Origin of the sequence: Rhizobium sp. YTU87027 (assembly GCF_050644135.1) — a bacterium.
Classification (GTDB): Bacteria; Pseudomonadota; Alphaproteobacteria; order Rhizobiales; family Rhizobiaceae; genus Rhizobium.
Map to the genome: position 1 here is coordinate 3,595,198 of NZ_CP098440.1, position 56,581 is coordinate 3,651,778.

A 56,581-nucleotide genomic window follows, 5' to 3' on the forward strand; every position below is an offset into this window, starting at 1 on the left:
TCATCCCGATCGGTCCCTGGGGTGGCTCGACGCAGATGTTCTGGGACAGCGACCTCGGCAAGTCCATCGAGACCGTCGCCTATTCGCTCTATCGCCGCGCCAATCGCGCACTGGAAGCCCGCGTCGATGCCATCGTCGACATGTACGAAAAGCTGCAGGACAAGGACGGCTATGTGAACGCCTGGTTCCAACGGGTTCAGCCCGACCGCCGCTGGACCAACCTGCGCGACCACCACGAACTTTATTGCGCAGGCCACCTGATGGAGGGGGCGGTTGCCTACTATCAGGCCACCGGCAAGCGCAAGTTGGTCGATATCATGTGTCGTTTTGCCGATTACATGATTACTGTCTTCGGCCATGGCCCAGGCAAGATGCCGGGTTATTGCGGCCACGAGGAGATCGAGCTGGCACTGGTCAAACTTGCGCGTGTGACCGGCGAGAAGAAGTATCTGGACCTTGCCAAGTTCTTTGTGGACGAGCGTGGCACGGAGCCGCATTTCTTCACCGAAGAAGCGATCCGCGATGGCCGCAGTGCAGCCGACTTCCATCAGAAGACTTATGAATACGGCCAAGCGCATCAGCCGGTTCGCGAGCAGAAGAAGGTCGTCGGCCACGCCGTTCGCGCCATGTATCTCTATTCCGGCATGGCCGACATCGCGACTGAGTATAATGATGACAGCCTGACCGGCGCCCTCGAGACCCTCTGGGACGACCTGACGACCAAGCAGATGTATGTCACCGGCGGCATCGGGCCGGCGGCGGCCAACGAAGGCTTCACCGACTATTATGATCTGCCGAACGAAAGCGCCTATGCCGAAACCTGCGCCTCCGTCGGTCTGGTCTTTTGGGCGAACCGCATGCTCGGACGTGGCCCGAACCGCCGCTATGCCGACATTATGGAGCAGGCGCTTTATAACGGCGCAATGGCCGGCCTCTCGCTCGACGGCAAGACGTTCTTTTACGAGAACCCGCTGGAAAGCGCCGGCAAGCACCACCGCTGGATCTGGCACCATTGCCCCTGCTGCCCGCCGAATATCGCCCGCCTGCTCGCCTCTATCGGCTCCTACATGTACGGGGTCGCGGACGACGAGATTGCCGTCCATCTCTACGGAGAAGGCAAGGCCCGGTTCAAGATTACCGGCACGGATGTCGAGCTGACCCAGAAGACCCGCTACCCCTGGCATGGCGCGGTTCACTTCGACATCAAGGCAAGCAAGTCGGCGCGGTTTGCCGTTTCGCTGCGCATACCTGAATGGGCAAATGGCGCTACGCTTGCGGTCAATGGTGAGCCGATCAGCATTGGCTCGGTCGACGTCGATGGCTACGCCCGTATCGAGCGCGAATGGCGCGATGGCGACAAGATCGACCTCAACATCCCACTGGAAACACGCGCGCTCTGGGCAAACCCACTGGTGCGTCAAGATGCCGGCCGCACCGCCCTGATGCGCGGCCCGCTCGTCTATTGCGTCGAGGCGACGGACAACGGCGCAGGCCTGAACGGAATCAGGCTTGGCGAGGACATATCGGCGAAGACGGCTGAGATCGCCGAACTCGGTGGTGCGGTGGCTCTCGATATCGCCGTGACCAAGGATGAGTCGGATTGGGGTGCGACGCTCTATCGGACCAAGCCGCCGGCAGCCGGAAAGGGTACGGCCCGCTTTGTGCCGTACCACCTGTGGGACAACCGCGCGCCCGGCGAAATGCTCGTCTGGGTCCGCTCCGCCATCTAGCCCGGCTAGGGGATGTCAGGTCGCCGGCTTACACGCCGGCGACGGCCAGCTTGCGTTGCGATCGGACTTCCGCTCGGATCATGCGGACCCAATTGCGTCCGATGGCAAGGCCGGTGGCATCTGACGCCGCGGCATGCGCGGAAGCAAGCGCCGGGTAGCGTTCATGCCAGCCCGGCTCCATCTGTTCGATCGATTCCGCAAACTCGCCCTTCCAGCTGTCGATGACAGAAGCGCTGGCCTCGAAGTGGAACTGAGCGCCGTAGGCCGCGCGCCCGATACGAAACGCCTGGTTCTGCGTGAGCTCGCTGACTGCAACACGCGTCGCACCCTGCGGCAGGGTGAAGGTGTCACTATGCCACTGGAATGTCATGAAATCGTCTGTCAGCCCCGATAGCAACGGATCCGCCTGCCCATCCTCTGACTTGGCGACCGAGTGCCAGCCAAACTCCAGTCCGGCATTCAGGTGGTTTTGCGCACCGTAGGCGCGCGCCAGGATCTGCGCCCCGAGGCAGATGCCGAGCACCGCCTTGTCGGCCTCAGTGAAATCGCGCATCAACTGCGCAAGTGCTGGCAGGTAGGGATAGTTCGCGTCGTCGATCGCATTCTGTTCGCCGCCGAGCACCACCAGCGCGTCGTGATCGGCAATGCCTGTTGGCAGCTTGCCGTCAATCCACGGGTGGAAGTGCTCAATCTCGGCATTGGCCTCAGCCAGAGCCGCGCCCAGCGAGCCGAGCGGCGTACTCTTCATGTTTTCGATGACGGCGACCCGCATCAGCATCTCCAGTATGACCTTAGCCTTGGAGAGGAACACCAAGCGCCTGGCGATTGCAATACGGATTGCGCCACGCCGCGGCAGTTCCTAAATCGGAGTGACGAAAGGAAACCCCTGATATGAGCGACAAGAAAGCCCGCGTGACGATCCTCTACTGCACCCAATGCAACTGGCTGCTGCGCGCCGGCTGGATGGCGCAGGAACTTCTGCAGACCTTCGCCGACAGCCTTGGCGAAGTGGCGCTCATTCCCGGCACCGGCGGCAATTTCGAAATCCGGGTCGATGGCGACCTGATCTGGGAGCGCAAGCGCGACGGCGGCTTTCCCGGTCCGAAGGAACTGAAGCAGCGCGTCCGCGACATCATCGAACCCGGCCGGGATCTCGGTCACGTCGATCGCGCCTCGCTGGAAAGCTGAGCCTAGTCGTAGGGCGAATTGCAGGTCTTGTAGATGCCTTCGAAGGTCAGGAATCGGTCGGTCTTCGGATTGTAGGTCCGATACTGATTGCGGCACCAATCCACGTGGAATTGTCGTCCTTGCGTCTTCGGCTGCACCGTGCGCACTGGCGGCGGATCGTAATAAAGTGGTGCGGGGCCCCGCGCGGCTGGCCGATAGTAGGTCGGGCCGGTGGCCGTCGGCGGCCGATAGTTTGGCTGGACGTAGGACGGGCGGAACGATTGTATCGGCCCGAAGGTAAAGCAACCGCGCGCATCGCACATGGTCGACCCCACGCGGACGATGTCCGATTGGACGGCGACGGGCGAAAAGGCGCCAAGCGGCATCGCAAACGCCGCATAGGGCAGCAGCGAGAAGAGCGCAATCAGGTAGAGATTGTGAAGGCCGGGCATCGGACGATCCTTTCTTGCTGCACATATAGGGCGGATTCTGTCGATCGCTACCGCCGCCTCAGATTGCGCCCTCGTCAACATACACCGGCATCAACGACTTTTTTGCTGCCCGTCAGGAAAACTTCAAAAACCCTGTTGACAGCAAGAGGCCACGCCCGTACATGGCTCTCCGTCGCCCAGATGGCGGAATTGGTAGACGCGCAGGTTTCAGGTACCTGTGCCGCGAGGCGTGGAGGTTCGAGTCCTCTTCTGGGCACCATTTCCCTAACAAATGCAAAGTGAAAGCCGATACCAACGGCTTCCTGTTTCTTCTCCGAAAAGACCTTGCCAAGGAAACGACGTCATCGTTTGGCGATTGGTCTCAATGTTTTCCGACAATTCAGATTCATTTCCCGCTGATGGCTATCGCGGTTTCAGCGGACCGGCTGATAGTGTCCGCGCAGCGGCACCTGCGTCCCGACGCTCTCCACGCCGTCACGATCGCAGACATAGACGAGGGTCGGTAAGCCGCCGGTCCGGAAAATCTTGTCGTATCCGCGGCGAAGCGGCCGCGTTTCCGTCCGGCAGTCATATTGTTCCTCGTCCTTCGGCTCCGGCTTTGCCTTGACGCCCGGCAGGTTCGCATAGGGATAGACCGATTGGGCATGAGCTTCTCCGGCGCGCCGCCAGTCCGTGGCGAAGCTCACTCCCGGCGTCGTGCTTGCGCCGACTGCCACGGCTGTTAACAACACTCTTGCGAACCGCATCCTGTCGCCTCGCCGGATCTGGACGTCATCCTCTCCCATGGATGTAAGCCCGCCGGCAATCGACATCAAGCAAGCGGATCCGTCTGCCGGCGGTCATCTCGCAAATGTGACTTCGCTGAAGCAAGATACCTGCGCTGCGCCATACGGCGGGGATACGCGTCTTGACGACGCAAGCGGAACGGAGTTTTGCGCGCGCTGCCGTAAGTTGATTGCGACGGGGAGACGCTAGGAGCTTGCAAGCTTCTGACGGTTTTCCTTGCAAATAGTTGCACGAATGAAGGCGCGGCTCTCTATTCGCTGCTTTCGGTTTGATTTAAGCAGGCCGGCCAGCAGGTGCCGCAAGAAGGACGGAACAGATGACGAGCTATGTATTGACGGTGACGTGCAAGTCGACGCGCGGGATCGTGGCGGCGATTGCGAACTACCTGGCGGATCAGGGTTGCAACATCATCGACTCGTCGCAGTTCGATGACCTCGATACCGGCAAGTTCTTCACCCGCGTCAGCTTCATTTCGGAAGAAGGCGTCGGTCTTGCGGCGCTGACGGAAGGCTTCAAGCCGGTCGCCGAGAAATTCGAAATGGACGCCGAAATCCATGATGGCAACAGCCACATGAAGGTGCTCCTGATGGTGTCGCGCTTCGGCCACTGTTTGAATGACCTGCTCTACCGTTGGAAAATCGGCGCGCTGCCGATCGACATTGTCGGCGTGGTCTCCAATCATTTCGATTATCAGAAGGTCGTGGTGAACCACGACATTCCGTTCCACCACATCAAGGTGACGAAGGAAAACAAGCCGCAGGCCGAGGCCCAGCTCCTCGACCTCGTGGATCAGACCGGCACCGAGCTTATCGTGCTTGCCCGCTACATGCAGGTCCTTTCCGACGCGATGTGCCGCAAGATGTCGGGCAGGATCATCAACATTCATCACTCCTTCCTGCCGAGCTTCAAGGGCGCCAACCCCTACAAGCAGGCCTACGAGCGCGGCGTGAAGCTGATTGGGGCCACCGCGCATTATGTAACGGCGGACCTCGATGAAGGTCCGATCATCGAGCAGGATACCGCCCGCATCACCCACGCCCAGAGCGCTGACGACTACGTCTCCATCGGCCGCGACGTCGAGAGCCAGGTGCTGGCCCGCGCCATCCATGCGCATATTCACCGCCGCGTTTTCCTGAACGGCAACCGCACGATCGTCTTCCCGGCAAGCCCGGGTAGCTACGCCTCCGAGCGCATGGGCTGACCGCTGCGGCGGCTATCCAGTTGAACGAGTGAGATCTCCTCGCTTGCCGGTGGCATGGATTCGATTATCTGCTTAGTCTGCAAAATCGAATCATGCCGCGGGGGGATGCCATGACTGACGAGACGCTTGCCGATCGCGCGACGTTGCCACGCCCTGACGTGACGGCCGCAGAAGCCGGCGACATTGTTCAGTCACGCTATGGCCTGTCGGGAGCGATCACCGAGCTCGGCAGCCAACAGGATCGCAACTATCGTCTCGATACCGACGAGCGGCGCTATGTGCTGAAAATCTGCCACGTCGCCTACCAGACACTGGAGCTCGAGGCGCAGAACGCGGCCATCCACCACCTCAGCATGAAGGAGGGTGCACCGCGCGTCCCGCGGGTCATCCCGTCGACCGACGGTCAGGATATCATCGCCGTCACCGTCCGCGATCAGACCTATCAGGTTCGGCTGCTGGAGTATCTGGAAGGCGAGGGGCTCACTCATCGCAAGTATTTGCCGAAGGAGTCGGTCGCAGCACTTGGCGCCCTCTGCGCACGCCTGGCACAGTCGCTCGCCGACTTCACGCATTCCGGTCTCGATCGCAGCCTGCAATGGGATTTGCGCCGCGCCGGCCCGGTCGCCGTGCAGCTGCTGTCGGCGATCACCGACAGCGCCGCGCGCGATCGCATCGCCAAGACGATGGTATCGGCCGTTCGGCGAATCCAACCCCTGGCGCCGTCCCTGCGTCTGCAAGCCGTGCATCACGATGTGACCGGCGACAACGTCGTCAGCCGTCGCGACGATCGTGGCCACCTGGTTCCGGACGGTGTCATCGATTTCGGCGATATCATCCGCGGCTGGTTGATTGGGGACCTGGCGGTCACCTGCGCCTCGCTTCTGCATCAGGCGGATGGTCATCCGTTCTACATTCTTCCTGCTGTAAAGGCATATCACGAGGTCTACCCGCTCACGGAAGAGGAGTTGCGTGCCCTCTGGCCGCTCGTCGTTGCGCGCGCAGTCATTCTTGTCGCCAGCAGCGAGCAGCAGATTTCGATCGACCCCGAAAACGACTATGTTCGCGGCAACCTCGAGCTGGAGCGCCGCATATTCGACACAGCGGTCTCCGTGCCGTTCGAATTGATGGAGATCGCTGTCCTGAAGGCAGTCGGCATAAAAACGGCGGCCCTGTCGACGGAGGGTTGGCATCCTTTGTTGCCTGAGATCGACCCGGCGACCATTTCCTTTGTCGATCTCGGTGTCCAGAGTCCGCATTTCGCTGCAGGCAACTGGTCGCAGGCCGATATCGATTGGCGCCTGCTCGCCCGCGCGGCGGCAGAGACCGGCACCGCGGCGACGCGCTATGGCGAATACCGATTGTCGCGCGCGAAACTTCGGAGCGCTACCCCGTCTTCAACCTTCACACTGCATTCCGACATTTGCCTCGCAGGCGGCAGCGTGGTTGCCGCTCCATTCGCCGGCAAGGCCAGTTGGAAGAACCACCATTTCATTCTGGCAGGCGAGGGCATCAGCCTTCATCTCGACGGAATTGAGCCGTCGCTGGAGGATGAAGCGGAAGTCGAAGCCGGGCAGTCGATTGGGGCGGTCTCTGGCGAAGACGGCTCTCTCGGTGGGTTGCGCGTGCAGCTCTCCACCCTGCAGGGCGCGGAACCGCCGCTGTTTTGCGCCCCGCAGGAAGCGGTCGCCTGGTTGGAACTATGCCCGTCGCCGGCCGCCCTTCTCGGCCCCGACGTGAATGCGCCGAAGCCGGTGTCCGACGAATTGTACGCGCTCAGGCTGGCTCATCTCGCAAAGCCGCAGAAGAACTACTACGAGGCGCCACTGCAGATGGAGCGTGGCTGGAAGGAGCACATGTTCGATGTCGAGGGGCGCGCCTATCTCGACATGCTCAATAACGTCACTATTCTTGGTCACGGCCACCCTCGTCTCGCAGAGGCGATCAGCGAGCAATGGTTGCGACTGAATACCAATTCACGTTTTCACTATGCCGCCATTGCGGAGTTTTCGGAGCGCCTTGCGTCACTTGCCCCGGAAGGGCTGGACGCGGTGTTCCTCGTCAACAGCGGATCGGAAGCGAATGACCTTGCCCTGCGGCTCGCCTCCGCGCATACGGGTTCCAGGCATATGCTCAGCCTTCTCGAGGCTTATCACGGATGGTCGGTTGCAAGCGACGCGGTCTCCACGTCAATCGCCGACAATCCGCAGGCCCTGACGACGCGGCCCGATTGGGTCCATGCGGTTCTCTCGCCGAACACCTATCGCGGCGCCTTCCGTGGTTCAGATTCTACGTCCGGCTATCTGGAAGCGGTGTTCGAGGCCCTGGAAGCCATCGACGTAAAAGGCGAGGGGTTGGCCGGCTTCATCGCCGAATCGGTTTACGGGAATGCCGGTGGCATATCGCTTCCCGACGGTTATCTCGCCGCTGTTTATGGGCAGGTGCGGGCTCGCGGCGGCGTCTGCATCGCTGACGAAGTGCAGGTGGGTTATGGACGGCTTGGGCACCATTTCTGGGGCTTCGAGCAGCAGGGCGTCGTCCCCGATATCATCACGATCGCGAAGGGCATGGGGAACGGACATCCACTGGGCGCTGTGATCACGACTAGAGCCATCGCCGAATCGCTGGAGAAGGAAGGCTATTTCTTCTCATCCACCGGCGGCAGCCCGGTCAGTTGTGTCACGGGTATGACCGTGCTCGATATCATGACCGACGAAAGGCTGCAGGAGAACGCGCGCGATGTCGGCGATCATCTCAAGAGCCGTCTGGTCGCGCTGATCGACAGCTATCGGATCGTCGGCGCGGTGCACGGCATGGGGCTCTATCTCGGCCTCGAGCTGGTCCGCGACAGAACGACACTGGAGCCGGCGACGGAAGAGACCGCGGCAATCTGCAGCAGGCTCCTTGATCTGGGTGTCCTGATGCAGCCGACCGGTGATCACCTGAACGTGTTGAAGATCAAGCCGCCCCTCTGCCTGACCGCCGAGAGCGCCGATTTCTTCGTCGACATGCTGGAAAAGGTGCTTTCGGAGGGATGGTAGGCCGCGGATGCCGCGTTAACCATTTCGGTCATTTCGCGACTTCGCATTTTTAATCAAATGCCCCATTGCCGGAATCAGTGACGCTTCCTATGTCTGCTCCGTGATCGAAAGAGAGCTTCGGACTGTCACGCGGATTGCACAAAGACTTGATAGGGTTCTTTCAGTCAATTCGAACATGATGGAATGAAATTTTCCGAATGGTCGATATTTTGACACGTTTAGGAATATGTTTCTGATAGGCTGTTAACTATAGTCTACAAATGAAGTAGATTAATAGCGCAGTCATCGCCGGCCCTGGAAAGCCAGGGCCTCAAGCAAGCGCAACGCCAGAGAAAGGAACGAGACATGACTGACATCGATATTCTCGCCAATTTCCTCGGGCGCTCCGTGCTTGGCAATGACCGTCCGGGCGCCCTCTCCCGCCCGAACTGTCGAATGTGACCTTCGTCCACCCTTAACGGAATCAGACAAGTCAATTCGCCATCGCCAGCGCATACCGCGCGGCAGGAGTTCTACGCATGAAAAAAGAAGTAATCGAGTACGCAGGCGTTCCCGTCGGGATCGTCATCCCGGATGAAAACCGGCTGAAGTTCATCGCAGTGAAGTTTCATGTTCACGATCTGGACGAGCAACATTTCAGCTCGCCGGCGGAAGTGAAGCTCGCCATCCATGATCTGATGACCCGCCGTCACCCGAAGCCCATCCATGCCTGAGGGCATGACGTATGGCTTAACTAGCCCTGACAGATTTCAGACCGGTCTTACCCAAAGGTGAGGCCGGTCTTGTCTTTTGATCGCGGTTGCGGTCCTATCGCGCGCACCTGCAGAAATAAGGATGGCGTGCGTGCTCAATCTGATCACCGACATTGAAGGCGTCTTGGTCGGAAACGCGACGGATTTGAAGCTCGGCTCGGGTGTGACTGCAGTCGTCTTCGACGAGCCCGCTACCGCCTCCGGCGCGGTGCTGGGCGGCGCTCCTGGCGGTCGCGATACCACCCTTCTCGATCCGTCGATGACGGTCGGTGCTGTCGATGCCTTCGTGCTCTCGGGCGGCTCGGCTTTCGGTCTCGACGCAGCGGGCGGCGTCCAGGCGGGCCTGCGGGAAGCCGGTCGAGGCTTTCCGGTCGGCGATGTCAAGGTGCCGATCGTTCCCCAGGCAATCCTGATGGACCTTCTCAACGGTGGTGACAAGGACTGGGGTCTGCAGTCGCCCTATCGCGACATGGGCTACGAAGCTTTCAAGGCAGCAGCCAAGGGGCGCTTCGCCCTCGGGACCGTTGGTGCGGGCGCGGGAGCGACCACGGCGACCTTCAAAGGCGGGCTCGGCTCGGCAAGCGCCGAAACCAGCGCCGGCCTGAAGATCGCCGCGATCGTTGCCGTTAATGCGCTCGGTTCGGCGACGGTGGGCGAGGGGCCGCATTTCTGGTCAGCACCTTTCGAGCAGAATGCAGAGTTTGGCGGCCTCGGCTTGCCCTCTCTGATCTCTGACGCGGACACCCGCATGCGGCTGAAAGGCATGAACACCACGGCGACCACGATCGGCGCCATTGTCACCGATGCCGAGTTGACAAAGCAGGAGGCTCATCGCCTGGCGATCATGGCCCATGATGGCTTCGCGCGCGCCCTGCTGCCAGCTCATCTGCCGCTTGATGGCGACACGGTCCTTGCCGCCTCTACGGGCAAAAGGCCGCGGCCGGAGCTTCCCGCTTTTCTCGAGCTTTGCCATTTTGCCACAACTGTGATGGCCCGCGCCATCGCACGTGGAGTCTACGAGGCCACCGCACTTCCGGTCGCTGGTGCGCAACAAGCTTGGCGAGACCGCTACCCGGATCGCGCAAGATCGCCTAAACAGGGCGATATTGCCTGAAGCGGCGGAGACCATGACATGCAGATCCGTGCCCTGATGTACTTCGACGAGCTGGTGCGCACCAACTCCATGCGCCAGGCTGCGGAAAATCTGAACGTCGCGCCGACGGCGATCAGCCGGCAGATCGAGAACCTTGAATATCACTTCGGCGCGCCGCTTGTGGAACGCAGCGCCCGCGGGGTGAAACTGACGGCGGCCGGGGAATTGCTAGCGGCCCGTGCCGGACGGACGCTGCGCGAACTTGATCACGTCGGCCAGCTCATCGAAGACCTGAAAGGGTTGCAGCGCGGCCGGGTCAGCATCTATGCCAACGGTGCCACCGTCGCCAATCTGCTTGCTCCGGCTTTGGCGGAGTTCAGCCTGAAATATCCGAAGCTGCGCTTCGAGGTCGCGATTACCAGCGCTCGGCAGGCGATCGAAGCGGTCAACGGCGCCGAAGCCGATATCGCGGTGACGCTGTTCGCACCACCGCTCTCCGGTACGAAAGTGCGGCTACGCTCGGAAATCGCCTATGACCTGATCGTTTCCCCGGCGCATGCGGCTGCGGATCGGTCCGAGATCGCGCTGAAGGATATCGCCGACTACTCCTTGGCGCTTCCCGACCAGTCTTTCGGTTTCCGCCAGGCTTTCGACGCACGCATCGAAAAGGATGGCCTCGATGTCGAGCCCGTGTTCGTCGCCAGTTCGCTCGAAATGCTCAAGGAACTGGTTCTGAGCGGCGCCGCAGTGACTCTGTTGCCGGCATTGACCGTTCGTCGCGAGATCGAGGCAGGCCAGCTCCGCGCCATTCCCTTGGCCGGCAAGAATGCGATACGCACCTATGTCGATCTCTGCGTCGCTCCGGACCGTCAGCTTTCCTTTGCGGCGACAAAACTGGTCGATTTTATCGAGCGGTTCATGCGGGAGCGCGCGGGAACAAGCTTGAAGCCAAAAGATTAGCCCCCATGGACTTGCTCAGAGGATGCCTTCGAGTGTAGCAGTTTCGGCTACACTGAGAACACATAATCGCCATTGTGTGTGCACTCAGAGAATGACACCTTAGCTTTCAAAGGCCGTCGCCACGTCGGCGGCCAGATAGGGGAACAGAATGATGAAGGTTTCGCTCGCGCCGTCGGCGCGGCTGGTTCGGCGACTCTATCTCGGCGCGGCCGCTTCGGTCGGCCTCGTCTTGCTGGGACTTACGCCGGCGGAAGCCGCCAAGACCACGCTGACGCTTGGTATCACGGTGGAGCCGACCGGCCTCGATCCGACGATCGCAGCCCCTGTCGCGATCGGTCAGGTCACTTGGCAGAACGTTTTCGAAGGCCTTGTAACGATCGACGAGGCCGGCAAGATCCAGCCGCAACTCGCCAAAAGCTGGGAGGTCTCTACAGACGGTCTCACCTATACGTTCAAGCTGCAGACCGGCGCTAAATTCCATGACGGCGAAGCTTTCGATTCCGCCGCAGCGAAATTCGCGCTTGATCGCGCCCGCGGTGCCGACTCGGTAAACCCGCAAAAGCGCTTCTTCGCTTCGATCGCTTCCATCGAGACGCCCGACCCGGAGACGCTGGTGCTCAAACTCTCCGCGCCGACTGGAAGCCTCCTCTATTGGCTCGGTTGGCCGGCCTCCGTCATGGTGGGCCCGAAGTCTGCGGCCGCGGATAAGACGACGCCCGTTGGCACCGGGCCGTTCAAGTTCGTGAACTGGGCGAAGGGCGACAAGGTCGAGCTAGAGAAGAACGCTGACTATTGGAACAAGGACGTTGCGGTAAAGCTCGACAAAGTGACCTTTCGCTTCATCGCCGATCCGCAGGCCCAGGCCGCGGCGTTGAAGTCGGGTGATGTCGACGCCATTCCCGAGTTCGCGGCTCCCGAGTTGATGAATTCGTTTGACGGCGACGCCAGGCTGGCGACCAGGATCGGCAACACCGAGCTCAAGGTCGTGGCCGGCATGAACAACGCGAAGAAGCCATTCGACGACAAGCGCGTGCGTCAGGCGCTGATGATGGCGATCGACCGGAAGACTGTCGTCGACGGCGCATGGTCGGGGCTTGGCACGCCAATCGGCAGCCACTACACGCCGAATGACCCGGGCTATCTCGATCTCACCGGCGTCCTGCCGTATGATCCCGAAAAGGCCAAGGCGCTGCTGGCCGAAGCCGGCTACCCCAATGGTTTCACCTTCACGATCAAGTCGCCGCAAATGGCCTATGCGCCGCGGAGCGCGCAGGTTATGCAGGCGATGTTCGCCGAAATCGGCGTGACGATGAACATCGAGCCGAGCGAGTTTCCGGCCAAGTGGGTGCAGGATGTCATGAAGGATCGCGCCTATGAGATGACGATCGTCGCGCACGCCGAACCGCTCGACATCGACATCTACGCCCGTGATCCATACTACTTCAATTACAAGAATCCGGCTTTCAACGAACTGATGAAGAAGGTGCAGGAAACGGCGGATCCGGCGGCGCAAGCCAAGGTCTACGGTGAGGCTCAGAAGATTCTGGCCGAGGACGTACCGGCGCTCTATCTCTTCGTCATGCCCAAATTGGGCGTCGGGGACAAGAAATTGAAGGGTCTCTGGGAGAACGAGCCCATTCCCTCGAACGTCCTCACCAACGTCTCCTGGGAAGACTGATTGCGGATGAGTGAGATGGCGAGGCGGCGAATAGAACCGGACGTGAAATGATAACGCTTCTGTCCCGTCGCCTCGCTGGTCTCATCGCTACGCTCGCTGTCGTTTCCTTGCTCATCTTCGTCGTGATGGACCTGCTGCCGGGTGATCCGGCCTCCATCATGCTCGGTACGTCGGCCTCGCCGGAAACGCTCGCAACCCTTCGCCACGAGCTTGGGCTCGATCAGCCGCTTTTGTGGCGCTATGGAGAGTGGCTCGCTGGCGTATTCGGAGGCAATCTCGGTCAATCCTATACCTACGGCGTGCCGGTGGCCGGGCTGATCCTTGAGAGGCTGGCGGTCACGCTGCCGCTGGCGCTGATGGCAATCGCGCTCTCCGTCGCCGTCGCCATCCCGCTGGGCGTGCTTGCGGCCGCGCATCGCGGTGGGCTACCCGATGCCGTGGCTTCCGTATTTTCGCAGATCGGCATCGCCGTTCCCGGTTTCTGGGTGGCGTTGTTGCTGATCATGCTCTTCTCGACGGCGCTCGGCTGGATGCCGGCCGGAGGCTTCCCGGGGTGGGACGCCGGCATTTGGCCGGCTCTTAAGGCGCTCGTTATGCCAGCGGTAGCGCTTGCCTTGCCGCAGGCCGCCGTCCTGACGCGCGTAACGCGTTCTGCCGTCCTGGAAACTCTGAACGAGGATTTCACCCGAACGGCGCTTGCCAAGGGACTGTCGAAGCGGCGGGTCCTGTGGCGCCATTCGGTGCCAAATGCCCTCGTTCCCGTCCTGACGATCCTCGGCCTGCAGTTCACCTTCCTGGTCGCGGGCGCGGTTCTTGTCGAAAACGTCTTCAACCTTCCGGGCCTCGGCCGCCTTGCCTATCAGGCGTTGTCGCAACGCGACATCATCGTCATGCAGGATGTCGTGCTGTTCTTCGCCGCGCTTGTCATCGTCATGAATTTCATCGTCGATCTCTCCTATCTGGCGATCGACCCGCGCTTGCGGAAAGGCGTCTGACATGGCACCCATTGTCTCCGATCAAATGAGGGTCCGGCGCCGGCGATTTGAAATTAGCCGGAGAACGAATCTGATGTTCGGCGGTGGTATCATCGCGTTCCTGATCGCCGTCGCACTGCTGTCGCTGGTCTGGACACCGCTGCCGCCGGCGAAGATGCAGATCATTTACAAGCTGCAGCCGCCTCTTGCATTCGGCGTTCTCGGGACCGACCAGTTCGGCCGCGATATTCTCTCGATGCTGATGGTCGGTTGCTGGAACTCTCTGTCGATCGCCATTGCCGCCGTCGCGATCGGGGGGGCGCTCGGTTCCGTCGCCGGCATCGCGGCGGCGGCCGTTCGTGGGCCGTTCGAGGCTCTGCTGATGCGTGCCTGCGATGTTGTCTTCGCCCTGCCGCCGATCCTCTCGGCCATGATGCTGGGGGCTTTTCTGGGCCCGGGCCGGCTTACCGCTATCATCGCCATCGCGACCTTCATGATTCCCGTCTTTGCCCGCGTCACGCTGGCGACAGGCCTCCAGGCCTGGAGCCGGGACTATGTGCTCGCGGCCCGTGCAATCGGAAATAGCCGCTTCACGATCTCCGTCCGCCATGTGCTGCCGAACATCATGAGCCAGATCATTGTCCAGGCGACGATCCAGCTGGGGTTGGCGGTGTTGACGGAGGCGGGGCTCAGTTTCCTTGGCCTCGGCATTGCGCCGCCAGCGCCGACATGGGGTCGTATGCTTGCCGACGCACAAACCTACCTGGTGGTTGCGCCATGGTTCGCAATCCTGCCCGGCCTTGCCATCGCGCTCTGCGTCTTCGGCTTCAACATGCTCGGCGACGGTCTGCGCGACATGCTCGATCCTCGCGAGGCGAACCGCCGTTAGTCTTCGAAACCACAGGCCCGGATGACAATGCCATGTCCGAAACCGACTTAACGATCCGCGAACTGAGGCAGCGTTTCGCTGATCGAAGCCTTTCCCCGCTCGAGTACTGGCTGGCGTTGGAACGGCACATTAAGGCGTGGGAGCCTACAATCTGTGCCCTTTACGCTTATGATCCGGAGGCGGCGCGCAAGCAGGCACAAGCGTCAACCGACCGCTGGATGCGGGGCGCGACACTTGGCGTGCTCGATGGTATCCCGGCGACGCTGAAGGAGCTTATCGCCACCAAGGGGCAGCCAGTGCCGCTCGGGACCAGAGCCACCGAATTGGTGCCTGCGACAGAGGATGCTCCTGCGGCGGCAAGATTGCGCGAAGACGGCGCGGTGCTCTTTGCGAAGACGACATGCCCGGACTACGGGATGCTCTCCTCGGGCCTTTCTAGCTTCCATCATCTGAGCCGCAATCCCTGGGATACGTCACAGAACCCTGGAGGCTCAAGCGCCGGGGCCTCTGCAGCGGCGGCGGCGGGCTACGGACCTCTGCACGTCGGTACCGATATCGGTGGATCGGTGCGGCTGCCGGCTGGATGGACAGGAACCTTTGGCTTCAAGCCGAGCCACGGCCGCATTCCGGTCGATCCGTTCTATGTCGGTCGCTGCGCCGGACCGATGACGCGGACCGTCGAGGATGCCGCCTATGCAATGGCGACGCTCTCGCGTCCGGACTGGCGCGACGGCACCAGCCTGCCCCCGAACGATATCGACTGGATGGACCTCAACGCCGATCTCCACGGCCTGAAGATTGGGTTGATGCTCGATGCCGGATGTGGCCTTGCCGTCGACGATCAGGTGCGTGCGGCGGTCGAGGCTGCTGGTCAGCGATTTGAAGATGCGGGCGCAATTGTCATACCGGTTCAGCCCGTTATGACGCGGGCAATGCTCGACGGGCTGGACACATTCTGGCGTTCCCGCTTCTGGGGCGATATCGAGAACTTGAGCCCGGAGCGTCGAAGCAAGATTCTGCCCTACATCTACACATGGGCCGAGGGCGGCGCCTCCATCAGCGGCGCCGATGCCGTCAGGGGCTTCAATCAGACGATCGAGATGCGCAAAAGCTGCGGCAGACTGTTCACGAGGGTCGATGCCGTACTTTCACCGACCAATCCTATCGTTTCCTATCCGGCGGAATGGGCTTCGCCGACGAACGATCCCGCACGTCCCTTCGAGCACATCTGCTTCACGGTGCCATGGAACATGTCGGAGCAGCCCGCCGCATCGATCAATTGCGGTTTCTCGCCATCGGGAATGCCGATCGGCTTGCAGATCGTCGGTCCGCGCTTCGATGATATGCTTGTGCTGAGGTTGTCGAAGGCTCTTGAGACCTGGACAGGCGGGGTGAGGTCATGGCCGAAGCCGCCGGTCAAATGACCGGACGGCGATAGCCAGTCGGCTGCTCGTACAGCCAGCCGATGCGCTTGATGGCATCCTCGAAGTTTTCGCGGGCAACAGTCATCGTATGGCCGTTGGCGTGAATGATTGTCTCCGGGTTCTCCAGGATCGCAACGTGACCCTTCCAGAAAACCAGGTCGCCACGGCAGAGTTCGGAGCGGTCGATCGGCACGCCAAGGGTTGCCGACTGCATGTCGGTGTCGCGCGGCGCGCTTCGCCCCGTCATCAGCATCGAAAGCTGCACAAGGCCGGAACAATCGATGCCAAGTCCGGAGCGGCCGCCCCAGAGATAGGGGGTCTCAAGGAACCGGGTTGCGACGTCGACATAGTCCCCGCCTTCGCCAGCCTCAATCGGCTGCAGGTGCTTGGCAAAGATCGCCGTCCCATCTTCCAGCATCGCATAGCGGTTGCCGCGCGTTTCGGCTTCCCCGACGATCCGGACCCTGCTGCCCATGGACAGGATGCTCTTGTAGGGGTTGCGCAGCTCGGCCTCCAGATAGAGAAACGTCCGCTGAACCGTGACGATATGCGTGGGCTCAGCCAGCGCGTCCGAAAGGGCAGTTTCTGGCAGATAGCCGACATAGCCGTCCGAGGCAGCCTTGACCCAGCACCAGCCGTCTGCGCGGTCGAACACGGTGACGTCCTCGCCCAGCAGTAGTTCGGTATCGATTCCCTTGGTCAGATCCGGCGCGGGTCGCAATCCAATGACCGGCACGGTGACGCGGCCCGGCGTGCCAGAAACGAACCGCAGGGCTTCCACGCGTCCTTCCAGCCTCGCCTCGGCAAGATCCGGTCGGTAGGCATGCAGGCGGCGATCAAGCATCGTCATCGTATCCCTTTCACGGCGTCAGGCGGCGACCTTTGTCGCGCACCAGATCGCCAAGCTTTTCCAGATAGAGCGCGCCTCCGACGGTGCGTTTTATCACGACGTTTCGCCGGTCGCGTTCGTCGCGCACACGGTCGACCAGACCCATATCTCCCATCGTATCCAGTGCCCGGGTGATCACGGGCTTGGTCACGTTGAGCGTCGCAGCCAGGCCGCGTACGGTATGCGGCGGCGGCACGAGATAGATATGCAGCAGGATCGCCATTTGGCGCAACGTCAAATCGCGATCGTCGAGCCTCACCTGATCGAGCGTCACACCATGCCACAGGCCCAACGCCTGCGAAGCCGTCAGTTCGATCGGCATGGGTCCTCCGGAAAACTCGTTACGCCCGCGTTCCATTTTCCGGCAGTGCACTGTGCGACGCAATGGGGCGGCAGGTTTTGCCGCCCGTCACGGTGAATAAAATTTTAACGATCGCCGTTTAGCGCACGCTCTGCCGGATGTGGTGGTAGAGCGCACGAATTGCCTGCGCCTCGCCGCCACCCGGGGAGTGCGGTCGTTCGGAAGGCGCCCAGCCGTAGATATCGAAATGGGCCCAGCTCGTGGTGTTTGAGACGAAGCGCTTGAGGAACAGGGCAGCGGTAATTGCACCGGCCATGCCGCCCGCCGGCGCGTTCGTGATGTCGGCGAACTTGGCGCGAATATCCTTTTCATAGCCGGCATAGAGCGGTAGCCGCCACAGGGGATCATCCGTCTCGAGGCTTGCTTCGGTCAGGTCCTGGGCAAGCTCGGTGTCGTCGGTGAAGAAGGGCGGAAGGTCCGGGCCGAGGGCGACCCGGGCAGCACCCGTGAGCGTCGCCATGTCGATCAGGAGGTCGGGCGCATCCTCATCCGCATAGGCAAGCGCGTCGGCGAGGATCAACCGGCCTTCCGCGTCGGTATTGTCGATCTGCACCGTCAACCCCTTGCGGCTCCGGTAGATGTCACCCGGACGGAAGGCATTGGACGAGATCGAGTTTTCGACGACGGGAACGATCACCCTGAGATCGACCTTGAGCTTGGCGTCCATGATCATCAGCGCCAGGCCCATGACGTTTGCCGCGCCGCCCATGTCCTTCTTCATCAGCAGCATCGAGGACGCCGGCTTGATATCGAGGCCGCCGGTATCGAAACAGACCCCCTTGCCGACGAGTGTGATCTTGCGGTGCCCTTTCTTGCCCCAACGCAATTCGAGCAGACGTGGCGCGTCCGCGCTGGCACGGCCGACGGTATGAACGAGCGGGAAGTTCTGGCGGAGGTCGTCGCCGCTGACGACATTGATTTCGGCCTTATAGTGTGCCGCCAGACCGCGGAAGGCCGCTTCCAGTTCGTTCGGCCCCATGTCGTTCGTCGGCGTATTGATCAGGTCGCGTGCCAGGAAAACCCCCGCCAGCTGCCGCTTGATATCCGCGCCGTCGGCATCACGCGGGATCATCAGCGTCGGAGCCGAAGACTTCTCCGATTTGTAACGGTCGAAGCGGTAGCTGCCGAGGCCAAAGCCGAGCGAGAGGCGGTTGGCCGTCAGCGGCGCCGTTTCGATATGCCAGTCGCCAGCCGGCAGAGTACGCGCAAGCTTACCCGTGATGTAGGGTTGTTCAGACGGATTGGTGCCGAGCCCGAACAGCGCGCCACCAAGATGACCGTCTTCTGTCGGGATCAACAGCAACGAGCCGCTCTCGGCCTTATAGCCCGCCTTCTTGGCCCAATCGAGCGCGATCGGATCGATCGTGCCGGTTTCGATATGCGCGGGGGTGACGGCAAAGATCGGCAGGGTCGAGCCGCCCTTGCTGTTGAAGGGGGTGGGTCTCTCGATGAACTGATAAGGTGCCATGGGTATCCTTTGGGGGCGTCCGGGAATCGCGTCTTAACGGTCCGTTAGGGTTAACAGACTATTGCTGGAGTGAAGATTGCGTCAAAGCCTTTCCCTGTTCCGCTTTGAGGTCAGACGCCGATTTCGGATCTCAGGGACGCACGATGCCTGCTTCGGCCAATACTCTTACCAAAACCCGTATTTTTCAGGGCGTCGCGACCGCGCTCGTCGTCCTGGCGCTTGCAGGCTGCACGACGACCAAGGACCGGATGACGACGGGATCCATACCGAAACCCACCAAGCCGGCCGAAACAATGAACGAGGCCGAGCTGCGCAGCTCGACTGAGAGCATTGGGCAGGCCTACGAGAAGAACCCCCGCGATGCCGTCAACGGCGTGAACTATGCGAACCTGTTGCGCATGCAAGGCCGCGACGCCCAGGCGCTTGCGGTCATGCAGCAGGTTGCCATTGCCAACCCGACCGATCGAACCGTCCTGGCGGCCTACGGAAAGGCTCAGGCTGCCGCCGGGCAATTGCAGCAGGCGCTCGATACGATCGGTCGCGCTCAGACCCCTGATCGTCCCGACTGGAAGCTCACATCGGCGGAGGGCGCGATCCTCGATCAGCTCGGCCGCTCCACCGAGGCGCGGCAGCGTTATCGTGAAGCGCTCGATATCCAGCCGGGCGAGGCATCGATCCTGTCCAACCTCGGCATGTCCTATGTGCTGACCGGCGACCTCCGGACAGCCGAGACCTATTTGCGCCAGGCTGCAGGGCAGCCCACGGCCGACAGCCGGGTCCGCCAGAATCTCGCACTGGTCATTGGTCTTCAGGGCCGGTTTCCCGAGGCGGAGAAGATTGCGCGCGGAGAGCTTTCGCAGCAGCAGGCCGATGCCAACGTCGCCTATCTGCGCTCGATGCTGTCGCAACAGAATTCCTGGCAGAAGCTTGCGGCCAAGGATAGCGGCAGCAGCGCCCCCACCAGCACCAACTGACCTTAGCGGCCGGCCAGTCCCGATGCGACGAGCTGTGCGCCAAGACCGGCCATGACCGTACCGGCCAGGCGATCGATCCATGTCTTCGCAGCGAGGTATAGCCGTCTCGGATGTTTTGCGGAGAATACGAGCGCCACGACTGTGTACCAGCCGGCTTCTACGGCAAAGACGCCGATAGGCACTGCGAAGATAAGCCCGAGTGGAACCGTCTTCGGCAGCAAAGCTGCAAAGATGCTTGCGTAGACGACGATCGTCTTTGGGTTGCTGACCTGTGTCAGGAGGGCGGTGGTAAAGCTTCGCGGGAGCGCGCGACGATCGCTGCCCGCATCGCCGACATGGATCGGCTCTCGCGCCCCCCGCCAGATCTTGAGGGCGATGTAGACGAGATAGGCTCCGCCAGCCACCTTCAGAGCCAGATAGAGCCATTCGAATTGCGAGAGCAGCGCGGTCAGCCCCGCCAGCGCCAACACGCTGAAGGCAACGCCGCCAATGCCCATCCCTAGCGCCGCCGCAAGCCCGTCGAGACGTGAACGCGACATCGCAATACGTGAAACGAGAACAAAACTTGGGCCGGGGCTCATCGCCCCGATAGAAAGAGCAGCGATGATACTCAGGAAGATGCTCAGGGACGACATCAATGGCTCCTGCCGGCTCATGGAGATGCGCCCAACCTATGCGTAATGCTCTGAGATGACCAGCCCTGTGGAAATGGAAGCCTAGAAGCGATCGGCCACCTGGATGCCGGCCGGGCCAAGAATAACGGCGACCAGAACTGGAAGGAAGAACAGGATCATCGGGACGGTAAGCTTCGGCGGCAGTGCGGCGGCCTTTTTCTCGGCCTCGTTCATGCGTTCGTCGCGGCCTTCCTGTGCCAGCACGCGTAGCGCCTGCGAAACCGGTGTGCCGTAGCGATCGGCCTGGATCAGCGCCTGGGTGACCGATTGCACCAATGGGATCTGCGTGCGCAGGCCGAGGTTCTCCAGCGCAACACGCCGATCGGGAAGGAAGGAAAGCTCGGCCGTCGTCAGGATCATTTCTTCTGCCAGCGGCGGAGACGCCTCGCCAAGTTCTTCTGAGACACGACGCATGGCTGCCTCGATCGAGATACCCGACTCGACGCAGATCAGCATCAGGTCGAGAGCGTCGGGCCAGGCACGCTTGATGGAGTGCTGGCGCTTCGACATCTGATTGGAGATGAAGATATTCGGCGCATAAAAGCCCACATAGGCGACGCCAAGTGTCAGGAGAAAGCGCATCATCGTTGGTTTGTCGGCCAGGTGATCGAGACCGAAGACCCAGAAGATCGCAAGGCCGAAGAACAGGAATGGCAGCAGGAAGCGCGCCACGAGGAACATATTCAGCGCATTTTCCGAGCGGAACCCGGCAGCGCGGAGTTTGTTCATGGTGTTTTCGTCGACCAGTGCCTCGCGAAGGTTAAACTTCTCGACGATCTGGCGGACAGAACGGTTGTTCTGGGCGCGAAGCGAGCCTTTTCCCGCTGCATCGGCGTTCATGCGCGCACGTTCGCGGGCGCGGATCTGTTCGCGTTCCGTGGAAACAGCCTTCATGCGCTTGTTGAGGTCGCCACGTTCGAAGAAAGGAATGGCGACGGTATAAAGGCTGGCGAATACAGCGATCGCGACCAGCACCGCAATCAGCATGGCGGGGTCTGTCAGTTTGGCAGCGAGATCAGATGACACGGCCCGTCCTCCATCAGATGTCGAAATTGACCATGTTGCGCATGACGAAAATGCCGATCGACATCCAGACCGCTGAGGCGCCCATGATCAGATGGCCACGGGGGTCGGTGAACAGGATCAACATGTATTGGGGAGACGTTAGATAGACAAGTGTCGCAACGATGAACGGCAGAGCGCCGATGATGACGGCAGAGGCCTTGGCTTCCATCGACAGCGCCTTGACCTTCGCCTTCATTTTCTTTCTGTCACGCAACACCTTGGCGAGGTTGCCGATAGCCTCCGAGAGGTTGCCGCCGGCCTGTGACTGGATCGCGATGACGATCGCAAAGAAGCTCACTTCCTGCAGAGGCATGTAATTGCTCATGCGCGCGCAGGCATCCGGTACGCTGAGACCCACCTGCTGCGATTCGACGACACGGCGAAACTCGCTCTTCACGGGATCCTTGCCCTCGTTGGCAATGAGCCGGATGGCGTCGTTCAATGGCAGGCCAGACTTGATCGAGCGCACGATGACATCGAGCGCATTGGGAAACTCGTCGAGGAACTTGTTCTGACGCCGCTTGATCAGAAAGCCAATCACCCAGCGCGGCAGCCCGACCCCGGCGATGATGGGCAGGCCGAGCACGACCATGACAGGGGCGTCGGCGAGGAAGGCGAAGAACATCAGGACAAGGGCGAAAATCGCGCTGAACACGTAAAAGCGCCCCGGTGTGATCCGCAGACCGGCCTGCGTCAGTCTCGACTTCAGCGACAGCTTCTTCTTGGTGTTTTCCTGCTGGCGCTTCTCAAGGTCCTTCAAATTGTCCTGCACCGACTTGCGGCGCCTCGACATTTCCTGGAAGCGGTCACGGGCCGCCTTGACGTTGGCCTTGTCTGCCTCGGCCGAGACGACACGGTTAACGCGGTTGGCCGATTTCTTTTCGGTCTCGATCTGCGCGAAGAGAAGGCCATAGCAAACCGCACCCGCCGCGACGGCGGCAAGCACGACAATGGCCAGCACGACAGGATCGAACCCGAACATCTCACTAATCCTTAGACTTGGCTTCCATTTCGTCGAGGGCGGCGGCAAGGCGCTTTTCTTCGTTGAAGTAGCGTGCGCGATCCCAGAAATGCGGCTTGCCGATGCCGGTCGACTTGTGCCGTCCGATCAGGCGGCCGGACGCGTCTTCGCCCTCGATTTCGTAGCGCATCAGGTCCTGGGTGATGATGACGTCGCCTTCCATCCCGATCACTTCGGTAATCTGCGTGATGCGACGCGATCCATCGCGCAGGCGCGCCGCCTGGACGATGATATCGATCGAACCCGAGATGATTTCGCGCACAGTCTTTGCCGGCAGCGTGAAGCCGCCCATTGCGATCATCGACTCGATACGGCTGAGGCATTCGCGTGGCGAGTTTGAGTGGATCGTGCCCATGGAGCCATCGTGACCAGTGTTCATTGCCTGCAGCAGGTCAAAGACCTCCGGTCCGCGCACTTCGCCGACGATGATGCGTTCCGGTCGCATACGCAGGCAGTTCTTGACGAGATCGCGCATGGTGATCTCGCCTTCGCCTTCGATGTTCGGTGGGCGGGTTTCCAGACGCACCACATGCGGTTGCTGCAGCTGCAGCTCGGCCGTGTCTTCGCATGTGATGACGCGCTCGTCTGTGTCGATGTAGCGGGTCAGGCAGTTGAGCAGCGTCGTCTTGCCCGAGCCGGTGCCGCCTGAAATGACGACGTTGCAGCGGACGCGGCCGATGATCTGCAGCAGCGTCGCGCCTTCCGGCGTGATGGCGCCGAAGCGAACGAGCTGCTCGAGGTTCAGCTTGTCCTTCTTGAACTTACGGATCGTGAGTGCCGGTCCGTCGATGGCGAGCGGTGGCGCGATGACGTTGACACGAGAACCGTCGGGCAGACGGGCGTCGCAGATCGGGCTTGATTCATCGACGCGACGGCCAACCTGGCTAACGATTCTCTGGCAGATCGACAGCAGCTGCGAATTGTCGCGGAAGCGGATTTCGGATTCGATCGTCTTGCCGCCGACTTCGATGAAGGTCTGACCGGCACCGTTGACCATAATGTCGGCGATGTCGTCTCTGGCCAGCAGCGGCTCGAGCGGACCGTAGCCGAGAACATCGTTGCAGATATCTTCGAGCAGTTCTTCCTGCTCGGAGATCGACATCGCGAAGTTCTTGATCGTGATGATGTCGTTGACGATGTCGCGGATTTCTTCGCGCGCACTTTCTCCGTCGAGCTTGGCAAGCTGCGAAAGATCGATCGTATCGATTAGCGCGGAAAAGACCTGCGCCTTCGTATCGTAATACTCGTCCGTACGAGTCGGGCGCTTGCGCTGCGGCGTCTGCATCGGCGGCGGCGAAACCTGCTGGCGCGAAGGCTCACGCTGCGGTTCGACCAGAAGCGCAGGGGCAGACGCAGAGGGCTGCTGAACCGGCAAAGGCGGCGCCATCGTGCCGCCTGCCTTGCCAAAACCCTCGTTTCCGCGTTTTCCGAACATGCCTTATTCCAATCCGATCTTGGCGGGCGTCACTTGCGCTTCAGCAGGCCGAGCAACCCACCCTTGCGTGCTTTCTTGAGGGCGATCCGCCCGGTCACGATGTGCGAAATCTGCGAAAATGTTTCCGCCGTCGGCGATTTCGCATCCATTTCCGAAATCATCCGGCCGCTATTGGCCGCGTTGCCGAAGAGGTTGGCATCGAAGGGGATGATTGCGATCGGGTCGGTTTCCAGCGGTTCGCAGAAATCGGACGGGCTGATCTCCGGTCGTTTCGGCATGCCGACCTGGTTGAGCACGAGATGTGGCATCTTGTCGTTGGGCCGCATCTTTCGCAGTGCGTCCATCATGTTCTTGGCGTTGCGCAAGTTGGCAAGATCGGGGGACGCGCAGATGACGACCTCGTCGACGCTGCCCAATACGGATCGCGTCCATTCCGACCAGGCGTGCGGCACGTCGAGGACAGTGATGGGCGCGTTGCGCTGAAGGACATCGAGGACAGGCTGGAATGCCTGTGGCTCGAAATCATAGGCGCGGTCGAGAAGGGAAGGGGCTGCAAGCAGCGACAGATGCTCGGAGCACTTCGTCAGCAAGCGATCGAGAAATACTTCATCCAGACGGTCGGGCGCATAGACGGCCTCGGCGATACCCTGGGTCGGGTCCTGGTCAAAGTCGATATTGGCCGTGCCATAGGGCAGATCGAGATCGGCCAGGATCGTTTCCGTCGAAAACAGGCTGGAGATGCCGAAAGCGCAATTGTGGGCGATCGTCGAGGCGCCGACGCCGCCCTTGGCACCGATGAAGGCGATGCTGCGGCCAAGCGGTTCCGCGTCCGGGTCGACGAAGATCGTCGCCATTGCCGCCATGATGTCCGGCATGGCGACGGGCTGGACCATATATTCGGAAATCCCATTGCGTACGAGTTCGCGGTAAAGCGGGATGTCGTTGTAGTAGCCGACGATGATGACCTTGGTGGAAGGGTCGCAAACGGCGGCAAGCGGCGCTAGCTCGCTGAGCAGGCTCGCTGCTCCTGCCTTGGTTTCGAGAATGATCAGATTTGGCGTTGGTGCTGTCGCGAACATGTTTGCGGCAGCCGCAATGCCGCCGCTGGTGATCCGCAAGCCGACCTTGGACATACGGCGATCATGGCTGCAGCGCTCCATGACCCGCTGCAATTCTTCGCTCTCGCAGAAGGCATGGACCGAGATGCGAGGGAGTGGGCGCATGTTCTCGAGTTCGGCCATGCGAATGGCATCCTCGGCGTTGCGCAGCTCCGTCGTGTTCTTGATCTCGTATTCGACTGTACTCATCGTTCGGTCCTAAACTGATCAGAAGGTGCTGGAGCTGCTGCTGAGGTCTTCGATCGTGCTTGTCGTTTCGCGATACTCTTTGATCGCGGCGTTGCGACGGGTCGCATCAATCGGGGTCATGCCGCGAGGCGCGATCAGGTCTTCAGGGTTCGCTATCTGGGCGGCCAGGTTGTTTTGCGTTGCGCAGCCGAAATTGTAGTAATTCTGGTTGTTGAAATCGTTGATCATGTCTCTCGGCCATTGACCGCACTGCGAAGTCATCGCCGTCGTTCCGACGAAGGTCAGACGGATCGGAGCCGCGTCTCCAGCACCGTTGGCCGCGTAGGTGCTGTTGACGATCTTCGAGCTCGCGATGCCGCGGGCCGACAGTTCGGCGCGCACCTGGCCGCGCAGCTGACGGGCGGCCGCTGCATTGGGCGACCCTTCGGGCGTCAGCAAGTAGACCGGTCCGGTGGCCCTCGAGGTATAGTTCTGCGCGAAGCCGCGGATCATGTCGCGCTGGGCGATGTTGAGGCGGCGGTCCGTCGAAGCGACCGGGATATCGACCGACTGCTCGGCTTCCGCAACCACGATCGGGTGGCGCTGACGATAATCGTCCGGAATGCCGCCGGTCGTCAGTTCGTCGTGGGAGGCGCAGCCGGAAAGCAGGGCGGCCGCCACGGCGACCACGGTCACAAGCGATCTCGAAAGGCGAGTTTCATGCGCAGTGCGCTGTTTGTGGGCCATCTGCTGATCTCTGTGTTGGGCCATTGTTGATCCAGCCGCGCTCATTTGTAGATGAACCCGATGGAGCCATGGAATTGAGCGTCGGCCACGGGTGTTTCGCGGCCGCCGTAAACCTTGTTGACGCGATTGAGCAGGAAAGCCGAAGCATCGTTTTCCGGGCTGAAGTTGTCGTCCGGACGGTTGAGCTGATTGCGGGCAACCGGGCGGACGAGATAGGGCGTTGCGATGATCACCAGCTCGGTCTCGTCACGCTCGACCGTGCGCTGCCGGAACAGTGTGCCAAGCAGCGGGATCTTGTTGACGCCGGGCGTACCATTCGAAGTCTGCGAAACGTTGTCGCGGATCAGGCCAGCAAGCGCGATCGAGCCGCCGGAGGGAAGCTCGATGGAGGTCTCCGCAGAGCGGCGTTGATAGGTTGGCGTCGAGCCGGACACCGAGGGTGCAGGCTCAGAGACGTTCGTCTTGATCTCCAGGCTGATGCGGCCGGAGGAAAGCACTACAGGCTTGAAGGCGAGATTGATGCCGTAGTTGTAAGGGACAATTGTCGTGTTACCATCACTGTCGGTCGTCGAATAGAGCACCTGGCCGCCGGAATTGAAGGTCGCTGCCTGGCCGGAAATGGCCGTCAAGGTCGGCTCCGCCAGCGTCTTGACCACCTTGGCCTGCTCGAGCGCGTTCAGATAGGTCGAAATGTCGTATTTTCCGATCGAGCTCTTGAAGAGGGCGGCTAGACCGCCACCCACGACAGCGGTAGCGCTATCAGCGCTAGGGGAGCCCAGTTGGGCGACCGAAAGACCCCCCGAATTCGAAACCAGATTGTCGAAGCCGAGCTGCTTCAGCACCTCACGACGAACTTCGGCGATGGTGACTTTCAACGTCACCTGATCTTCGCCCTGGATCTGCAGGAGGTTGACCACCTGCGAAACTTGGCGACCTTCGGCGAACAGTGCCACGGAGCCGTCTCCGCCCGAGCCCGTAGCGGTTTCCGTGCGCGTCGTTGCTTCACCGCCTTTCAAAAATACTTGTGCCAGATCCGCGGCCTGGGCTGCATCCTGCGGTGTGCGAACCGTACCGGTCAGCACGATGTTGTCAGAGACGATCTCGACCTTGATGCAGGAATCGGGGATGAAGCGCCGAAGGTTAGCTTCCAGGCCCGCGACGTCGCGCTCGATCGCGATATCGAGACTGACGATCTGCTGGCCATCGGCGCCGAAAATGAAGATGTTCGTCTGTCCTACGGTTTTGCCGAAGAGATAGATGCGCCGCGAACTGCGGGTGACTGCGTCGGCCATGGAAGGGTCCGACACCAGGATATCGTGAGCATCGGCGGGAAGATCGACGACGATCGCCTTCTTCAAACCGAGTTTCAGGCTGCGATGAGCACCGGGACCCGTCTGGGTTATCGTGACCATACCGTCGGAATTGGCCCATGCTGCGCTCGGGCCGAAGAGCGGGACGAAGACGCCCGGCGCGGCGCCGGTAAACCCGATCGCAAAGGACAAGCACCCTGCCGTCAAGGGCTTCATATGGCGCTTCAGATTGCCCATTCCCATTTCCTTTACTCGGCCTTCGGCGCGCTGCTGCTGTCTGTAACGATTGAGCCTGATTTAATGACTTGGACGAGGGCGCTGCCGTTGTCGCCGCTGAGCAGGTAGTCTGCAGCGCTGGTGTCTTGCTCCTGGGCGTCGGCGACGGAGCGCAATGCCAGCGACAGCCGATCGGCCATTTGCTGCGCAACGGCCAGTACCTTGGTCTGGTCGGGGGTCAGCTCCAGCGTTGCCGTGGTACCGACCACGGCTTTGGAGCCATCTTCCTTTTCCTGGATCTGCTGGTCGATCGCCAGCACGCGCACATTGCTGAGCACCGTCTCGGTCAGATATTTGTCGGCTTCCTTGGACTTGCGGACCATGATGACATCGACGCGGTCGTTCGGCAGGATGAAACCGCCGGCACCTGTCGCAACCGAAATTTCGGTTGCGACAGCACGTTTCCCGGAAGGCAGGAGCGAGGACATGATGCGGCTGTTCGAGTCGGCGATCTTTTCCGCGCGGATCGGTTCGCCCTCGAAGATCGGAAGGCGAACGACGGCGCCCTGCATATCCTTCAGCGCATCGGGCTTGTCGGATTCGGTGATAAAGCCCTGGACGACGCCACTCTGCGGCCATCCCATCCAGTGAACCGCTTTGTCATCCAATCGTGCGCCGACCGGCAGATTGGCGCCGGAGACGAGCACGTTGACAGTCGGCTCCTTCTCGACGACCGACTGAACCCGGGTGACGACTGAACCACGGCCCGCGAGGCTCATCGCCAGCACGCCGGCAAGGCCGGCGGCAACGACGGCCACTCCAAGTATCATAAGGCGGGCGGGTTTCATCGAACGTTCCTCGGGGATTCGCGCTATTTGCCCCGGAGGATGGCCCGCAATTGGTATAATTATGGTTAATGAAAGGCTTTGATTTTAGGTTAACAGAGATTTAAGCGCCTTCATTTCATGTTTTGCAAAGCGGCAATGAAAAGCGGTGAGGACGGAAAGGAAATAAAACCGCCCGCGGCGATAGCAACTCCGTAGGGGATCTTCTTGGCGACAAGAAGCGAATCCGGTACTCGCAACCCGATTGTCGTAATCACGTTGCTCTGCGTTCGCACCATGAGGATAGCTGCGGTCAGAAGGCCACCCATAATGCCGACATAGCCAATGAATTCTACCAGCGGTTCTCCGAAACCGAACCACACGGCTGCGGCAGTCAGTAGCTTGGCATCCCCTCCACCCATAACGTTGAGGGCGAAGAAGACAAAGCAGCAAGCAAACACAACGGCGCCACCGAGTAGATGGTAGCCGAACGCCTGCCAATCCATGCCAACGAAGGGAGCCAGCGCAAGGAAAGACAGCAATAGAATTGCTGAGATGCGGTTCGGGATGGTCATCGTTAACGTGTCCATCACCGCCGCGAATGCCAGGCACATGGGAAAGATGGTAATGATGACACTTGAAGTCATGACCCGATTTACCTCATTAGCCGAACAAAATACAAAGCCGTCCTGAGCATGTCAGGACGGCTTCTTTTCTCAGAGGCGGCTTGGCATCAGCAACCGGTGACGCCGCCGGTCGTGCAGGCATCATCCATCTTAGTGGAAATGCCGGTGAAGACGTTGTTCAGTTTGCTGCCCAGTGCGGTTGCGCCGGTGATCAGCGCGACGGAAATCAGCGCGGCGATCAGGCCGTATTCAATTGCGGTCGCCCCGGATTCGTCCTTCAGAAAACGGCTAACAAGCTTGGTCATGGTAACTCCTAACTCCAGTTGATGTTCAGCACGTCCGCCAACTGTTGCCGTTGATCGGATTGCCACAATTTAGCGCTGCCCTGTTTCCATCAACTTAAAGAGTAGAGTTACCACTTCGTAAACGTCGACCAACACTTGAGAACGGTAAGTATCTGCTTGCGTCATTGCTTAGAACTTTAGGGAAAAGGCTGCGTGCCGTTTAGTAGTTGAGACTCGCGAAACCTAGGGATGTCCCGCCGATAATTCAAAATGGCGCTCAAATAGGCCTCCGTTCGCGTAATGGTGTCTCCAAATGGCGCGTCAAGTCCGGATTGCGGACGGAACTGAAATGGAATTAAAGCTTCATTCACCAATTTTTCTCATTCTGTTTCGTAAAATCGCCGTAACTCTTGAGAGAGAATCAAAATGTTGCCGAGTGGCAAGAGGATTATCCTGGCCAGCTTTCTTGCCGCCGTCGGCTTTAGCGAAACCGCGGTCGCGCAGCAGGATGTTCTGCGGGTCTATATGGACCAAGCGCGAGTCCTGAAGCTCGATCGCCCGGTGAGCAAGGTGATCGTCGGTAACGCCAAGGTTGCGGATGCTACCGTCGCCGATGCAAAAACGATCGTGCTCACCGGACGCAGCTTCGGAACAACCAACCTTGTGCTGCTCGACGTCGACGGCAATGCAATTCTGGACGAAAGCATCCTCGTGTCGATCGACGAAGCAAACACAGTGCGCGTGTTTCGGCAAACGGAGCGTTCGGTCCTTTCCTGCACGCCCAATTGCGAACAACATAGCCAGCAAGGGACCGAGGCTGCAGCGGCAGCTCAATAGTCAGCCACCGCCTCTCGTTTGTTAGCCTCTGTTAAACTTCTGATCCGGCTTGAAACGGAAAATCAACGATCGCGCCTTACAAAGGTGCAGTCGTAGCTGTCCCCGGATGCATGCCATGAAGGAAGTGGATCAAGTCGCGGACGCAGCCTCCTGCCGCCATCGACGGAAAGGGCTGCGATTAATCGCTTTTGCGCGTTCCCGTGACGGGGCGGCGGCTATCGAATTTGCACTCCTCGCCATACCCTATTTCATGGTGGTCTTTGCGATCATTGAGACATTCGTCGCCTTTGCAGGCGAGGAGCTCTTGTCCAATGCGGTCGATACCATGAGCCGCAAGATGCGAACCGGACAAATCACGCCTGCCAACACGAACGTGACAGCGTTTAGAACAGCATTATGCAATGAAATTTCGATTCTGATCGCATGCTCTTCAACGGAAGTGGCCACTCCCAGCAAGCTCTTCGTCGACGTCCAGAACTTCTCCACATTTGCGGCCATTCCGACCACGATACCCAGAACGTCCACCGACACCTATGCGGACATCAAAACATCAAGCTTCAAATATCTGCCTGGCGGCTCTGGCACGATCAACATGGTCCGCGCTTATTACCGGTGGCAGGTCATAACCGATCTGATCAGGCCTTACATCACAAACGTCCGCCCGACCGATGGGTCGTCATCATACTTTCTGATGGTCGCCACGACGGCGTTCCAGAATGAGCAGTACCCGTGATGGCAGGTCGTGGCGTACTGATCCGGCTTCATCAACTCGCAAGACGCTTCATCGGCGACCGGCAGGGCGTCGGCGCGATTGAATTTGCCATCCTGTTTCCGATCCTGGTGATGCTCTACGTCGGAGCGTTCGAGATCACGATCGGCCTAAGCATGAGCAAGCGGGCAAGCCGCGCAGCCGGCATGATCACGGATATCGTGACGCAGCAGAAAAGCGTAACCAAGTCCTGGCTTGCCGATATGCCCTCGGTCGCCTCCGCGGTGTTTGTGCCATATGGTTCGACCGGCCTTACGGTCAAGATCACGGGTATCGCTCTCGATAGTGGTGCAAATCCGACGGTGGCATGGTCGTGGGCGCAGGATGGCAGCCGCCCATACGTCGTGAATTCCGCCACGACGGTGCCGACCGACATGAAGAAGGCCGACATCTTTCTGGTTCGTACGGAACTGAGCATTCCTTATAAGCTGTTCCTGTTTGCGCCCAACCTGGTGCCGAATAGCAGCACGATCACGATCAGCCGCAGTTACTTCTATCTCCCTCGTGCGAGCACCTCTGTCACGTGCAGTGATTGCTGACGCCCAAGCTCGTTTGCCAAGTCCGCTCTGCCGTTATAAGGCTTGCGGAGTGGCCCGCGACGGGTGGGCCGACAAATTTCTGTCGCTAGGTGGAGCATGGCGCGAGCCTTTCTTTTTGTTCTGGATTCATTTGGTGTCGGCGGGGCACCGGATGCGGCTGCCTATGGGGACGAGGGCGCCGATACGCTCGGACACATCGCGGAATTCTGTGCGGCAGGTGCCGGCGATCGCGAGGGGTTGCGCTCCGGCCCCCTGCAGCTTCCGAACATGTCGGCGCTTGGCCTGGTCCATCTCGCGAAGGCGGCGTCTGGCCGGTTCCCGGCCGGGATGCCGGTGCCGGAGAAGGTCTACGCGATGTTCGGCTCAGCCAGCGAAGTCTCGCGCGGCAAGGACACTCCGTCCGGCCATTGGGAGATCGCGGGGACGCCGGTGACATTCGACTGGGGTTATTTTCCGACTGAAGGCGATGCCTTCCCGCAGCAGCTCGTCGAGGCGCTCTGCAGGGCCGCCGAGGCTCCGGGAATTCTCGGCAATTGTCATGCCTCCGGCACTGATATCATTGCCCGGCATGGCGAAGAGCATATCCGGACCGGGAAACCGATCTGCTACACCTCGTCCGACTCCGTCTTCCAGGTTGCCGCACACGAGACGCATTTCGGCCTCGACAGGCTGATGACCTTCTGCACGATCGCGCGGGCGCTGCTGGACGACTATAACATCGGCCGCGTTATCGCCCGACCATTTGTCGGGGAAACCGCTTCCACGTTTCAGCGGACCGGAAACCGGCGCGATTTTTCAGTGCCGCCGCCGGAGCCGACACTGCTCGACCGGTTGGTCAAGGAAGGTCGCAAGGTCCATGCCATTGGCAAGATCGGTGATATCTTTGCGCATAAGGGGGTGTCACGGGTGGTCAAGGCGAATGGCAATGAAGCGCTGATGGACGCCAGCCTTGCCGCCATGGATACCGCCGAGGATGGCGACCTGGTTTTCACAAACTTTGTCGATTTCGACATGGTCTATGGCCATCGCCGGGATGTAGCGGGCTATGCCGCAGCACTCGAGGCCTTTGACGCCAGGCTGCCGGAAGTTGGCGGCAAGCTGAAGCCTGGCGATCTCGTCATCCTGACCGCTGATCACGGCTGCGACCCAACGTGGCGTGGCACGGATCACACACGCGAGCGCGTACCGATCATTGCCTACGGGCCAGGACTGCGTTCTCGCGATGTCGGCATACGCGCCACTTACGCGGACATCGGCGAGACGATCGCCCGCCATTTGCGCATCCCGATGGGGGCGCATGGGAGAAGTTTTCTATGACGTCGCATTTGAAGAAGGTCGAGTTGCATTGCCATCTGGAAGGGGCAGCACCGCCAGCACTGACCTTGGCCCAAGCCCGGAAATACAACATAGACATCAACCGTTACCTGGCCGATGGCACCTACGTCTGGCATGATTTCGCAAGTTTTCTGGAATGCTACGACAAGGTCTCCGAGGTCTACAAGACCGAAGAAGATTATGCACTGCTGACGGAGACCTATCTTGAGGAGCTTGCAGCGATCGGCACGATCTACAGCGAGCTGATCGTGTCTCCTGATCACGGCAAGCGGATCGGACTTGGTGCCGATGCTTACATCGAGGGCGTGTGCGAAGGTATTCGTCGCGCAAAGGCGAAAAATGGCATCGAAGCGCGTTTGATTGTTACCGGAGAGCGTCATTTTGGGCCGGAAAGTGTCATCGGTGCCGCCGCGTACGCGGCCAAGGCCAAGAATCCGCTTATTACCGGCTTCAATCTCGCCGGCGAGGAACGGATGGGGCGGGTTGCCGACTACGCGCGTGCCTTTGACATCGCACGCGATGCAGGGCTTGGCCTCACCATACACGCGGGCGAAGTGTGCGGTGCCTTCAGTGTTGCCGATGCGCTCGACGTTGTCCGGCCCTCGCGTGTCGGACATGGCGTGCGAGCGATCGAGGACATCGATCTCGTGAAGCGGCTTGCTGATCTCGGAACGGTGCTGGAAGTGTGTCCCGGCTCCAACATTGCGCTGAACGTCTTTCCGGATTTCTCATCGCACCCGCTGCGAAAACTCAAGGAAGCCGGCGTACGCGTGACGATCAGTTCGGACGACCCGCCGTTCTTCCATACGTCGTTGAAGCGCGAATACGAGCTTGCCGCCCATGCCTTTGGCTTCAGCGACGCCGCAATCGATGAAATGACCCGAACCGGTATAGAGGCAGCCTTCGTCGACGAGGCGACGCGACAGGCGCTTTTTGCCCGGATGTGATCTACCCGCCCTGGGGATCAGCGTTGCAAAATGGCCTCCGCTCTTGCGGTGGAGGCAATTTCCATGGAAGAAACATCCGATAAGAACAACGATAGAAAGGGCTCGGCCATGGACGGCGTAACGGTCATCGATCACCCGCTTGTGCAGCACAAACTCACGATCATGCGGCGCAAGGAGACATCGACCGGAAGTTTCCGTCGGCTTCTGCGCGAAATCTCCACGCTGCTCTGCTATGAAGTGACCCGCGATCTGGAGCTTACGATGGAGACCATCGAGACGCCCCTGCAGACGATGGAGTCGCCGATCCTTGAAGGCAAGAAGCTTGTCTTCGCCTCGATCCTTCGCGCCGGCAACGGTCTTCTCGAGGGCATGCTGGATCTCGTGCCTTCGGCGCGCGTGTCGCATATCGGCGTCTACCGCGACCACGAAACGCTGCAGCCTGTCGAATATTACTTCAAGGCTCCGGAGGATGTTGCCGAGCGCCTGATCATCGTCGTCGATCCCATGCTGGCCACCGGCAATTCCTCAATTGCGGCGATCGACAAGCTCAAGGAGCGGGGCGCGCGCAACATCCGCTTCCTCTGCCTCCTGGCCGCACCCGAGGGCATCAGGAACTTCCGCGAAGCGCATCCGGATGTTCCCGTATTTACAGCCTCGATCGACAGCCATCTGAACGAGAAGGGCTACATCGTGCCCGGCCTCGGCGATGCCGGCGATCGTATGTACGGCACGAAGTAATTCACAATCCGTTTACCAAATCGATGCAGCTGATGGCCCGGACAAGCTTGCCGGGCCATTTGCTTTGCCGGCATTAGCAACTTGTCAGCAATTATGGCGTAGCACCTGTAAGCATGGCCACGCATGACGCGGGGTTTATACAGGAAGGATTTCTGTCCCGATGCTCGTGCGTACCGTCATTTTTGCAAGCGTCGCTGCGGTGTTTGCAACACAGATACCTACCCTCTTGGGAAAACGCAGCAGCGAAGCGGTCACTTCGGCCAACTTCGTCACCGGCACCGCCGAAGAGCTGCCTGCGGCGACCGTCAACGGCGGCACAATGCGCCTGCGGGCCGATGCCCAGGGACACTATTCTGGAGACTTCAGAATCAACGGTCGACAGGTGCAGGGTCTGATCGACACCGGCGCAACCTATGTCGCCCTGAACGAGAGCTTCGCCCGGCGGCTCGGCTTTACCGGCAACCAGCTTGATTTCCGCTACTCGGTCAATACCGCCAACGGCACCACAAAGGCAGCGCACGTCGTACTGGATCGGGTGGAAATCGGTGGTATCCGCGTTCGCGACGTAGAGGCCTTCGTTCTGAAGGATGAGGCCCTTTCCTCCACCCTTGTCGGGATGAGTTTCCTCAAGAAGCTTGCCTCCTATTCCGTTGCAGACGGATCCCTCAGTTTGAAACAATAGGCGTCAGGAACTCGGCGACCGATGAGTGCTTCTTGCCTGATCGGCGGTGAGAGCGCTCTCCCGGGTGCCGGAGACAATGATCTCCAGGACCTCATGCTCGTCCGTGTTCTTGACATAGCGGTCGCCGACATATTCACCACGCTTGAGAACCATGACGCGATCGCCGACGGCAAAAATGTCGACCAGGCGATGCGAGATGATGATCTGGGCAACGCCTTGCTTCTTCAGCTCCAGCATGGTTTCGAGTAGCCGCTCGGTGGCCATTACCGAAAGGTTGGCGGTCGGCTCGTCGAGGATCACGACGCGCGGCTCAAATGAGATCGCGCGGGCGATCGCCACGGATTGCTGGCGGCCGCCCGACAGGCTCTCGACCTTCTGATAGACGGAATTCACGTCGACTTTGAGCCGTTTCAGAACGCTGTCCGCCTCGGCATACATCTTTCGTCGATCGACGAACGGCCCCCTGAGCGGCCAGCGGCCAAGAAAGATGTTCTGGCCGACATCCATGTTCCCGCAGAGCGCGAAGTCCTGATAGATCATCTCGATTCCTGCGTCGCGACTCTCGTGCGGGCTCTTGAAGTACACCGGTTGCCCGGCAACCAGGATTTCGCCGGAATCGCGCTGATAGGCGCCGGTGAGGATTTTCATCAGTGTCGACTTGCCGGCCGAATTGTCCCCGACCAGGCCGAGGATCTCGCCGGGATAGAGCATGAGATCGACCTTGCGGAGTGCTTGCACGGCGCCGAACGCCTTTTCGATGCCCCGCATTTCCACGATCGGCTGTAAGGGCTGCGCATCAGCCATGGATGCGTTCTCCGGTTGGCGCAGTTGCTGCGAAACGGGCCCGCAGGCGCGCGAAGAGATTGGCTTGACGCACCCATATGTCGATCAGCACTGCCGCGATGAGGATGACCCCGATGAAGACATTGATCCAGTGCTGGGGCATGCTGAAGCCCTGGACATTGAGTTGCAGGAGCGCGCGGACGAGCGTGATCACGGCCGCGCCGGCAAGTGAGCCGATCATCGTGCCATAGCCGCCGAAGATTGATCCGCCGCCGATGATGACGGAGGCGATGGCATCAAGCTCTCGGAACTGGCCAGCAACCGGGTTGAAGCTACGGAAGTATGCAACGTTGATGATTCCGGCCATGGTCGCGCAGAGGGCCGCCAGCATCAGCGAGATGAAACGCACGCGGTTGGTGTTGATGCCGGCGTAAGCGGCCGCGCGGACGTTGCCGCCAGCGGCGCAGACCTTCAGTCCAAACGGTGTGTAGGCAAGTATGATGCCGGCGAGGAGGGCAACGAAGAACATGAAGATCGTCTGGATGCTGACGACCTCGGCTACCGTGCGGATGATTCCCGACGGCAGCGAAAGGCCGAAATGCAGGAGAACGTCGTTCAGCTTGCGGCCAAGCAGATTGTAGCCTTCGGGCCAGCCGGTCAGTTGCTGGCCGGCGACAAACCAGGCGGCGAGGCCTCTGGCAATGTAGAACATGCCGAGCGTAGCGATGAAGGCCGGCAGCTTGAAGCCGACCGTGACGACGGCATTGACGAGGCCAGCAGCTGTCCCGGCAAGCAGGCCCATCGCCACCGCGGTGAGTGGATCGGCGCCCAGTACTTTCAGGAAATAGGCGGCGGTGCTGCCGGCAAGCGCAAGCACGGCCCCGACGGAGAGATCGATATCGCCGGCGGCAATGACATAGGTAAGCCCGACCGTGATCAGTGCCAGTTCCGTGTAGTTCAGCAGGATCGCAAAGGTGTTGGGCAGGTTCCACCAGTAGTCCGGCCTCAGCGCCAGGCCGGTCAGCCAGAGCACCACAGTCAGGATGATGGCCAGCGCGTCGCGCCGCGCGAGGAACTTGCCAAGCCCAGTGGCGGAGAGCGCCATGTCGGTCGCCATCGCCCCTTTGGTCTGGACACCTTCCAGGGCCACGCCGCCGGTCTCGTAGGCCGGTGGCGGCGGCCGGCCGCGGAGCCAGGCCCAGAACCGGGCCGCGATCTGGCGTCGAATGAGGAAGGGCTCGATCAGCACGGCCGTGACAAGAAGCAGGCCCAGGAAAACCAGCACGGCACCGGCGGGCAAGGTGAACCTGGCGCCGACGGCAACGTTCTCTCCGTCGATAACGACGGTTCGCGTGATCGGCCAACCTTCACGCAGCACCTTGTCGATCAGCACAACGACCGCGGCGCCAAGGCAGGACCCGAACACGCGGCCGCGCCCGCCGAGGATCGATGCGCCGCCGATGACGACAGATGCGATAACGGTAAGTTCCCAGCTGACACCGTAAAGAGGAGTGACACCCTTGTCCTGCGCCGCTGCCAGGAGAGCAGAGAGCGTCGCGCAAAGTGACGAGAGCAGATAGGCGCGAATGCGCACCCACCGCGTGTTAATGCCCGCATAGGCAGCAGCCTGCTCGTTGCCGCCGGTCGCGAAGGTCTCATAGCCCCACCGGGTCTTTGCAAGCACATAGGCACCGACAACGGCGACCAGCAGGAAGATCGCGATCTGGTTATTGAAACCGAGGGCGTTGATCTCGCCGAGATGAAAGAAGAACGGATAGTCTTTCGCCTTGCCGGAATAGTAGATTGCTTGACCGTGTGTAAGCGCGAGAACGAAGCCGCGACCGATGAAAAGCATCGTCAGCGTCGCAATAAAGGCGGGTACTCTCAGGATCGTTACAAGGATGCCGTTCATGAGGCCGATTGCTGTGCCGAGCAACAAACAGGAGATTGCGGACTCGATGACGCCGAAGTCGAAAACGTTCGACGCAAAAAGCCTGGCAAAAACCACGGCGATCAGGCCGTAGGTGGAGCCTACCGACAGGTCGAGATCCTTGTTGGCGATGACAAAGGTCATGCCGACCGCGATGATCCCGACACGGGATGTATCGCGAAAAAGTGCGTGAAGGGCCTCCGTAGACCCAAAAAAGGCCGGATTGACGAGAGCCCCGCCGAGGTAGAGCAGGGCGAGGAATATCAGCAGCCCAGCCTCCCAGCCGCCGACGAGCTGAGGCGGTGCGCGGCCTAGCGATGTCGTCGTTGGCGCCATGGTTTCTGCCGATCAATCTTGCCGTCGCGATGCGGGAGGCTTGCGTCATCCCGCATCGAGCTTAGGCGTTACGAAGCGTTAGTTCTCGAAGCGCTTGCCAACTTTTGCGACGTTTTCCTTCGTTACCAATTGGGCACGCGTGTCCAGGTTGGCGGCGGAAATGCCACGATCGATCTGGAGATAAAGCTGCATGACAGGCCAGAAGCCCTGCAGGAAGGGCTGCTGTCCGAGCGAACCGGTCAGGTTTCCAGCGGCGATACCCTCCTGCTGTGCCGGGCCGAGATCGAAACCAAAGGCGCAGAACTTACCGGTCTTGCCCATCTGTGCGACTGCCTTAACGAGCGGTGGCGTGAAGACGTTGTTAGCCGTGAAGGCGCCGACTGCATCGCCGCGGGACTCGAAGAGCGAAACCAGCGCGTTGACGGGATCATTCGGATTCGTATCGATGCCGACATTCTCCGGCCCGGCGTCGACCTTAAAGGCATCAAGCTTGCCGGCATCCTTCAACGTCTTGACGATGGCGTTGAAGGCGGCAGTCACGCGATTGTTCACCTCGATGTTCCCCATCGCGGTCGACGACGGCAGGAGGATCGAGCCGCTGGTCGCACCGCTGTCAAGCACGCACTTGGCAAGCGCTTCGCCGCCGATCGCCGCGGCCGAAGCATCCTGGCCGGTATGACTTATGCCACTGCGGTGCAGTATGGTCGCATCAAACGAGTTGGTTGTGGCGATCGGTATGCCGGCTTTCTCGGCAGCCTTGACGATGTCATTGTAGGCGCCGACCTGCGGCGTCGTCATGATGATGCCGTCGATTGTCGGGTCCTGAACGATCTGGTTCAGGATCTCGATCTCGCGCGCCGGATCGTCGACCGGTGATTCCGAGCCGAGCAGCAAAATCTTGGCACCGATCATGTTGCCGGCGACGGTTGCACCAACATAGACGGGGTCAAAAAAGCCATTGCCGGCCGTATGCGTCACGATCGCGAAGGTCAAATGACCATCAGCCGAATGGAAGTTTTTCGTCTCGGGCGCTTCCTTGGCAGCTTCGGCAAAATCGTAGCCGCCAACAGCTTTCTCAACGCCGCCCGACTGCGCAAATGCATGCGTTACGCTCAATGACAGTACCGCAGCCGACGCCGCGTACAGCAAAGTCCGCCTCATGATTAATCCTCCCTTGAGCCAAGAGAGGAGAGCCGTTCGGGCGCAATTTACAGAGAGCGAAGGCCCGAAGGCTTCCTCCCATGCGCTAATATTCTGCGCAATTGCGATGCAAGTAAACGGCGAACTCATCGTAGAGGTGAATTTGTTCGCCTCGTAAGCATCTCAAGGTTGTTTTTGTTGGGAAATAGCCGCCGAAGTCGTGTTTGGCGCCTCCACAGCGCCATAGGTGTAACTCTTGCGCTGCGGTCTTGCTTTCCTGTTGAAGGAGGATGCTCTCGTCCGCGCCGGCCAAGGAGGCTCTCAGCCTCGGGCAATAGCCACGATGCGCTCGCAAACGACAGCCGGGATTGCAGGTTGGCCTTCGCCGATCCTGTAGTTGGCAGCCAGGGCAGCGATTGCCGCATCTGCCGCGTCCTCGCTGGCGGCATGCACCAACGCAATCGGATCACCTCGCTCGACGCGGGTGCCGAGCGGCAGGATGTCGGATACGCCAACGCGGTGATCGATCCTGTCGTCGGGATGGCGTCGTCCGCCACCGAGATCGACGACGCTCATGCCGATCTCCCGTACGTCGCAGCCGGAAAGCCAACCGGACTGAGGCGCGGGAACCGCTTTCGTTACTGGCGCTTCAGCGAGGTATTTATCCGGCTCTTCCAGAAGATCCGAGGGGCCGCCGAGTAGGTGAACCATGCGGGCGAAGTTTTCGGCCGCCTTGCCTGTGGAAATGGCGTCCGCGGCCTTCGTTTCACCTTCCGGAAGTGACGAAACGACACCTGATTTCATCAGCATCTCGGCCGCGAAAGCCAGAACGGCTGCCTCAAGCCGCGTGTTCTTTTTCCTGCCAGCCAGAAATTCCAGACAATTGCGGATCTCGACGGTGTTTCCCGCGGCATCAGCGAGTGGCTGGTTCATGTCGGTGATCAGCGCCGAGGTTTTCACGCCTGCGCTATTGGCGACATCGACGAGCGCCCGTGCCAGCATCTCTGCGTCTTTCGGCTCGGCCATGAATGCGCCAGTGCCGACCTTGACGTCGAGCACCAGGGTCTGCAACCCGGCCGCTAGCTTCTTTGAAAGAATGGAGGCGGTGATGAGAGGGATCGAGTCGACGGTCGCCGTGACATCCCGAACGGCGTAGAGTTTGCCGTCCGCAGGCGCAAGGGCTCCGGTCTGGCCGATGATGGCACAGCCCACATCCTTCACGACCTTGCGGAAAAGCATGGCGTCAGGGGTGATGGTATAGCCGGGAATAGCCTCGAGCTTGTCCAGTGTCCCGCCGGTATGGCCAAGACCACGACCTGATATCATCGGAACGGCCAAACCGCAGGCCGCCGCAATCGGTGCCAGCATCAAGGAAACATTGTCGCCAACGCCGCCTGTCGAGTGCTTGTCGGCGATCGGCCGGTCTATGTCAGTCCAGCTCAGCATGTCGCCCGAGTGCGCCATCGCGAGCGTCAGCGCCACGACCTCGTCGCGGGACATGCCCTTGAACCAGACCGCCATGGCGAAGGCGCCGATCTGCCCCTCGGAGAGCTGACCGGACGCAAGTGCGGCAATGAACGATTGGATATCCTCTTCGGAAAGCGTTCCGCCGTTTCGTTTCTGGCGGATGATCTCCTGCGGGATCATGTCAATAGCTCGAAGCGGCGGCGGGTGCGGATTGCGTGCCGCTGAGCACGGCAAGAATGTCGTCGAGCAACCCAGATGCGCCGAAACGGAAGGTGGACGGCATCGGCCAGTCGGGTGCCATGATCGTTTCTGCAAGGCTTAGATAAAGCGCTGCATCTGCCACCGAACCGATACCGCCTGCCGGCTTGAAGCCGACCTTTCGGCCACTCTGGCGGATGACCCGCAACATGATGTCGGCCGCTTCCAGGGTCGCATTGACGGAGACCTTGCCCGTGGAGGTCTTAATGAAGTCGGCCCCCGCTTCAATCGCGAGTTCGGAGGCGCGACGGATCAGCGCCGTGTCCTTAATTTCGCCGGTCTCAAGAATGACCTTCAGCACGATCGGATCCTTGCACTCGGAACGGACGGCGGCAACCATGTCGGTGACGGCCTTGCCGCTACCGGTCATGAACTTGCGATAAGGGATGACGAGGTCGATTTCATCGGCGCCATCGGCAATCGCCTCGCGGGTTTCAGCGGCAACGTCGGCCACCTCCATCTCGCCCGAGGGGAAGTTGACCACCGTCGCAATCCGCACCGGATGGCCTGTGCCGAGTACGGCGCGAGCGCGAGCGACGAAGCGCGGCCAGATGCAGATCGCTGCCGTGTTGCCATAGGGGGTCTGAGCCCGAGCGCACAGCGCGTCGATCTGCGCCTCGGTGCAATCGTCCTTGAGGTTCGTGAGATCGAGGAGGGAGAGGGCGACGGCGGCCGTTTCCTTGATGGAATGGTTGGTCATTGTTCGCGTTCTCCTGCAATCATTTCTTTCAGTATGGCGGCGAGGCGAGCTCCGCCGATCGGAGCCATATCTTTGGTCTCCTCATGGCTCAGTTCGCCGCCGGTCATGCCCGCTCCATAGTTGGTGATTACCGACGCTGCCGCAACCCTTAAGCCAAGCATTCGTGCGATAATGACCTCCGGAACCGTCGACATCCCGACCGCGTCTGCACCGAGGATGCGGGCCATGCGGATTTCGGCCGGTGTTTCGAAGCTCGGGCCGGAGAACCACATATAGACGCCTTGCGACAAGGGGATGCCAAGCGTCTCGGCGGCCTTGCGCATCCTGTCGGCAAGACTTGCATCGTAGGCGCTGGTCATTCCGACAAAGCGGCGGTCGCTTTCCTCGCCGATCAGCGGATTCATGCCGGAATAGTTTATGTGGTCGGTGATCTGCATCACCGAGCCGGGCGGCATGTCGTCCCGCAGCGAACCCGCGGAATTGGTCAGGATCAGGGTCCCGATACCGAGTTCCTTCAGGACTTCGATCGGCAGTCGCATCGCGCCTGCGTCACCTTTCTCGTAGAAATGAACTCGGCCGGACAACATCACCACAGGTACACCGCCAAGCGAACCGGCGACGACTTCTCCGGCATGGCCGGAGACAGCGCTGACCGGGAAGCCCGGCAAGTCATGATAAGGGATGCGGTGCGCGTCCTTCAGCTCGCCGACCAGCGAACCGAGGCCCGAACCAAGCACGATGCCCACGCGCGGCGAAAGACCGCCGAGCTTGTCGGCGAGGACATCGAGAGCGACACTCATCCGAGTTCGGTCTCGAAGCTGAAGGGCAAAAGCTCTTCCATAGTCATCGTCTTCTTCACGCCGACCTCATCGCAAAGATAGATCTTCGTGTCCTTGGAAGCGAACTCCGAGATCTTCTGCCGGCAGCCGCCGCAGGGCGGGCAAAGCGGAAGCTTCTCGGCGATGACAGCCATTTCGACGATCTTCTTGGCACCGCCCATGATCATCGCACTGATGGCGGTCGGTTCCGCACACCAACCTTGCGGGAAGGACAGGTTTTCGATGTTGGCGCCGGTATAAACCCTGCCGTCCTCGGCGCGGATCGCCGCGCCGACGGGGAATTTCGAGTAGGGAGCATGAGCGAAGGCCATGGCATCGCGAGCGGCCTCGAAAAGATCGTGGGACATGTTCTCAACGCTCCTTCGTATAGGGGACACCACCCGCCTTCGGCGGGATCGCCACGCCGATGAAGCCGGCGAGCAGGACGCAGGTCAGGATATAGGGCAGCGCCTGGAAGATCTGCACCGGAACTTCGCCGATCAGAGGAACGTGCTTGCCTTGCATGAAGTTTGCCAGCGCATCGAGGAAGCCGAAGAGCAGGCAGGCGAACATGACAGGCACCGGCTTCCATTTCGCGAAGACCAGCGCCGCAAGTGCGATGTAGCCTTTACCGGCTGACATGTCCTTGATGAAGGCCGCTGACTGCGCGATCGCCAGATAGGTTCCGGAGAAGCCGCAGAGGATACCTGCGCACATGACAGCGCGATAGCGCAGCCAGCTTACCGAAATGCCCGCCGTATCGACCGCGCCCGGATTCTCGCCGACGGCGCGCAGCCGCAGGCCAAAGCGCGTGCGATAAAGAATCCACCAGGAAAGCGGGACCGCGAGGAAGGCGAGATAGGTCAGGATGTTGTTGCCTGATATCACGTTGGCGTAAAGCGGACCGATGATTGGAACTTCGCGGATGGCATCGGCGCCAGGTAGCACGATCGGCACAAAGCGAGCCTCGGGAAGCAGCTGCGGCGTGCGGCCGCCCTGGCCGAACCAGGCGCCGCCGAGAACGATCGTGATACCGGCGACGAAGAAGTTGATCGCCACGCCCGAGATGATCTGGTTGCCACGATTGGTGATCGAGGCGAAGCCGTGCACGAGGCTGAGCGCCACGGAGCAGACGATGCCGGCGCCGAGACCGAGCCATGGCGAACCGGTCAGATAAGCGACGCAGGCCGCTGCAAATGCCGAGCCGAGCATCTTGCCCTCAAGGCCGATATCGAAGATGCCGGCGCGCTCCGAGAAGAGACCTGCCAGCGCCGTGAAGATCAGCGGGATCGACAGGCGGATCGTGGAGCTCAGGACGCTGATGAAGATGTCATAGTAATCCATCGTCCGTTCCCCTCACGCGGCCTTGAACTGTTGGTAGACGCGAACCATCGCGGGGCGGAACATATATTCGAGCGCGCCGGCGAAGAGGATGACGAGACCCTGGATCACCAGGATCATTTCGCGCGTGATGTTGGGCATCTCGAAGGAGATCCAGTCGCCACCCTGGTAGAGGATGCCGAAGAGGATCGCCGAGAAGATGATCCCGACAGGGTGATTTCTCCCCATCAACGACACGGCAATGCCGACGAAACCGGCGCCGCCGACGAACTCCACCTGCAGACGCGCAGAGGATCCCATCACCGGGTTCAGCGCCATCATGCCGGCCAGCGCGCCGGACAGCAGCATGGCGATCATGACGATACGGGCGTAGGGGATGCCGGCATAGGCCGCAGCGCTCTGGCTGACGCCAAGCGTCCGCATCTCGAAGCCGAGCTTGGTGCGCCAGATCAGCAGCCAGACGAAATAGGCGGCAGCAAGCGCGATGAGGAACGAGACGTTGAAGGGGGCTGCGCCAAGCTTGGCGCCAAACAGGTTCATCAGCCAGCCGAGCTTCGGCAACTGTCCGCCTTCAAGGAAGGTGCGGGTTTCCGGCGCCATTTTGCCGGGCACAATCAGCACATGCACCAGCAAATACACCATCAGCGCCGCGCCGATGTAGTTGAACATGATGGTGGTGATGACAATGTGGCTGCCGCGCTTTGCCTGAAGGAAGGCGGGAATGAAGGCCCAGGCAGCGCCAAAGAGGCCAGCACCGACGACCGCCACCGGCATCGTCACGTACCATGGAACATAGTGGTCGAGCGTCAGCGCCACCAGTGCGCAGCCGAGGCCACCGAGGTAGGCCTGACCTTCCGAGCCGATGTTGAACAGGCCGGCATGAATGGCAACAGCAACGGAGAGGCCGGTGAAGATGAAGCTCGTCGCGTAGTAGAGCGTAAAGCCTATGCCTTCGCCGCTGCCGAGCGCGCCTTCAATCAGCAGCGACAGGGCCGCTAGCGGGCTCTCCCCGATGAGCCAGACGACGAAGCCGGAGATCAGGAAGGCGACGAGCAGGTTCAACAGCGGAATGAGGCCGTAGTTGATCCAGTTTGGAAGTGGAACGGAAGCAGTGCTCATCAAGACCTCACGCGGCAATGCCGGCCATCATCAGGCCGAGGGTCTGTTCACCGGCATCGGGCGTCTTCTCGCCGACGACGTGGCCGGCAAACATGACAAGGATACGGTCTGAAAGGGCGCGGATTTCGTCGAGTTCGACGGAGACGAGCAGGATCGCTTTGCCCGCGTCGCGCATCTCGATGATCCGGCGGTGAATGAATTCGATGGCGCCGATATCGACGCCGCGGGTCGGCTGGCCGATGATCAGCGCTGTCGGATCGCGCTCGATTTCGCGCGCTACGACGATCTTCTGCTGGTTGCCGCCGGAGAAGTTCGCGGTCTTCAGCCGCGGGTTCGGCGGACGGATGTCGTATTTTTCGATCTTCTCCATCGCGTCCTTGCGGATCGCGTCGAGGTCGAGCAGCGGACCCTTGCTGTAGCCGGGATTGCGATGGTAGCCGAGAACGGAATTCTCGTATTCCTCGAATTTCAGCACCAGCCCCATGTGATGCCGGTCTTCCGGAATGTGGGCAAGACCAAGCTCGCGCAGCCGCGCCGGATCGGCCTTGTCGATCGGATGACCGTCGAGGAAAATATCGCCGGAATGCGGCTTGCGGATACCTGATATCGCCTCCAGTAGCTCGGACTGCCCATTGCCGGCGACGCCGGCAATGCCGACAATCTCGCCGGCGCGGACATCGAAGGAGACGTTGTCGACCATGGTGACGCCGCGATTGTCCTTAACGGTCAGGTTACGGGCCGACAGGATCACCTTGCCTGGATTGGCTTCACCCTTCTGCACGCGCAGCAGCACGCGGCGGCCGACCATCAGTTCGGCAAGCTCCTCGACCGTCGTCTCGGATGTCTTGCGGGTTGCGACCATCTCGCCGCGGCGCATGACCGATACCGTGTCGGTGATCGCCATGATCTCGCGCAGCTTGTGGGTGATCAGAATGACTGTCTTGCCCTGGTCGCGAAGGACGCGAAGGATCTTGAAAAGATGGTCCGCTTCAGCAGGAGTGAGCACACCCGTCGGCTCGTCGAGGATCAGGATCTCGGCGCCGCGGTACATGGCCTTCAGGATTTCGACGCGTTGCTGCAGCCCGACCGGAAGCTCTTCGATCAACGCGTCGGGATTGACTTCGAGGCCGTAATCCTTCTCCAGGCGTCGCAATTCGGCGCGCGCGGAAGAAACGCCCCTGGCGAGCAGCGCGCCGCCCTCGGCGCCGAGCATGACGTTCTCGAGCACCGTGAAATTGTCGACCAGCATGAAGTGCTGGTGCACCATCCCGATCCCGGCCGCGATCGCAGCCTGGCTGTCCTTGATGGTGACGGGATTGCCGTTGACGCGGATTTCACCGGCGTCGGCATGGTAGAAACCATAGATGATCGACATCAAGGTCGATTTACCGGCACCGTTTTCCCCGATGATGCCGTGAATCGTTCCCTTGGCGACGGTAAGATTGATGTCCTTGTTGGCGTGAACGGCACCGAATTTCTTGTCGATGCCCACAAGTTCGATAGCGGGCGTGTCTGTCACAGCAGGCTCCAAATACGAAAAGGGCGTATGGCGGAACAACTCCGCCATACGCCCGTCTCAGTCACGGATCACTTCGGGCAAGCATTGTCCGTCGTGTAGTCGTGAACCTTGACGGTTCCCGCAATGATGCCTTCCTTGGCCTTGTCGAGCGCGGCCTGCATTTCAGGCGTGATCAGGGCCTTGTTGTTCTCGTCCATGGCGGCGGCGACGCCGTCTTCCTTGACGCCGAGCGCCAGGACGCCAGCCGTGAACTTGTCGGCCTTGACGTCGCTGAAGCCGTTGTAGACGGCGAGGTCGACGCGCTTGACCATCGAGGTCAGGACGGAGCCCGGGTGAAGATGGTTCTGGTTGCTATCGACGCCGATCGAGAGCTTCTTGTTGTCGGCAGCCGTCTGCAAGACGCCGAGGCCGGTTGCGCCCGCTGCTGCGTAGATGACGTCAGCGCCCTGATCGATCTGGTTCTTGGTGAGCTCGCCACCACGGACCGGGTCATTCCAGGCAGCGCCCGTCGTGCCGGTCATGTTCTGGAACACCTCGATATCGGACTTGACGGAGCGTGCGCCCTGCTCATAGCCACATTCGAACTTGCGGATCAACGGAATGTCCATGCCGCCGACGAAACCGACCTTGCCGGTCTTTGAAGCGAGGCCTGCCAGAGTACCAACGAGGAAGGAACCTTCTTCTTCCTTGTAGACGACAGAACGGACGTTCGGCTTGTCGACAACGGCATCAACGATGACAAACTTGGTGTCGGGGAATTCAGCTGCGACCTTCTCGATGGCCGAGGTCCAGGCAAAGGAGACGGCGATAACCGGGTTGAAGCCGCGGCTCGCGAAGTTGCGGATCGCCTGTTCGCCTTGGGTGTCGCCGGTCGGCTCGAAGTCGCGATAAGCGATGCCGGTTTCTTTCTTGAACTTCTCAGCGCCATTAAAGGCTGCTTCGTTAAAAGACTTATCGAACTTCCCGCCGGTGCCGTAAACGAGCGCCGGCTTGACGTCGGCGGCCAGCGCCGTCGTGGACATTGCAGCCACGGCCAGGAGAGTCAGAAGGGATTTTTTCATGAGTTGCAGCCCTATTGTTTCTATTTGTTTGGGTCCTCCCGCAAGCCTGTTTCAGGCGTGTCTGCGGAACCACCGACCTCCCCCCGGAGGCCTGGCTGGGCGCATCCTTGCATGGCTCAAAAAAAAATTCACGAGAAATTTTTCGACTGGTAAAAATTTGCCGCAATTGCCAAAAATCAGCTCAGGCGAGCTGATTTTTGCACAAAATCATCGTTGGGTTGCGGTTTTTCTAGTCAGTTGGGCGGCCGATATTGGTCTGATGCTGGGCCGAAATCTTCGTTCGAATTCCGAGCCAAGGCCATTTGTTATGCCGCAAAGCGGCCGGCCACCGGCGGCTTCTTGTAACCCGCCATCCACAACAGCAGCGACAGCACCAGGAACACGGCGAAGGCGGGCTGGAGCATCAGCCACTGGAAGGCAAGCGTGTAAAAGCGCGGATGGATATAGTAGGCGATGGTCGATTGCAGCGTTTCCAGCGAGGAGGGGCTCAGGTCCTGCCACGCGTCGCCCATCGGCGTGATAACAACGGAAGATGCGGCAACGGACTGAATGGAATCGATCGTTCCGGCAATGACGGCAACAGCCAGCGCAACAAGACTAGCCAAACGCAAAAGGAAACGCATCGATCTCTCCGGCTACCAAACGCGCCGGGCATTTTGCCCGACCAGCCGCGCCATTTGCTACCTACAACAAAACATAGTGACAGGCGGGTGGGACTGCAATGGAGGGCTTGGCCGCACTTTTACCGGAAGAAGTCAAAAAACTGTTAGATTTGGGTTGATCGGCAAAAATTCATCGGTATATATCGCGGCCGTTCCGACGATTTGCATCTTCGCCGATGCAGACCGCCAAAGGACAGGTGGCCGAGTGGTTGAAGGCGCACGCCTGGAACGCGTGTGTACGTGAAAGCGTACCGAGGGTTCGAATCCCTCTCTGTCCGCCATTTGCAAAACAAACGGCTTCATACCATTCCCTCAAAGACCGAATTGGCGGCAAGCCTTATACGGGCGATAGCGGTCATACGTGCGGTTACAGCCGCAAGAGGCCTTGCCCGAGGTAAGGCCTCTTTTATTCAGACCCAATCCGATATTGAGTCGGCGCAACGGAACGTTTGCGCGGTCTTAGCCGGCAGCCGCCGCGCTTTGCTCGCGCTTCGGTAACTTCCACCCCGGCCGGACAAAGTGGCAGGTGTAGCCGTTCGGAATGCGCTCCAGATAGTCCTGGTGCTCCGGTTCCGCCTCCCAGAAGTCGCTGGCCGGAACCACTTGGGTAACGACCTTGCCGGGCCACAGGCCCGATGCGTTCACATCAGCGATGGTGTCTTCGGCGGTTAGCCGCTGTTCGTCGTTGGCGTAGAATATCGCCGATCTGTAGCTGGCGCCGAGATCATTGCCTTGCCGGTTGAGTGTCGTGGGATCGTGTATCTGGAAGAAGAACTCGAGAATGTCGCGGTAGCTGATCTTCACGGGATCGAACATGATCTCGATCGCCTCGGCGTGGTTTCCGTGATTCCGGTAAGTGGCGTTCGCTACTTCACCACCGGTGTAGCCTACGCGAGTGGAGACGACGCCCGGATAGCGTCTGATGAGATCCTGCATGCCCCAAAAGCAACCGCCCGCCAGTACCGCACGCTCTACAGTCATTGGATCGTCCTTTCAGCGAAATGATGCGCGTGAACCATCGGCAGCCCGCGCCTTGCCCCCTAGATGGGGACCGTGACCCCGTTTTGCCAGCTTGTATCTCGCTCCCCGCGTGGCTCTGAAGAGATTGCGGGGGCCGCGCTTAGACAAGCACCGCCTGATCGACGCGATCTTCGGTTCCGAAGAACTTCAGGTACCGCTGAACCTCGGCCGGGTCGCCGGTCGCCTTCTGCGGATTGTCTGACAGTTTGACGGCGGGGCGGCCGTTGGCGTCGATGACCTTGCAGACGACAGAGATGGGATTGAGCCCGGAGATCTCGGTCGGCGCGCAGCCGGCAAAATCGTTGGTGAGGTTGGTGCCCCAGCCGAAGCTCATGCGCACCTTGCCTTCGAAGTGCTTGTAGGTGTCGATGATGGCATCCACATCAAGCCCGTCCGAGAAGATCAGCAGTTTCTGGCGCGGATCGCGGCCCATCTTCTTCCACCATTCGATAATCTTCTCACCGCCTTCGATAGGCGGCGCGCTATCCGGGCGGAAACCCGTCCAATCAGCGACCCATTCGGGCGCATCGCGCAAGAAGGCGGTAGTGCCGAAGGCATCCGGAAGGACGATCAGCAGGTTTCCGCCGTAGAGCTTGTTCCAGTCTCGCAACACCTTATAGGGCGAACGACGCAGTTCCTCGTCGGTTTGGGCAAGTGCCGCGGCCACCATCGGCAGCTCGTGGGCGTTCGTGCCCACGGCTTCGAGATCGGAATCCATGGCGAGCAAGACGTTGCTGGTGCCCGTGAAGGCGGGACCAATGCCTTCCTTCAGCGCCTCGACACACCAGCGCTGCCACAGGAAGCTATGGCGGCGGCGCGTGCCGAAATCGGAGATGCGTAGCCCCGGCAGTGCGCGCAGGCGCTCCACCTTTTCCCACATCCGTGCCTTGGCACGGGCATAGAGCACATCGAGCGTAAACGGCCCGAGCGCCTTCATGGCGGAGCGCGACCGAAGCTCGTTGATAATCGCGAGTGCTGGAATTTCCCACATGGTCGTGTCCTTCCACGAGCCGTGGAAGTCGAGCACATATTGGCCATCGCGCTTCGACAATTCGTATTCGGGCAGCTGGAAATGCGAAAGCCAGGCCAGGAACTCGGGCTCGAAGATCTGCGCGCGCCCGTAGAAGCTGTTACCCGCGAGCCAGATCATCTCTTTCTTGGAAAGGCGCAACGAACGCGCATGATCAAGTTGCTCGCGCAGCTCGCCCTCATCGATCTCTTCGGCCAAAAGCACGCGTTTGGTGCGGTTGATCAGCGTGAATGTGGCGTTGACGTCAGGATAGAGCTTCCAGATCATCTGCAGCATGAGCAGCTTGTAGAAATCTGTGTCGATCAGGCTGCGAACGATCGGATCGAGCTTCCAGGTGTGATTGTAAACGCGCCTTGCGATATCGGTCTTGGCCATGAACTCCGCCCATTCCCAAACCGGACACATCGCGTCATAAGCCGACGCACGAAGACCGGCTCGTGCGCTTTCTTATCGAAAAATCAGCCGGTAAAGTCCAGAGCAATCAGAAAAGCATCCTGCCAGCGGTCCGGCAGGATGTTTTTTTGTGACCGCCTGACCCGCCCCGTTCCTATTGCGCGGGGGCATTCGGCGTAGCCGGTGCCGGCTGTTGCGATTGAATTTGCTGTCCAGGTTGCTGCGGTACGACCTCCGCAGCCTCCTTCTTGCCCCAGATTTCAACGGGGATCCATACGATGAAGGCAAGCGCCAACGCGACGATCAGAACCATGAGAACTCGGGTGCCCATGCGGCCCTGCCTTGTCTTGACTGGCGAAATCGTCTCTTCGGCGTGGAGCTTACTGTCGGACTTTTCCCAGCGCGGTTCCGTCTGCTGAGCCATGCCTTCCTCCTTCCGCGTGAGCTTTATCAGCCCGGCGCCTCATCTCGGAGGAAAACGAACGGCGCGCGGCATGGTTCCTGCCGTCAGTAACCTCTCTGCCGGTCGACGACGAATTGCAAAGGCTCACCGCTCTCGTAGCGGGCGATTTGGCGCTCGACGTGCCGGAAGAGTGCCGTCTCATCGGATACCGCCGCATCGTGCGGTGTGATGAACACATTCTCCAGCCCCCAGAGCGGATCATCGGAGGGCAGCGGCTCGACGGCGAAGACGTCGATCGAGGCGCCGCCGAGCACGCCGCCCTGAACCGCGGCGACAATGTCGCTCTGCACCTGGCTCTTGCCGCGGCCGGCATTGATGAACACCGGTCTGCCGAGCGCGCCGCCCTGCCGCAGCTTTGAAAACAGCGCCGCATTATAGAAGCTACTGGTCTCGGGCGTTAGCGGCAGAAGGCCGACGAGAAAATCCGTCTTGGACAGGAAATCGTCGAGCTGACCGAAATCGAATGTCTCGATGCCGTCGATCTCCTTGCGGCTGCGCGACCAGCCGATGACGTTGAAACCCATCACCTTCAGCTTGTACGCCGCGTCCTGTCCGAGCACGCCGAGGCCCATGATGCCGACGGTGATCTCGGCAGCTTCCGGCGGAACCAGCTTGCCCCAGATACGCGCGCGCTGATCTTTGTCGTGCTGATGTTGTTGCCGCAGGTGCATGAGGCACTGCATCACCACCCATTCGCTCATCCGGGTCGTCAGGCTGCGGTCGGAGAAGCGAACGATCGGGACGTCAGGCAAGCCCGGCAGGTTCATGAAGCTGTCGACCCCGGCGCCACCCGAGAAGATGACCTTGAGATTGGGGGCGCGGCTGAAAAGATCCGCGTCCGGCTTCCAGAGAAGCGCATAGTCGATGCCGGTCAGATCGCGATCCCTGTTTGTGGGATCGGCGAGATTGATGCTGCCGCGATCCAAAAAGGATGTCTTGAGGATGCGGGCAACGGTGTCAGGGTCGAACTTCAGATCGACTAGAATGGGCGGTTTTGCGGACATGATAGTCTTTACTGTTGGACGGCGGGTGTCGGGACCGCCTCGATGTTGAAGGCGGCAGCCATCAGCGCCTTGGTATAGTCGTCCTTGGGCGCACTGAAGATCTTGGCGGAAGGCCCTTGTTCGACGACCTTGCCGAAGCGCATGACGATGACGTCGTTCGCCAATGCTTTCACCACCTTGAGATCGTGGCTGATGAAGAGGTAGGCGAGATCATGCTTCTTCTGCAGATCGCGCAAGAGGTCCACGACCTGCGCCTGGACGCTCATGTCGAGCGCGGACGTCGGCTCATCCAGCATCACGAAGCGGGGTTTCAGCACCATGGCGCGGGCAATGGCGATGCGCTGGCGCTGTCCGCCGGAGAATTCGTGCGGATACCGCCAGCGGGTCAGCGGATCGAGCCCGACTTCCTCCAGCGCCCAGCAGACACGCTGATCGCGCTCCTCGTAGGAAAGCGCCCGCTCATGTACCTTCAGTCCCTCCGCGATAATGTCGCCGACGGACATGCGGGGGCTGAGCGAGCCGTAGGGATCCTGGAACACGACCTGCAGCTGGTTGCGGAGAGGCCGCATTTCCGTAAATGAATAGCTGGCTATATCCTTACCGACGAAGCTGATCCGGCCCTGCGACGAAATCAGCCGCGTCAACGCCAGACCGAGTGTTGTCTTGCCGGAACCGGATTCGCCGACGACGCCGAGCGTTTGGCCAGCGCGCAGCTGAAGGTCGATGCCGTCGACGGCCTTTACATGATCGACGACCTTCCGCATGAGGCCGGCCTTGATCGGGAACCAGACGCGGATATCCGATCCCTGCATCACGATGGGCTTCGAGGAGTCGGTACGCGGCGGTTCGCCACGTGGCTCGGAGGCCAGCAGATGCCGCGTGTAATCGTGCTTCGGATTGCGGAAGACTTCTTCCACGCTACCGGTCTCGACGATCTTACCCTTGGTCATGACGCAGACCCGATCGGCGAACTTGCGAACGATGCCGAGGTCGTGGGTGATGAAGAGCATGGACATGCCATGCTGGCCCTTCAGCTGCCGCAGCAGTTCGAGGATCTGTGCCTGCACGGTCACGTCGAGCGCGGTCGTCGGCTCGTCCGCGATCAGCAGCTCCGGCCTGTTGGCGAGTGCCATGGCGATCATCACGCGTTGCCGCTGGCCGCCAGAGAGTTCGTGCGGATAGGCCTTCAGCCGCTTTTCCGGCTCGCGAATGCCCACCTGGTTCAGCAGTTCGAGAACTCGCGTGCGCGCGGCCTGTCCGGTCACGCCCTGGTGCAACTCGAGAATCTCCGCGATCTGCTTCTCGATCGTGTGCAGCGGGTTGAGCGAGGTCATCGGCTCCTGGAAGATCATCGTGATGTCGTTGCCGCGCACCTCGCGCAACGCTTTGTCGGATGCCTTCAGGAGGTCCTTGCCCTTGAACAGGATTTCGCCGGAGGGATGGCTGGCCGCGGGGTAGGGGAGCAGCTGCAGGATCGAGTTGGCGGAGACCGATTTGCCCGAACCGGATTCGCCGACCAGCGCCACGACCTCACCCTTGCGGATATCGAAGGAGACGCGATCGACAGCCAGCGATGTATCGCCAGCCTGGTGGAATGCCACCGAGAGATCGCGAACGGATAGCAGTGTTTCGGCAGCGTCACTCATTGAAACGTCTTCCTGGGATCGAATGCATCACGAACCGCCTCGCCGATGAAGATCAAGAGCGACAGCATGATCGACATGGTGAAGAACGCTGTCAGCCCGAGCCACGGCGCCTGCAGGTTGGCCTTGCCCTGCGCGATCATCTCGCCGAGCGAAGGAGAACCCGGCGGCATGCCGAAGCCGAGGAAGTCGAGCGAGGTCAGCGTCGTGATCGAGCCCGACAGGATGAACGGCAGGAAGGTCAGCGTCGCGACCATCGCGTTCGGCAGCAGGTGGCGCCACATGATCGTCCGGTTGTTCACCCCGAGCGCACGGGCGGCACGGACATATTCGAAATTGCGCGCCCGTAGGAATTCGGCACGCACGACGCCGACAAAACCAACCCAGGAGAAGAGCAGCATGATCCCGAGCAGCACGAAGAAGCCGGGCGGCAGGATGGCGGCGATGATCAGCAGGATGTAGAGCACCGGCATCGACGACCAGATCTCGATGAAGCGCTGCAGCAAGAGGTCCGTCCAGCCGCCGAAATAGCCCTGGATCGCGCCGGCGGTGACGCCGATGATGGCCGAGCAGATCGTCAGCACCAGACCGAACAGAACGGAGATGCGGAAGCCGTAGATGACGCGGGCAAGCACGTCTCGTGCCTGATCGTCCGTGCCGAGCCAGTTGAGATTGCCGAAATTGCAGCCCGGATCGGCCGCGCCCTGCGGATATCCGGAGCAGCGCTCTTCCTTGCTCATCAGCCAGAAGGGCGGGGTCGGTGCCGAATGCGGGATGTTCGAATTGACCGAGCGATAGGAGTAGCGGATCGGCGGCCAGATCATCCAGCCATTGGTATTGATTTCGTCCGCGATGACGTCGGAGCGATAGTCCGTTTCGGCGAGGAACCCGCCGAACTTCTCTTCCGGATAGTTGACGAGGACGGGGAAGAGGATCTCGCCCTTGTAGGAGGCAATAATTGGCCGGTCGTTGGCGATGAACTCGGCAAACAGGCTGAGCACGAACAGCACAAGGAACAGCCACAAGGACCAGTAACCGCGCCGGTTGGCCTTGAAATTCTTCCAGCGGCGGATGTTGGTCGGCGACAGCAGGCCCTTGCGCGGCGGCTTGACCGGCGTTGCGGTCGTCGGATTGGCGGCGGTGTCCATCAGACCTCCCTCCGCTCGAAGTCGATGCGCGGGTCGATCCACGTGTAGATCAGGTCGGAAATCAGGCTGACGAAAAGGCCGAGCAGCGAGAAGATGTAGAGCGTCGCAAAGACGATCGGATAGTCGCGGTTGACGACCGAGAGATAGCCGAGCCGTCCCAGACCATCGAGCGAGAAGATGTTCTCGATCAGCAGCGAACCAGTGAAGAAGGCCGAGATGAAGGCGCCGGGGAAACCGGCAATGATGATCAGCATGGCGTTGCGGAAGACATGGCCGTAAAGCACCTGCCGTTCGTTCAAGCCCTTGGCCCGGGCGGTCACCACATATTGCTTCTTGATCTCCTCGATGAAGGAGTTCTTGGTGAGCAGCGTCGTCGTCGCGAAGGCGGCAAGAGAGAGCGAGATCAGCGGCAGCGTCAGGTGCCAGAAGTAGTCGAGCGGTTTCTGCCACCAGGCGAGCTGGTCGAAGTTGTCGGAGACGAGGCCGCGCAGCGGGAACCAGTCATAGAAGGATCCGCCGGCAAAGAGCACGATCAGCAGGATACCGAACAGGAAGCTCGGAACCGCATAGCCGATGATGATGACGCCCGAGGTCCAGACGTCGAAAGTCGAGCCGTCTTTGACAGCCTTGCGGATGCCGAGCGGGATCGAGATGCCGTAGGAGAAGATCATGATCCAGACGCCAAGCGAGGCCGAGACCGGCAGCTTCTCCTTGATCAGGTTAAGCACGGAGGTATTGCGAAAGAAGCTCTCGCCGAAGTCGAAACGGATGTAGTTCCACATCATTTCGCCGAAGCGCGTCAGCGGCGGCTTGTCGAAGCCGAACTGCTTTTCGAGTTTGGCGATCAACTCAGGATCGAGCCCCTGGGCGCCGCGGTATTTCGAGCTGCCTTCGTCAAGGCCCCCGCCGCCGAGAAGATCTCCGCCGCCACCGGAAAGCCGAGAATCGGCGCCCTGCGCATCGCCGGTCAGCTGCGCGATCACCTGCTCGACCGGACCGCCGGGCGCGAACTGGATGACGGTAAAGGAGATGGCCATGATGCCGATGATCGTCGGGATCATCAAAAGCAGGCGGCGAAAGATATAGGCGCCCATCAGTGAAGGCCCTTCCGGGAAGGCTTGCGTCGAGCGCTGTCCAGTCTATCGCCGTTCAATCCGTGCGGTCTCCTTGTCGTGTGGCCAAGCGCGCTGCACCTTGCCCTGATTCGTATCGTTCATTTGGAGCCCACTCACACCGGCAATGCAAGCCTGCTCGCCGGCCGCCTATTTCGCGTCCTTCGACCACCAGACATCGGGGAAACCGGTCGCGTAGGTCGGATATTCGGCCGGCCGCGTGATGGTGTCCCAATAGGCGATCGACTGCGTGCCGCGATAAAACAGTGGCACGACATAGTGCCCCGCCAGGAGCACGCGGTCGAGCGCCTTGATCGCCGCTACCTGTTCGTCGCGGTTGGGGGCGAAGATCACCATGCGGATCAGCGAATCGATCGCCGGATCGGCGATGCCCGCATAGTTGCGTGAACCCTGCTGGTTGGCCGATCCCGATCCCCAGTAGTCGGCCTGCTCGTTGCCGGGG

General features: G+C 60.6%; 54 protein-coding genes, 2 tRNA genes and 1 pseudogene (2 of these 57 running past the window's edge). 21 read left to right on the forward strand and 36 right to left on the reverse strand.

The window, feature by feature from the left end; all coding sequences use genetic code 11:
• A protein-coding gene (locus NBG89_RS17740) for a glycoside hydrolase family 127 protein (protein WP_431321012.1) crosses the window boundary here: on the forward strand, positions 1–1,730 show its 3' portion. The gene continues 184 nt to the left of window position 1, outside the view; the window shows 1,730 of its 1,914 coding nt (coding positions 185–1,914); its start codon lies beyond the left edge, outside the window; its stop codon occupies positions 1,728–1,730.
• Positions 1,731–1,758: 28 nt separating this feature from the next.
• Here the strand turns inward: NBG89_RS17740 and NBG89_RS17745 are convergent, their stop codons facing one another.
• Positions 1,759–2,502 carry a type 1 glutamine amidotransferase gene (locus NBG89_RS17745; RefSeq protein WP_431321013.1) on the reverse strand — a complete coding sequence of 248 codons (744 nt, stop codon included), beginning with the start codon at positions 2,500–2,502 and terminating at the stop codon, positions 1,759–1,761.
• A gap of 119 nt (positions 2,503–2,621) precedes the next feature.
• Between NBG89_RS17745 and NBG89_RS17750 the strand changes: the two genes are divergently transcribed.
• Positions 2,622–2,918: a SelT/SelW/SelH family protein gene (locus NBG89_RS17750; RefSeq protein WP_007529041.1), complete on the forward strand. Its 297-nt coding sequence runs from the start codon at positions 2,622–2,624 to the stop codon at positions 2,916–2,918.
• A 2-nt stretch (positions 2,919–2,920) separates the two neighbouring features.
• On the opposite strand, the gene NBG89_RS17755 is transcribed toward NBG89_RS17750, so the two are convergent.
• Complete coding sequence (locus tag NBG89_RS17755) at positions 2,921–3,349, reverse strand: BA14K family protein (protein ID WP_431321014.1); 429 nt, start codon at positions 3,347–3,349, stop codon at positions 2,921–2,923.
• A 174-nt stretch (positions 3,350–3,523) separates the two neighbouring features.
• On the opposite strand from NBG89_RS17755, the gene NBG89_RS17760 reads away from it, so the two are divergent.
• Positions 3,524–3,608 (forward strand) — tRNA-Leu (locus tag NBG89_RS17760).
• A gap of 154 nt (positions 3,609–3,762) precedes the next feature.
• Here NBG89_RS17760 and NBG89_RS17765 read toward each other — a convergent pair.
• The gene (locus NBG89_RS17765; protein WP_431321015.1) at positions 3,763–4,095 is read right to left on the reverse strand and encodes a hypothetical protein; all 333 of its coding nucleotides are present in this window, start codon (positions 4,093–4,095) and stop codon (positions 3,763–3,765) included.
• A gap of 356 nt (positions 4,096–4,451) precedes the next feature.
• Between NBG89_RS17765 and purU the strand changes: the two genes are divergently transcribed.
• The 9 genes from purU (at position 4,452) to NBG89_RS17810 (ending at position 16,144) form a co-directional block, all read left to right on the forward strand.
• Complete coding sequence (gene purU / locus NBG89_RS17770; RefSeq protein WP_431321016.1) at positions 4,452–5,336, forward strand: formyltetrahydrofolate deformylase; 885 nt, start codon at positions 4,452–4,454, stop codon at positions 5,334–5,336.
• Between the two features lie 110 nt (positions 5,337–5,446).
• Complete coding sequence (locus NBG89_RS17775; RefSeq protein ID WP_431321017.1) at positions 5,447–8,374, forward strand: aminotransferase; 2,928 nt, start codon at positions 5,447–5,449, stop codon at positions 8,372–8,374.
• A gap of 518 nt (positions 8,375–8,892) precedes the next feature.
• Entirely contained in the window at positions 8,893–9,087 is a 195-nt protein-coding gene (locus tag NBG89_RS17780; RefSeq protein WP_007529092.1) for a hypothetical protein, read from the forward strand.
• A gap of 121 nt (positions 9,088–9,208) precedes the next feature.
• The gene (locus tag NBG89_RS17785) at positions 9,209–10,240 is read left to right on the forward strand and encodes a P1 family peptidase (RefSeq protein ID WP_431321018.1); all 1,032 of its coding nucleotides are present in this window, start codon (positions 9,209–9,211) and stop codon (positions 10,238–10,240) included.
• A gap of 18 nt (positions 10,241–10,258) precedes the next feature.
• On the forward strand, positions 10,259–11,179 hold the full coding sequence (locus tag NBG89_RS17790; RefSeq protein ID WP_431321019.1) for a LysR family transcriptional regulator: 921 nt from the start codon (positions 10,259–10,261) through the stop codon (positions 11,177–11,179).
• Positions 11,180–11,327: 148 nt separating this feature from the next.
• Positions 11,328–12,857 (forward strand): ABC transporter substrate-binding protein, encoded by a 1,530-nt coding sequence (locus tag NBG89_RS17795; protein WP_431321020.1) that lies wholly within the window; start codon positions 11,328–11,330, stop codon positions 12,855–12,857.
• A 47-nt stretch (positions 12,858–12,904) separates the two neighbouring features.
• Positions 12,905–13,852 carry an ABC transporter permease gene (locus tag NBG89_RS17800; RefSeq protein WP_431321021.1) on the forward strand — a complete coding sequence of 316 codons (948 nt, stop codon included), beginning with the start codon at positions 12,905–12,907 and terminating at the stop codon, positions 13,850–13,852.
• A gap of 1 nt (position 13,853) precedes the next feature.
• Positions 13,854–14,720: an ABC transporter permease gene (locus NBG89_RS17805; RefSeq protein WP_431321022.1), complete on the forward strand. Its 867-nt coding sequence runs from the start codon at positions 13,854–13,856 to the stop codon at positions 14,718–14,720.
• A 32-nt stretch (positions 14,721–14,752) separates the two neighbouring features.
• Positions 14,753–16,144: an amidase gene (locus NBG89_RS17810; protein WP_431321023.1), complete on the forward strand. Its 1,392-nt coding sequence runs from the start codon at positions 14,753–14,755 to the stop codon at positions 16,142–16,144.
• On the opposite strand, the gene NBG89_RS17815 is transcribed toward NBG89_RS17810, so the two are convergent.
• The 3 genes from NBG89_RS17815 to NBG89_RS17825 form a co-directional block, all read right to left on the reverse strand.
• Positions 16,137–16,994, reverse strand: coding sequence for an NlpC/P60 family protein (locus NBG89_RS17815; RefSeq protein ID WP_431321024.1), 858 nt, complete (start codon positions 16,992–16,994; stop codon positions 16,137–16,139). The two genes, NBG89_RS17810 and NBG89_RS17815, sit on opposite strands and share 8 nt — an antisense overlap.
• Before the next feature lie 10 nt (positions 16,995–17,004).
• Positions 17,005–17,355, reverse strand: a complete 351-nt coding sequence (locus NBG89_RS17820; RefSeq protein WP_007798353.1) for a MarR family transcriptional regulator — start codon at positions 17,353–17,355, stop codon at positions 17,005–17,007.
• 118 nt (positions 17,356–17,473) lie between these two features.
• A complete protein-coding gene (locus NBG89_RS17825; protein WP_431321025.1) occupies positions 17,474–18,862 on the reverse strand; it encodes a leucyl aminopeptidase family protein in 1,389 nt (462 codons plus the stop codon).
• Positions 18,863–19,005: 143 nt separating this feature from the next.
• Here NBG89_RS17825 and NBG89_RS17830 point away from each other — a divergent pair, with 143 nt between their 5' ends.
• Positions 19,006–19,836, forward strand: coding sequence for a tetratricopeptide repeat protein (locus NBG89_RS17830; protein ID WP_431321026.1), 831 nt, complete (start codon positions 19,006–19,008; stop codon positions 19,834–19,836).
• A gap of 2 nt (positions 19,837–19,838) precedes the next feature.
• Here the strand turns inward: NBG89_RS17830 and NBG89_RS17835 are convergent, their stop codons facing one another.
• From NBG89_RS17835 to NBG89_RS17880, 10 genes are all read right to left on the reverse strand, one after another.
• Positions 19,839–20,471, reverse strand: coding sequence for a LysE family translocator (locus tag NBG89_RS17835; protein WP_431321027.1), 633 nt, complete (start codon positions 20,469–20,471; stop codon positions 19,839–19,841).
• Between the two features lie 81 nt (positions 20,472–20,552).
• Positions 20,553–21,536, reverse strand: a complete 984-nt coding sequence (locus NBG89_RS17840; RefSeq protein ID WP_431321028.1) for a type II secretion system F family protein — start codon at positions 21,534–21,536, stop codon at positions 20,553–20,555.
• A gap of 13 nt (positions 21,537–21,549) precedes the next feature.
• Positions 21,550–22,557 (reverse strand): type II secretion system F family protein, encoded by a 1,008-nt coding sequence (locus NBG89_RS17845; RefSeq protein WP_431321029.1) that lies wholly within the window; start codon positions 22,555–22,557, stop codon positions 21,550–21,552.
• Positions 22,558–22,561: 4 nt separating this feature from the next.
• Complete coding sequence (locus tag NBG89_RS17850; RefSeq protein ID WP_431321030.1) at positions 22,562–24,031, reverse strand: CpaF family protein; 1,470 nt, start codon at positions 24,029–24,031, stop codon at positions 22,562–22,564.
• A 29-nt stretch (positions 24,032–24,060) separates the two neighbouring features.
• On the reverse strand, positions 24,061–25,338 hold the full coding sequence (locus tag NBG89_RS17855; protein ID WP_431321031.1) for an AAA family ATPase: 1,278 nt from the start codon (positions 25,336–25,338) through the stop codon (positions 24,061–24,063).
• A gap of 18 nt (positions 25,339–25,356) precedes the next feature.
• Complete coding sequence (locus NBG89_RS17860) at positions 25,357–26,064, reverse strand: CpaD family pilus assembly protein (RefSeq protein ID WP_431321032.1); 708 nt, start codon at positions 26,062–26,064, stop codon at positions 25,357–25,359.
• A gap of 41 nt (positions 26,065–26,105) precedes the next feature.
• A complete protein-coding gene (locus NBG89_RS17865) occupies positions 26,106–27,617 on the reverse strand; it encodes a type II and III secretion system protein family protein (RefSeq protein WP_431321033.1) in 1,512 nt (503 codons plus the stop codon).
• Between the two features lie 5 nt (positions 27,618–27,622).
• Entirely contained in the window at positions 27,623–28,438 is an 816-nt protein-coding gene (gene cpaB / locus NBG89_RS17870; protein ID WP_431321034.1) for a Flp pilus assembly protein CpaB, read from the reverse strand.
• Between the two features lie 110 nt (positions 28,439–28,548).
• Positions 28,549–29,061 (reverse strand): A24 family peptidase, encoded by a 513-nt coding sequence (locus NBG89_RS17875; protein ID WP_431321035.1) that lies wholly within the window; start codon positions 29,059–29,061, stop codon positions 28,549–28,551.
• 86 nt (positions 29,062–29,147) lie between these two features.
• On the reverse strand, positions 29,148–29,345 hold the full coding sequence (locus NBG89_RS17880; RefSeq protein WP_431321036.1) for a Flp family type IVb pilin: 198 nt from the start codon (positions 29,343–29,345) through the stop codon (positions 29,148–29,150).
• A 405-nt stretch (positions 29,346–29,750) separates the two neighbouring features.
• Between NBG89_RS17880 and NBG89_RS17885 the strand changes: the two genes are divergently transcribed.
• The 7 genes from NBG89_RS17885 (at position 29,751) to NBG89_RS17915 (ending at position 35,171) form a co-directional block, all read left to right on the forward strand.
• Positions 29,751–30,161 carry a pilus assembly protein N-terminal domain-containing protein gene (locus NBG89_RS17885; RefSeq protein WP_431321037.1) on the forward strand — a complete coding sequence of 137 codons (411 nt, stop codon included), beginning with the start codon at positions 29,751–29,753 and terminating at the stop codon, positions 30,159–30,161.
• A 115-nt stretch (positions 30,162–30,276) separates the two neighbouring features.
• Positions 30,277–30,894, forward strand: a complete 618-nt coding sequence (locus NBG89_RS17890; protein WP_431322731.1) for a TadE/TadG family type IV pilus assembly protein — start codon at positions 30,277–30,279, stop codon at positions 30,892–30,894.
• On the forward strand, positions 30,894–31,469 hold the full coding sequence (locus tag NBG89_RS17895) for a TadE/TadG family type IV pilus assembly protein (RefSeq protein ID WP_431321038.1): 576 nt from the start codon (positions 30,894–30,896) through the stop codon (positions 31,467–31,469). Before NBG89_RS17890 ends, NBG89_RS17895 begins: the two co-directional genes overlap by 1 nt.
• 96 nt (positions 31,470–31,565) lie before the next feature.
• Positions 31,566–32,786: a phosphopentomutase gene (locus tag NBG89_RS17900; protein WP_431321039.1), complete on the forward strand. Its 1,221-nt coding sequence runs from the start codon at positions 31,566–31,568 to the stop codon at positions 32,784–32,786.
• Positions 32,783–33,751, forward strand: a complete 969-nt coding sequence (locus NBG89_RS17905) for an adenosine deaminase (protein WP_431321040.1) — start codon at positions 32,783–32,785, stop codon at positions 33,749–33,751. Before NBG89_RS17900 ends, NBG89_RS17905 begins: the two co-directional genes overlap by 4 nt.
• Positions 33,752–33,859: 108 nt before the next feature.
• Positions 33,860–34,489 carry a uracil phosphoribosyltransferase gene (gene upp / locus NBG89_RS17910; protein ID WP_007529134.1) on the forward strand — a complete coding sequence of 210 codons (630 nt, stop codon included), beginning with the start codon at positions 33,860–33,862 and terminating at the stop codon, positions 34,487–34,489.
• A gap of 160 nt (positions 34,490–34,649) precedes the next feature.
• On the forward strand, positions 34,650–35,171 hold the full coding sequence (locus NBG89_RS17915; RefSeq protein WP_431321041.1) for a TIGR02281 family clan AA aspartic protease: 522 nt from the start codon (positions 34,650–34,652) through the stop codon (positions 35,169–35,171).
• A 3-nt stretch (positions 35,172–35,174) separates the two neighbouring features.
• On the opposite strand, the gene NBG89_RS17920 is transcribed toward NBG89_RS17915, so the two are convergent.
• The 12 genes from NBG89_RS17920 to NBG89_RS17975 form a co-directional block, all read right to left on the reverse strand.
• Positions 35,175–35,975: an ATP-binding cassette domain-containing protein gene (locus NBG89_RS17920; RefSeq protein WP_431321042.1), complete on the reverse strand. Its 801-nt coding sequence runs from the start codon at positions 35,973–35,975 to the stop codon at positions 35,175–35,177.
• The gene (locus NBG89_RS17925) at positions 35,968–38,220 is read right to left on the reverse strand and encodes an ABC transporter permease (protein ID WP_431321043.1); all 2,253 of its coding nucleotides are present in this window, start codon (positions 38,218–38,220) and stop codon (positions 35,968–35,970) included. The genes NBG89_RS17920 and NBG89_RS17925 overlap by 8 nt, the downstream gene beginning before the upstream one ends.
• A gap of 78 nt (positions 38,221–38,298) precedes the next feature.
• Positions 38,299–39,381, reverse strand: a complete 1,083-nt coding sequence (locus NBG89_RS17930) for a substrate-binding domain-containing protein (RefSeq protein ID WP_431321044.1) — start codon at positions 39,379–39,381, stop codon at positions 38,299–38,301.
• A 300-nt stretch (positions 39,382–39,681) separates the two neighbouring features.
• Entirely contained in the window at positions 39,682–41,007 is a 1,326-nt protein-coding gene (gene deoA / locus NBG89_RS17935; RefSeq protein ID WP_431321045.1) for a thymidine phosphorylase, read from the reverse strand.
• Position 41,008: 1 nt separating this feature from the next.
• A complete protein-coding gene (gene deoC, locus NBG89_RS17940; protein WP_431321046.1) occupies positions 41,009–41,785 on the reverse strand; it encodes a deoxyribose-phosphate aldolase in 777 nt (258 codons plus the stop codon).
• A complete protein-coding gene (locus tag NBG89_RS17945; protein WP_431321047.1) occupies positions 41,782–42,585 on the reverse strand; it encodes a purine-nucleoside phosphorylase in 804 nt (267 codons plus the stop codon). Before NBG89_RS17945 ends, deoC begins: the two co-directional genes overlap by 4 nt.
• Complete coding sequence (locus NBG89_RS17950; protein WP_431321048.1) at positions 42,582–42,971, reverse strand: cytidine deaminase; 390 nt, start codon at positions 42,969–42,971, stop codon at positions 42,582–42,584. Before NBG89_RS17950 ends, NBG89_RS17945 begins: the two co-directional genes overlap by 4 nt.
• A 4-nt stretch (positions 42,972–42,975) precedes the next feature.
• On the reverse strand, positions 42,976–43,947 hold the full coding sequence (locus NBG89_RS17955; protein ID WP_431321049.1) for an ABC transporter permease: 972 nt from the start codon (positions 43,945–43,947) through the stop codon (positions 42,976–42,978).
• A gap of 12 nt (positions 43,948–43,959) precedes the next feature.
• Positions 43,960–45,063, reverse strand: a complete 1,104-nt coding sequence (locus NBG89_RS17960) for an ABC transporter permease (protein WP_431321050.1) — start codon at positions 45,061–45,063, stop codon at positions 43,960–43,962.
• Positions 45,064–45,070: 7 nt separating this feature from the next.
• Positions 45,071–46,582, reverse strand: coding sequence for an ABC transporter ATP-binding protein (locus NBG89_RS17965; protein ID WP_431321051.1), 1,512 nt, complete (start codon positions 46,580–46,582; stop codon positions 45,071–45,073).
• A gap of 68 nt (positions 46,583–46,650) precedes the next feature.
• Positions 46,651–47,643, reverse strand: a complete 993-nt coding sequence (locus tag NBG89_RS17970) for a BMP family lipoprotein (RefSeq protein ID WP_431321052.1) — start codon at positions 47,641–47,643, stop codon at positions 46,651–46,653.
• A 305-nt stretch (positions 47,644–47,948) separates the two neighbouring features.
• On the reverse strand, positions 47,949–48,266 hold the full coding sequence (locus tag NBG89_RS17975) for a hypothetical protein (RefSeq protein WP_431321053.1): 318 nt from the start codon (positions 48,264–48,266) through the stop codon (positions 47,949–47,951).
• A gap of 230 nt (positions 48,267–48,496) precedes the next feature.
• Between NBG89_RS17975 and NBG89_RS17980 the strand changes: the two genes are divergently transcribed.
• A tRNA-Ser gene (locus NBG89_RS17980) sits at positions 48,497–48,586 on the forward strand.
• Between the two features lie 178 nt (positions 48,587–48,764).
• On the opposite strand, the gene msrA is transcribed toward NBG89_RS17980, so the two are convergent.
• The 8 genes and pseudogenes from msrA to NBG89_RS18020 all read right to left on the reverse strand — a co-directional run.
• Positions 48,765–49,286 carry a peptide-methionine (S)-S-oxide reductase MsrA gene (msrA, locus tag NBG89_RS17985; RefSeq protein ID WP_431321054.1) on the reverse strand — a complete coding sequence of 174 codons (522 nt, stop codon included), beginning with the start codon at positions 49,284–49,286 and terminating at the stop codon, positions 48,765–48,767.
• A gap of 139 nt (positions 49,287–49,425) precedes the next feature.
• Positions 49,426–50,730 (reverse strand): nicotinate phosphoribosyltransferase, encoded by a 1,305-nt coding sequence (gene pncB, locus NBG89_RS17990; protein WP_431321055.1) that lies wholly within the window; start codon positions 50,728–50,730, stop codon positions 49,426–49,428.
• A 178-nt stretch (positions 50,731–50,908) separates the two neighbouring features.
• A pseudogene (locus tag NBG89_RS17995) lies at positions 50,909–51,172 on the reverse strand (hypothetical protein); the annotation flags it as partial.
• 83 nt (positions 51,173–51,255) lie between these two features.
• On the reverse strand, positions 51,256–52,215 hold the full coding sequence (locus tag NBG89_RS18000; protein WP_431321056.1) for a 2-hydroxyacid dehydrogenase: 960 nt from the start codon (positions 52,213–52,215) through the stop codon (positions 51,256–51,258).
• An 8-nt stretch (positions 52,216–52,223) separates the two neighbouring features.
• A complete protein-coding gene (locus tag NBG89_RS18005; RefSeq protein WP_431321057.1) occupies positions 52,224–53,861 on the reverse strand; it encodes an ABC transporter ATP-binding protein in 1,638 nt (545 codons plus the stop codon).
• Positions 53,858–55,006, reverse strand: a complete 1,149-nt coding sequence (locus tag NBG89_RS18010; protein WP_431321058.1) for an ABC transporter permease — start codon at positions 55,004–55,006, stop codon at positions 53,858–53,860. Before NBG89_RS18010 ends, NBG89_RS18005 begins: the two co-directional genes overlap by 4 nt.
• Complete coding sequence (locus tag NBG89_RS18015; RefSeq protein WP_431321059.1) at positions 55,006–56,100, reverse strand: microcin C ABC transporter permease YejB; 1,095 nt, start codon at positions 56,098–56,100, stop codon at positions 55,006–55,008. Before NBG89_RS18015 ends, NBG89_RS18010 begins: the two co-directional genes overlap by 1 nt.
• A gap of 168 nt (positions 56,101–56,268) precedes the next feature.
• A protein-coding gene (locus tag NBG89_RS18020; RefSeq protein WP_431321060.1) for an extracellular solute-binding protein crosses the window boundary here: on the reverse strand, positions 56,269–56,581 show its end. Its footprint extends 1,523 nt past the window's final position; the window shows 313 of its 1,836 coding nt (coding positions 1,524–1,836); its start codon lies off the right edge, out of view; its stop codon occupies positions 56,269–56,271.

Bases quoted from the DNA above. Each gene is read 5' to 3' on its own strand.
- NBG89_RS17765 (WP_431321015.1), bottom strand. From the start codon at position 4,095: ATGCGGTTCGCAAGAGTGTTGTTAACAGCCGTGGCAGTCGGCGCAAGC.
- NBG89_RS17805 (WP_431321022.1), top strand. From the start codon at position 13,854: ATGGCACCCATTGTCTCCGATCAAATGAGGGTCCGGCGCCGGCGATTT.
- NBG89_RS17795 (WP_431321020.1), top strand. From the start codon at position 11,328: ATGATGAAGGTTTCGCTCGCGCCGTCGGCGCGGCTGGTTCGGCGACTC.
- NBG89_RS17915 (WP_431321041.1), top strand. From the start codon at position 34,650: ATGCTCGTGCGTACCGTCATTTTTGCAAGCGTCGCTGCGGTGTTTGCA.
- NBG89_RS17930 (WP_431321044.1), bottom strand. From the start codon at position 39,381: ATGAGGCGGACTTTGCTGTACGCGGCGTCGGCTGCGGTACTGTCATTG.
- NBG89_RS17895 (WP_431321038.1), top strand. From the start codon at position 30,894: ATGGCAGGTCGTGGCGTACTGATCCGGCTTCATCAACTCGCAAGACGC.
- NBG89_RS17885 (WP_431321037.1), top strand. From the start codon at position 29,751: ATGTTGCCGAGTGGCAAGAGGATTATCCTGGCCAGCTTTCTTGCCGCC.
- NBG89_RS17815 (WP_431321024.1), bottom strand. From the start codon at position 16,994: ATGACGATGCTTGATCGCCGCCTGCATGCCTACCGACCGGATCTTGCC.
- NBG89_RS17975 (WP_431321053.1), bottom strand. From the start codon at position 48,266: ATGCGTTTCCTTTTGCGTTTGGCTAGTCTTGTTGCGCTGGCTGTTGCC.
- msrA (WP_431321054.1), bottom strand. From the start codon at position 49,286: ATGACTGTAGAGCGTGCGGTACTGGCGGGCGGTTGCTTTTGGGGCATG.
- NBG89_RS17745 (WP_431321013.1), bottom strand. From the start codon at position 2,502: ATGCGGGTCGCCGTCATCGAAAACATGAAGAGTACGCCGCTCGGCTCG.
- NBG89_RS17810 (WP_431321023.1), top strand. From the start codon at position 14,753: ATGTCCGAAACCGACTTAACGATCCGCGAACTGAGGCAGCGTTTCGCT.
- upp (WP_007529134.1), top strand. From the start codon at position 33,860: ATGGACGGCGTAACGGTCATCGATCACCCGCTTGTGCAGCACAAACTC.
- NBG89_RS17855 (WP_431321031.1), bottom strand. From the start codon at position 25,338: ATGAGTACAGTCGAATACGAGATCAAGAACACGACGGAGCTGCGCAAC.
- NBG89_RS17830 (WP_431321026.1), top strand. From the start codon at position 19,006: ATGCCTGCTTCGGCCAATACTCTTACCAAAACCCGTATTTTTCAGGGC.
- NBG89_RS17880 (WP_431321036.1), bottom strand. From the start codon at position 29,345: ATGACCAAGCTTGTTAGCCGTTTTCTGAAGGACGAATCCGGGGCGACC.
- NBG89_RS17875 (WP_431321035.1), bottom strand. From the start codon at position 29,061: ATGACTTCAAGTGTCATCATTACCATCTTTCCCATGTGCCTGGCATTC.
- NBG89_RS18015 (WP_431321059.1), bottom strand. From the start codon at position 56,100: ATGGGCGCCTATATCTTTCGCCGCCTGCTTTTGATGATCCCGACGATC.
- NBG89_RS17860 (WP_431321032.1), bottom strand. From the start codon at position 26,064: ATGGCCCACAAACAGCGCACTGCGCATGAAACTCGCCTTTCGAGATCG.
- NBG89_RS17865 (WP_431321033.1), bottom strand. From the start codon at position 27,617: ATGGGAATGGGCAATCTGAAGCGCCATATGAAGCCCTTGACGGCAGGG.
- NBG89_RS17925 (WP_431321043.1), bottom strand. From the start codon at position 38,220: ATGGCGCCAACGACGACATCGCTAGGCCGCGCACCGCCTCAGCTCGTC.
- NBG89_RS18005 (WP_431321057.1), bottom strand. From the start codon at position 53,861: ATGAGTGACGCTGCCGAAACACTGCTATCCGTTCGCGATCTCTCGGTG.
- pncB (WP_431321055.1), bottom strand. From the start codon at position 50,730: ATGGCCAAGACCGATATCGCAAGGCGCGTTTACAATCACACCTGGAAG.
- NBG89_RS17905 (WP_431321040.1), top strand. From the start codon at position 32,783: ATGACGTCGCATTTGAAGAAGGTCGAGTTGCATTGCCATCTGGAAGGG.
- NBG89_RS17775 (WP_431321017.1), top strand. From the start codon at position 5,447: ATGACTGACGAGACGCTTGCCGATCGCGCGACGTTGCCACGCCCTGAC.
- NBG89_RS17800 (WP_431321021.1), top strand. From the start codon at position 12,905: ATGATAACGCTTCTGTCCCGTCGCCTCGCTGGTCTCATCGCTACGCTC.
- NBG89_RS17755 (WP_431321014.1), bottom strand. From the start codon at position 3,349: ATGCCCGGCCTTCACAATCTCTACCTGATTGCGCTCTTCTCGCTGCTG.
- NBG89_RS17900 (WP_431321039.1), top strand. From the start codon at position 31,566: ATGGCGCGAGCCTTTCTTTTTGTTCTGGATTCATTTGGTGTCGGCGGG.
- NBG89_RS18000 (WP_431321056.1), bottom strand. From the start codon at position 52,215: ATGTCCGCAAAACCGCCCATTCTAGTCGATCTGAAGTTCGACCCTGAC.
- deoC (WP_431321046.1), bottom strand. From the start codon at position 41,785: ATGACCAACCATTCCATCAAGGAAACGGCCGCCGTCGCCCTCTCCCTC.
- NBG89_RS18010 (WP_431321058.1), bottom strand. From the start codon at position 55,006: ATGGACACCGCCGCCAATCCGACGACCGCAACGCCGGTCAAGCCGCCG.
- NBG89_RS17950 (WP_431321048.1), bottom strand. From the start codon at position 42,971: ATGTCCCACGATCTTTTCGAGGCCGCTCGCGATGCCATGGCCTTCGCT.
- NBG89_RS17890 (WP_431322731.1), top strand. From the start codon at position 30,277: ATGAAGGAAGTGGATCAAGTCGCGGACGCAGCCTCCTGCCGCCATCGA.
- NBG89_RS17850 (WP_431321030.1), bottom strand. From the start codon at position 24,031: ATGTTCGGAAAACGCGGAAACGAGGGTTTTGGCAAGGCAGGCGGCACG.
- NBG89_RS17920 (WP_431321042.1), bottom strand. From the start codon at position 35,975: ATGGCTGATGCGCAGCCCTTACAGCCGATCGTGGAAATGCGGGGCATC.
- NBG89_RS17960 (WP_431321050.1), bottom strand. From the start codon at position 45,063: ATGAGCACTGCTTCCGTTCCACTTCCAAACTGGATCAACTACGGCCTC.
- NBG89_RS17785 (WP_431321018.1), top strand. From the start codon at position 9,209: ATGGCGTGCGTGCTCAATCTGATCACCGACATTGAAGGCGTCTTGGTC.
- NBG89_RS17945 (WP_431321047.1), bottom strand. From the start codon at position 42,585: ATGAGTGTCGCTCTCGATGTCCTCGCCGACAAGCTCGGCGGTCTTTCG.
- NBG89_RS17780 (WP_007529092.1), top strand. From the start codon at position 8,893: ATGAAAAAAGAAGTAATCGAGTACGCAGGCGTTCCCGTCGGGATCGTC.
- NBG89_RS17790 (WP_431321019.1), top strand. From the start codon at position 10,259: ATGCAGATCCGTGCCCTGATGTACTTCGACGAGCTGGTGCGCACCAAC.
- NBG89_RS17845 (WP_431321029.1), bottom strand. From the start codon at position 22,557: ATGTTCGGGTTCGATCCTGTCGTGCTGGCCATTGTCGTGCTTGCCGCC.
- deoA (WP_431321045.1), bottom strand. From the start codon at position 41,007: ATGATCCCGCAGGAGATCATCCGCCAGAAACGAAACGGCGGAACGCTT.
- cpaB (WP_431321034.1), bottom strand. From the start codon at position 28,438: ATGAAACCCGCCCGCCTTATGATACTTGGAGTGGCCGTCGTTGCCGCC.
- purU (WP_431321016.1), top strand. From the start codon at position 4,452: ATGACGAGCTATGTATTGACGGTGACGTGCAAGTCGACGCGCGGGATC.
- NBG89_RS17970 (WP_431321052.1), bottom strand. From the start codon at position 47,643: ATGAAAAAATCCCTTCTGACTCTCCTGGCCGTGGCTGCAATGTCCACG.
- NBG89_RS17825 (WP_431321025.1), bottom strand. From the start codon at position 18,862: ATGGCACCTTATCAGTTCATCGAGAGACCCACCCCCTTCAACAGCAAG.
- NBG89_RS17955 (WP_431321049.1), bottom strand. From the start codon at position 43,947: ATGGATTACTATGACATCTTCATCAGCGTCCTGAGCTCCACGATCCGC.
- NBG89_RS17835 (WP_431321027.1), bottom strand. From the start codon at position 20,471: ATGTCGTCCCTGAGCATCTTCCTGAGTATCATCGCTGCTCTTTCTATC.
- NBG89_RS17820 (WP_007798353.1), bottom strand. From the start codon at position 17,355: ATGCCGATCGAACTGACGGCTTCGCAGGCGTTGGGCCTGTGGCATGGT.
- NBG89_RS17750 (WP_007529041.1), top strand. From the start codon at position 2,622: ATGAGCGACAAGAAAGCCCGCGTGACGATCCTCTACTGCACCCAATGC.